Annotated in this window: 59 protein-coding genes (2 of these 59 cut by a window edge); 31 read left to right on the forward strand and 28 right to left on the reverse strand. The window is 36.1% G+C overall.

Annotation, left to right across the window (positions count from 1 at the left end; translation table 11 throughout):
* Window positions 1–29: the 3' portion of a DedA family protein gene (locus tag EV200_RS18530; protein WP_132535367.1), read on the forward strand. The gene continues 655 nt to the left of window position 1, outside the view; 29 of the gene's 684 nt are visible here — the last part of the coding sequence; its start codon lies off the left edge, out of view; it ends in the stop codon at window positions 27–29.
* Between the two features lie 49 nt (window positions 30–78).
* Here EV200_RS18530 and EV200_RS18535 read toward each other — a convergent pair whose 3' ends face one another.
* The 5 genes from EV200_RS18535 to dnaK form a co-directional block, all read right to left on the reverse strand.
* Window positions 79–1,035 (reverse strand): zinc dependent phospholipase C family protein, encoded by a 957-nt coding sequence (locus EV200_RS18535; RefSeq protein WP_132535369.1) that lies wholly within the window; start codon window positions 1,033–1,035, stop codon window positions 79–81.
* 36 nt (window positions 1,036–1,071) lie between these two features.
* The gene (locus EV200_RS18540) at window positions 1,072–2,193 is read right to left on the reverse strand and encodes a suppressor of fused domain protein (protein WP_132535371.1); all 1,122 of its coding nucleotides are present in this window, start codon (window positions 2,191–2,193) and stop codon (window positions 1,072–1,074) included.
* Between the two features lie 110 nt (window positions 2,194–2,303).
* Window positions 2,304–3,335, reverse strand: coding sequence for an Atu2307/SP_0267 family LLM class monooxygenase (locus EV200_RS18545; RefSeq protein WP_132535373.1), 1,032 nt, complete (start codon window positions 3,333–3,335; stop codon window positions 2,304–2,306).
* A gap of 228 nt (window positions 3,336–3,563) precedes the next feature.
* Window positions 3,564–3,866, reverse strand: a complete 303-nt coding sequence (locus EV200_RS18550; protein ID WP_132535375.1) for a hypothetical protein — start codon at window positions 3,864–3,866, stop codon at window positions 3,564–3,566.
* Between the two features lie 291 nt (window positions 3,867–4,157).
* Complete coding sequence (gene dnaK / locus EV200_RS18555) at window positions 4,158–6,014, reverse strand: molecular chaperone DnaK (protein WP_132535377.1); 1,857 nt, start codon at window positions 6,012–6,014, stop codon at window positions 4,158–4,160.
* Between the two features lie 259 nt (window positions 6,015–6,273).
* Between dnaK and EV200_RS18560 the strand changes: the two genes are divergently transcribed.
* Window positions 6,274–9,006 (forward strand): TonB-dependent receptor, encoded by a 2,733-nt coding sequence (locus EV200_RS18560; protein WP_132535379.1) that lies wholly within the window; start codon window positions 6,274–6,276, stop codon window positions 9,004–9,006.
* A gap of 42 nt (window positions 9,007–9,048) precedes the next feature.
* Here EV200_RS18560 and EV200_RS18565 read toward each other — a convergent pair whose 3' ends face one another.
* The 3 genes from EV200_RS18565 to EV200_RS18575 all read right to left on the reverse strand — a co-directional run bounded on the left by EV200_RS18565 (window position 9,049) and on the right by EV200_RS18575 (window position 14,082).
* Window positions 9,049–10,194 (reverse strand): PepSY-associated TM helix domain-containing protein, encoded by a 1,146-nt coding sequence (locus EV200_RS18565; RefSeq protein ID WP_165877974.1) that lies wholly within the window; start codon window positions 10,192–10,194, stop codon window positions 9,049–9,051.
* Window positions 10,195–10,198: 4 nt separating this feature from the next.
* Window positions 10,199–12,679 carry a TonB-dependent receptor gene (locus EV200_RS18570; RefSeq protein ID WP_208864574.1) on the reverse strand — a complete coding sequence of 827 codons (2,481 nt, stop codon included), beginning with the start codon at window positions 12,677–12,679 and terminating at the stop codon, window positions 10,199–10,201.
* A gap of 179 nt (window positions 12,680–12,858) precedes the next feature.
* A complete protein-coding gene (locus EV200_RS18575) occupies window positions 12,859–14,082 on the reverse strand; it encodes a glycosyltransferase (RefSeq protein ID WP_132535383.1) in 1,224 nt (407 codons plus the stop codon).
* Between the two features lie 158 nt (window positions 14,083–14,240).
* On the opposite strand from EV200_RS18575, the gene miaE reads away from it, so the two are divergent.
* Window positions 14,241–14,822: a tRNA-(ms[2]io[6]A)-hydroxylase gene (gene miaE / locus EV200_RS18580; RefSeq protein WP_132535385.1), complete on the forward strand. Its 582-nt coding sequence runs from the start codon at window positions 14,241–14,243 to the stop codon at window positions 14,820–14,822.
* A 104-nt stretch (window positions 14,823–14,926) separates the two neighbouring features.
* Here miaE and EV200_RS18585 read toward each other — a convergent pair whose 3' ends face one another.
* From EV200_RS18585 to EV200_RS18600, 4 genes are all read right to left on the reverse strand, one after another.
* The gene (locus EV200_RS18585; RefSeq protein WP_132535387.1) at window positions 14,927–16,006 is read right to left on the reverse strand and encodes a DUF3810 domain-containing protein; all 1,080 of its coding nucleotides are present in this window, start codon (window positions 16,004–16,006) and stop codon (window positions 14,927–14,929) included.
* 68 nt (window positions 16,007–16,074) lie between these two features.
* Window positions 16,075–16,161, reverse strand: a complete 87-nt coding sequence (locus tag EV200_RS22250; RefSeq protein ID WP_373287859.1) for a type II toxin-antitoxin system YoeB family toxin — start codon at window positions 16,159–16,161, stop codon at window positions 16,075–16,077.
* Window positions 16,162–16,270: 109 nt separating this feature from the next.
* Window positions 16,271–16,468: a DUF2683 family protein gene (locus tag EV200_RS18595; RefSeq protein WP_132535389.1), complete on the reverse strand. Its 198-nt coding sequence runs from the start codon at window positions 16,466–16,468 to the stop codon at window positions 16,271–16,273.
* A gap of 33 nt (window positions 16,469–16,501) precedes the next feature.
* Complete coding sequence (locus EV200_RS18600) at window positions 16,502–17,836, reverse strand: dihydroorotase (protein WP_132535391.1); 1,335 nt, start codon at window positions 17,834–17,836, stop codon at window positions 16,502–16,504.
* A 318-nt stretch (window positions 17,837–18,154) separates the two neighbouring features.
* Here EV200_RS18600 and EV200_RS18605 point away from each other — a divergent pair, with 318 nt between their 5' ends.
* The 4 genes from EV200_RS18605 to EV200_RS18620 all read left to right on the forward strand — a co-directional run bounded on the left by EV200_RS18605 (window position 18,155) and on the right by EV200_RS18620 (window position 20,781).
* The gene (locus EV200_RS18605; RefSeq protein ID WP_132535393.1) at window positions 18,155–19,501 is read left to right on the forward strand and encodes a DEAD/DEAH box helicase; all 1,347 of its coding nucleotides are present in this window, start codon (window positions 18,155–18,157) and stop codon (window positions 19,499–19,501) included.
* A gap of 5 nt (window positions 19,502–19,506) precedes the next feature.
* Window positions 19,507–19,779 carry a hypothetical protein gene (locus EV200_RS18610; RefSeq protein WP_132535395.1) on the forward strand — a complete coding sequence of 91 codons (273 nt, stop codon included), beginning with the start codon at window positions 19,507–19,509 and terminating at the stop codon, window positions 19,777–19,779.
* Between the two features lie 115 nt (window positions 19,780–19,894).
* The gene (gene gldC / locus EV200_RS18615) at window positions 19,895–20,230 is read left to right on the forward strand and encodes a gliding motility protein GldC (RefSeq protein WP_029288764.1); all 336 of its coding nucleotides are present in this window, start codon (window positions 19,895–19,897) and stop codon (window positions 20,228–20,230) included.
* 128 nt (window positions 20,231–20,358) lie between these two features.
* Entirely contained in the window at window positions 20,359–20,781 is a 423-nt protein-coding gene (locus EV200_RS18620; RefSeq protein WP_132535397.1) for a hypothetical protein, read from the forward strand.
* Window positions 20,782–20,906: 125 nt separating this feature from the next.
* Here the strand turns inward: EV200_RS18620 and EV200_RS18625 are convergent, their stop codons facing one another.
* Window positions 20,907–21,293: a cupin domain-containing protein gene (locus EV200_RS18625; protein ID WP_132535399.1), complete on the reverse strand. Its 387-nt coding sequence runs from the start codon at window positions 21,291–21,293 to the stop codon at window positions 20,907–20,909.
* A gap of 15 nt (window positions 21,294–21,308) precedes the next feature.
* Window positions 21,309–21,794: a methylated-DNA--[protein]-cysteine S-methyltransferase gene (locus EV200_RS18630; RefSeq protein WP_132535401.1), complete on the reverse strand. Its 486-nt coding sequence runs from the start codon at window positions 21,792–21,794 to the stop codon at window positions 21,309–21,311.
* Window positions 21,795–21,913: 119 nt separating this feature from the next.
* On the opposite strand from EV200_RS18630, the gene EV200_RS18635 reads away from it, so the two are divergent.
* The 4 genes from EV200_RS18635 (at window position 21,914) to EV200_RS18650 (ending at window position 25,335) form a co-directional block, all read left to right on the forward strand.
* Entirely contained in the window at window positions 21,914–22,582 is a 669-nt protein-coding gene (locus EV200_RS18635) for a heme exporter protein CcmB (protein ID WP_132535403.1), read from the forward strand.
* Between the two features lie 315 nt (window positions 22,583–22,897).
* Window positions 22,898–23,560, forward strand: a complete 663-nt coding sequence (gene ccsA / locus EV200_RS18640) for a cytochrome c biogenesis protein CcsA (protein WP_029288282.1) — start codon at window positions 22,898–22,900, stop codon at window positions 23,558–23,560.
* Between the two features lies 1 nt (window position 23,561).
* On the forward strand, window positions 23,562–23,780 hold the full coding sequence (locus EV200_RS18645) for a CcmD family protein (RefSeq protein ID WP_165877975.1): 219 nt from the start codon (window positions 23,562–23,564) through the stop codon (window positions 23,778–23,780).
* A gap of 133 nt (window positions 23,781–23,913) precedes the next feature.
* Window positions 23,914–25,335: a Glu/Leu/Phe/Val family dehydrogenase gene (locus tag EV200_RS18650; protein WP_132535405.1), complete on the forward strand. Its 1,422-nt coding sequence runs from the start codon at window positions 23,914–23,916 to the stop codon at window positions 25,333–25,335.
* Window positions 25,336–25,575: 240 nt separating this feature from the next.
* On the opposite strand, the gene EV200_RS18655 is transcribed toward EV200_RS18650, so the two are convergent.
* From EV200_RS18655 to EV200_RS18670, 4 genes are all read right to left on the reverse strand, one after another.
* Window positions 25,576–27,180, reverse strand: coding sequence for a Na+/H+ antiporter (locus EV200_RS18655; RefSeq protein WP_132535407.1), 1,605 nt, complete (start codon window positions 27,178–27,180; stop codon window positions 25,576–25,578).
* Window positions 27,181–27,249: 69 nt separating this feature from the next.
* Window positions 27,250–28,593 carry a hypothetical protein gene (locus EV200_RS18660; RefSeq protein WP_132535409.1) on the reverse strand — a complete coding sequence of 448 codons (1,344 nt, stop codon included), beginning with the start codon at window positions 28,591–28,593 and terminating at the stop codon, window positions 27,250–27,252.
* A gap of 67 nt (window positions 28,594–28,660) precedes the next feature.
* Window positions 28,661–30,676, reverse strand: coding sequence for a hypothetical protein (locus EV200_RS18665; RefSeq protein ID WP_132535411.1), 2,016 nt, complete (start codon window positions 30,674–30,676; stop codon window positions 28,661–28,663).
* 90 nt (window positions 30,677–30,766) lie between these two features.
* Window positions 30,767–31,447, reverse strand: coding sequence for a hypothetical protein (locus EV200_RS18670; protein WP_132535413.1), 681 nt, complete (start codon window positions 31,445–31,447; stop codon window positions 30,767–30,769).
* Between the two features lie 295 nt (window positions 31,448–31,742).
* Here EV200_RS18670 and EV200_RS18675 point away from each other — a divergent pair, with 295 nt between their 5' ends.
* From EV200_RS18675 to EV200_RS18710, 8 genes are all read left to right on the forward strand, one after another.
* Complete coding sequence (locus tag EV200_RS18675; protein WP_088300872.1) at window positions 31,743–32,177, forward strand: cytochrome c maturation protein CcmE domain-containing protein; 435 nt, start codon at window positions 31,743–31,745, stop codon at window positions 32,175–32,177.
* A gap of 5 nt (window positions 32,178–32,182) precedes the next feature.
* The gene (gene ccsA / locus EV200_RS18680) at window positions 32,183–34,651 is read left to right on the forward strand and encodes a cytochrome c biogenesis protein CcsA (protein ID WP_132535415.1); all 2,469 of its coding nucleotides are present in this window, start codon (window positions 32,183–32,185) and stop codon (window positions 34,649–34,651) included.
* A gap of 3 nt (window positions 34,652–34,654) precedes the next feature.
* Window positions 34,655–35,419 carry a Rossmann-like and DUF2520 domain-containing protein gene (locus EV200_RS18685; RefSeq protein ID WP_132535417.1) on the forward strand — a complete coding sequence of 255 codons (765 nt, stop codon included), beginning with the start codon at window positions 34,655–34,657 and terminating at the stop codon, window positions 35,417–35,419.
* A 40-nt stretch (window positions 35,420–35,459) separates the two neighbouring features.
* Window positions 35,460–35,792, forward strand: coding sequence for a 2Fe-2S iron-sulfur cluster-binding protein (locus tag EV200_RS18690; RefSeq protein WP_132535419.1), 333 nt, complete (start codon window positions 35,460–35,462; stop codon window positions 35,790–35,792).
* A 58-nt stretch (window positions 35,793–35,850) separates the two neighbouring features.
* On the forward strand, window positions 35,851–36,093 hold the full coding sequence (gene iscX / locus EV200_RS18695; RefSeq protein WP_132535421.1) for a Fe-S cluster assembly protein IscX: 243 nt from the start codon (window positions 35,851–35,853) through the stop codon (window positions 36,091–36,093).
* A gap of 69 nt (window positions 36,094–36,162) precedes the next feature.
* Window positions 36,163–36,690: a KdsC family phosphatase gene (locus EV200_RS18700; RefSeq protein ID WP_132535423.1), complete on the forward strand. Its 528-nt coding sequence runs from the start codon at window positions 36,163–36,165 to the stop codon at window positions 36,688–36,690.
* 451 nt (window positions 36,691–37,141) lie between these two features.
* Entirely contained in the window at window positions 37,142–37,531 is a 390-nt protein-coding gene (locus tag EV200_RS18705) for a hypothetical protein (protein ID WP_132535425.1), read from the forward strand.
* A gap of 69 nt (window positions 37,532–37,600) precedes the next feature.
* Window positions 37,601–38,173, forward strand: coding sequence for a Maf family protein (locus EV200_RS18710; RefSeq protein WP_132535427.1), 573 nt, complete (start codon window positions 37,601–37,603; stop codon window positions 38,171–38,173).
* Between the two features lie 57 nt (window positions 38,174–38,230).
* On the opposite strand, the gene EV200_RS18715 is transcribed toward EV200_RS18710, so the two are convergent.
* Entirely contained in the window at window positions 38,231–38,596 is a 366-nt protein-coding gene (locus EV200_RS18715) for a type II toxin-antitoxin system HicB family antitoxin (RefSeq protein ID WP_132535429.1), read from the reverse strand.
* 1 nt (window position 38,597) lies between these two features.
* A complete protein-coding gene (locus EV200_RS18720; protein ID WP_132535431.1) occupies window positions 38,598–38,852 on the reverse strand; it encodes a type II toxin-antitoxin system HicA family toxin in 255 nt (84 codons plus the stop codon).
* Between the two features lie 123 nt (window positions 38,853–38,975).
* Here EV200_RS18720 and EV200_RS18725 point away from each other — a divergent pair, with 123 nt between their 5' ends.
* Window positions 38,976–39,653 carry a hypothetical protein gene (locus EV200_RS18725; protein WP_132535433.1) on the forward strand — a complete coding sequence of 226 codons (678 nt, stop codon included), beginning with the start codon at window positions 38,976–38,978 and terminating at the stop codon, window positions 39,651–39,653.
* Between the two features lie 3 nt (window positions 39,654–39,656).
* Here the strand turns inward: EV200_RS18725 and EV200_RS18730 are convergent, their stop codons facing one another.
* From EV200_RS18730 to EV200_RS18755, 6 genes are all read right to left on the reverse strand, one after another.
* Window positions 39,657–40,571 carry a Ppx/GppA phosphatase family protein gene (locus EV200_RS18730; protein WP_132535435.1) on the reverse strand — a complete coding sequence of 305 codons (915 nt, stop codon included), beginning with the start codon at window positions 40,569–40,571 and terminating at the stop codon, window positions 39,657–39,659.
* Between the two features lie 123 nt (window positions 40,572–40,694).
* Window positions 40,695–41,225: a hypothetical protein gene (locus EV200_RS18735; RefSeq protein WP_132535437.1), complete on the reverse strand. Its 531-nt coding sequence runs from the start codon at window positions 41,223–41,225 to the stop codon at window positions 40,695–40,697.
* Window positions 41,222–43,519: a patatin-like phospholipase family protein gene (locus tag EV200_RS18740; RefSeq protein WP_229676866.1), complete on the reverse strand. Its 2,298-nt coding sequence runs from the start codon at window positions 43,517–43,519 to the stop codon at window positions 41,222–41,224. The genes EV200_RS18735 and EV200_RS18740 overlap by 4 nt, the downstream gene beginning before the upstream one ends.
* A 49-nt stretch (window positions 43,520–43,568) precedes the next feature.
* Window positions 43,569–44,042: a TspO/MBR family protein gene (locus EV200_RS18745; RefSeq protein WP_132535439.1), complete on the reverse strand. Its 474-nt coding sequence runs from the start codon at window positions 44,040–44,042 to the stop codon at window positions 43,569–43,571.
* Window positions 44,043–44,087: 45 nt separating this feature from the next.
* The gene (locus EV200_RS18750) at window positions 44,088–45,437 is read right to left on the reverse strand and encodes a M28 family metallopeptidase (RefSeq protein WP_132535441.1); all 1,350 of its coding nucleotides are present in this window, start codon (window positions 45,435–45,437) and stop codon (window positions 44,088–44,090) included.
* Window positions 45,438–45,572: 135 nt separating this feature from the next.
* A complete protein-coding gene (locus EV200_RS18755) occupies window positions 45,573–46,199 on the reverse strand; it encodes a peptidase M16 family protein (protein WP_132535443.1) in 627 nt (208 codons plus the stop codon).
* A gap of 759 nt (window positions 46,200–46,958) precedes the next feature.
* Between EV200_RS18755 and EV200_RS18760 the strand changes: the two genes are divergently transcribed.
* Window positions 46,959–47,696, forward strand: a complete 738-nt coding sequence (locus tag EV200_RS18760; protein ID WP_132535445.1) for a response regulator — start codon at window positions 46,959–46,961, stop codon at window positions 47,694–47,696.
* Here EV200_RS18760 and EV200_RS18765 read toward each other — a convergent pair.
* Window positions 47,693–48,553: an alpha/beta fold hydrolase gene (locus EV200_RS18765; protein ID WP_132535447.1), complete on the reverse strand. Its 861-nt coding sequence runs from the start codon at window positions 48,551–48,553 to the stop codon at window positions 47,693–47,695. The two genes, EV200_RS18760 and EV200_RS18765, sit on opposite strands and share 4 nt — an antisense overlap.
* 165 nt (window positions 48,554–48,718) lie before the next feature.
* Window positions 48,719–49,249, reverse strand: a complete 531-nt coding sequence (locus tag EV200_RS18770) for an OmpA family protein (RefSeq protein ID WP_132535449.1) — start codon at window positions 49,247–49,249, stop codon at window positions 48,719–48,721.
* Window positions 49,250–49,459: 210 nt separating this feature from the next.
* Here EV200_RS18770 and EV200_RS18775 point away from each other — a divergent pair, with 210 nt between their 5' ends.
* The 10 genes from EV200_RS18775 to EV200_RS18820 all read left to right on the forward strand — a co-directional run.
* Entirely contained in the window at window positions 49,460–49,651 is a 192-nt protein-coding gene (locus tag EV200_RS18775; RefSeq protein WP_132535451.1) for a Sec-independent protein translocase subunit TatA/TatB, read from the forward strand.
* Window positions 49,652–50,490: 839 nt separating this feature from the next.
* Window positions 50,491–52,368 (forward strand): type VI secretion system Vgr family protein, encoded by a 1,878-nt coding sequence (locus tag EV200_RS18780; protein WP_132535453.1) that lies wholly within the window; start codon window positions 50,491–50,493, stop codon window positions 52,366–52,368.
* Window positions 52,369–52,370: 2 nt separating this feature from the next.
* Window positions 52,371–52,823 carry a hypothetical protein gene (locus tag EV200_RS18785; RefSeq protein ID WP_132535455.1) on the forward strand — a complete coding sequence of 151 codons (453 nt, stop codon included), beginning with the start codon at window positions 52,371–52,373 and terminating at the stop codon, window positions 52,821–52,823.
* A 51-nt stretch (window positions 52,824–52,874) separates the two neighbouring features.
* Window positions 52,875–53,306 (forward strand): hypothetical protein, encoded by a 432-nt coding sequence (locus EV200_RS18790; protein ID WP_132535457.1) that lies wholly within the window; start codon window positions 52,875–52,877, stop codon window positions 53,304–53,306.
* Window positions 53,299–54,717, forward strand: a complete 1,419-nt coding sequence (locus tag EV200_RS18795; protein ID WP_132535459.1) for a DUF4280 domain-containing protein — start codon at window positions 53,299–53,301, stop codon at window positions 54,715–54,717. The genes EV200_RS18790 and EV200_RS18795 overlap by 8 nt, the downstream gene beginning before the upstream one ends.
* A 12-nt stretch (window positions 54,718–54,729) precedes the next feature.
* A complete protein-coding gene (locus EV200_RS18800) occupies window positions 54,730–55,194 on the forward strand; it encodes an Imm30 family immunity protein (protein ID WP_132535461.1) in 465 nt (154 codons plus the stop codon).
* Window positions 55,195–55,204: 10 nt separating this feature from the next.
* Window positions 55,205–56,017: a hypothetical protein gene (locus EV200_RS18805; protein WP_132535463.1), complete on the forward strand. Its 813-nt coding sequence runs from the start codon at window positions 55,205–55,207 to the stop codon at window positions 56,015–56,017.
* Window positions 56,018–56,324: 307 nt separating this feature from the next.
* Window positions 56,325–56,777, forward strand: coding sequence for an SMI1/KNR4 family protein (locus tag EV200_RS18810; RefSeq protein ID WP_132535465.1), 453 nt, complete (start codon window positions 56,325–56,327; stop codon window positions 56,775–56,777).
* An 89-nt stretch (window positions 56,778–56,866) separates the two neighbouring features.
* Window positions 56,867–57,346, forward strand: coding sequence for a YrhA family protein (locus EV200_RS18815; RefSeq protein ID WP_132535467.1), 480 nt, complete (start codon window positions 56,867–56,869; stop codon window positions 57,344–57,346).
* A 31-nt stretch (window positions 57,347–57,377) separates the two neighbouring features.
* A protein-coding gene (locus EV200_RS18820; protein WP_132535469.1) for a hypothetical protein crosses the window boundary here: on the forward strand, window positions 57,378–57,671 show its 5' portion. The gene runs 72 nt beyond the window's last position; only the first 294 of its 366 coding nucleotides appear in the window; it begins with the start codon at window positions 57,378–57,380; its stop codon lies beyond the right edge, outside the window.

Below are 57,671 nucleotides of genomic sequence, written 5' to 3' on the forward strand. Positions count from 1 at the left end.
AGATTATCGAAGGAGACGATAAAAAATAAATTAAAAAACAGAAGCGGCGATAGTTATTTTCGCCGCTTCTGTTTAATATTAAATCTCTCTCCCAATAATTACACCTTGCTGATATTTCCTTTCTGCATCTGATTCCTCTTTTTTTATTTCTGGTTCAAGTTCAATCTTAATCAGATTCTTTAACTCAGGCTGGCCAGCATCCACCCACGCAGAAAACCAAAAGTTTCCGATTTCCAATATGGCCGAACGCATCTGTTTTTCTACCATATGGTTCATTTGATCATGATAGGTTTTTGAATATAGACTAGAATACTGTTTTAAAACTACATTGTTCCGCTCAGAAAAACTGTACTTTTTATCTGAAGGAAATGAAGCGTTAAGTTTTGCCTCAAATGTTAAAACAGTATCTACCAAACTGTGTGTATGCTTGATTATCTTCCAGGCTTCTTTCAATGGATTTTCAATATAGCTGGCTTTACCTACAATGAAATTATAGTTAGTCGAAAATAATTCAGGCAAGCGGCTTTCCCAAAAGGCATGGATTCCAACCTGATGAGTGAGTTGTCCATTATGATTGGAAGTGGTATGCAAAGGTACATGGGCATCACCGATGTAGTGACCCAAGTCTGCAGAGTATTTAAGGATTTTGATTGAATCTCTGGTTTTAAAAGCTTTAATTAAGCTATAATAGGTTCGCTGAATCTGCCAGGGAAGAATCCCATTTGCATGTAATGTCTTTGATCCGTATTTAGCCAATGCGTCGTTCCATTTTTCTGGAATGCTATCTACGCAAGGCTCATAGTTTTCTACATCAAGATAGTGCCTTGGCGCTTCCAGTGTATCGGCATACCTTCGCTTATCAGGATCTACGGCATGCTCGGTTATATATTTGATATTCTTTTTATAAAAACCAATCATGCCCGAAGGCAAAGTGAAAACTGCAAGGTTATTGATTCTTTGGTGTGCAAAGAAGCCCCAGGATGTACATAGAAAAAAAGGGATGATTAACGCCAGTATTATCGTTAATCTTTTCATAACCTAATATAAAAAAATATCGTTAATCATTTATTCTTAACTTAAATCAATTTCATTTCGATGGATATTGAAAATTTCTGACCCTATCTTATTTAATTTTTCGTTAAAGAGTTCAAATCCATTATCCATAACATAATTTCGTTCATTTTCAGTAATGGGGATCATCCATAAGATATTTACTTGACTATCTCGATAATCTTCAAGTTCTATATCCGGTAAACTATTTAAATGCTTTACCAGTACTACCGATGTCATTTTGGTATTGCTAAGAATATTGAATGTAATGGTATGTCCATTCCCAAACCAGGAGATTCTTTTCCATGGAATGCTCGCCTGGCCGCTAATCCAACTTCCAATAAGGTTAAGTTCTTCCTGAGACAAACCCGAATTTAGGAGTAGGCCCAATTCGATTCTGTTAATCTCGTTAGGATGTTCACTATACATTTCTACACCCGGCATAGGTAGTAGTGAAAGGCCCACGGTTACAAATACATCCTTAACTTCCCCTTTCTTCAAGAATAAGCCTCGTGGTGGCCATTCATTGCCATCTATAGCAAAATATTGATCGCTATTGCCTAAATTATTTTCATACTGTTGAAGCAATTGAGGTTGAATAATTTGAAACGGATTAATTTCCTGATCCCACAATTGCCAGTATTCTTTTGCCTTTGCAATTCTTTCTAACAAAATATTAGAAGATTGAAGTTCCCAGCAATACTCTCCTTCTCCAACACAATCTCTGGCATAACCCGAAAAACCATTAATACCTGCCCATGATGGAATGATGGCTATAACTTCTCCCTTTTCTAGTAAAGCTGCGGCGTCTCCTTCTTCAAACCAAACAATTTCTAAATCGTCTATCTTTAAAGGCATTTGTCCTTCCGGAAACTTGCAGTATGCTTTGCTTAACATTGGTGGAACGCCTTCCTCCATTTGTTTTAAATCTGCATCTATAGGAGCTTTATCCAGATTTCTGATCCAGCACGCTTTAACCCCGAAATCGGAATCTTCATCGCCCCACAAATAAAAATAAGCAACCTGATTATCCTGCTCCACAATAGCAGTAATCGGACAATTCGGACTTCTCAATTCTAAAAGTACTTCTGGCTCTTCTCTTTTTGGAGAATCAGAGCCGAATATTTTTTTTAAAAAACTCATTTGATCATCTTAATTTTTAACATTTCAAATAAACCAGTTTAAAAGCACAATAATCAAAGCGATTAAGGTTAAAGCTAAATCTTTTCACGATATGCATCAACTGTTCTGATTTATTTCTGTAAGGCTTTTCTAACAGCAGGTGCAATTTGATTACCAAAGATTTCTATTGATTTCATCATGGCTGCATGAGATGGGCCACCAACATCCATATGTGCTGAAAAACGGGTTAAGCCAAATGTTTCTTCCATGGCTAAAATTTTATCAACGGATTCATTTACATCACCAATAATTAAAGCGCCATCAGGGCTCCTGCCAGCTTCAAACTGATTTCTTTGGAATGGGGCCCAGCCACGGGTTTTTCCAATCCTGTTCATTTGAGCTGAATATAATGGGTAATAATAATCTGATATTTCCTGGCTATTTTCTCCAAATAAGGAATGCATGTGTACGCCAACTTCGAACTTAGCCATGTCATGACCATAAGCTTGATAAACCTTTTTATAGTAATCAAAAAGTGGCTTAAATTGATTTGGTTGACCACCAATGATTGCAAACATTACAGGTAAGCCTAATCTACCGGCGCGTTCTACAGATTGTGGCGTTCCACCAACAGCAACCCAGATTTTAAGATGATCATTTACTGCCCTGGGAAGGATCTCCTGATTAACCAATCCTGCTCTGAATTTTCCATTCCAATTAATTTTTGGAGTGCTGTTAATCTTTAAGAGTAATTCGAGTTTTTCTTCGTAAAGTTCATCGTAATCCTGAAGATCGTAACCAAACAAAGGGAATGACTCTATAAAACTTCCACGACCTGCCATAAGCTCAGCCCTGCCGTTTGAAATTAAATCTATAGTTGCAAAATTCTGGTATAATTTAACAGGATCTGAAGAACTTAAAACAGAAACTGCACTGCTTAATTTGATATTTTTAGTGACTGTAGCTACTGCAGCTAAAATAATCTCCGGACTAGAAACCGCATAATCAGGGCGATGGTGCTCACCAATACCATAAAAATCAAGACCAACCTGGTCCATCAATTTAATTTCTTCTATAATTTCCTGAAGCCTTTGTTGTGCGGGTTGAACTTCTCCTTTTGCATTAATTTGCAAATCACCGAACATGCCGATACCTAATTCCATAATTTCTAAAATTTATGCAACAAATTTAAAGGCTTTAGGTTTAGCTATTTTTGATTTATGGTAAGAAAATATATTCTTTATGCTACATATACCCCTAAGGATTTACACTAAAGTGTTTTAGATATAAAAATATGTTGACTGGTATTATAGGAATTCAAAAATTGTGTAACTTATTATCATTTCAATCAACAACTAAATGATCTAATTGATGAGATATAATTACAAATTTTAAGCATTTAATTTACCTAATGTCTTTAAAATTGTTGATAGTTCTTCTGCCTGATAATCAAAACTTGTTACATTAATCGTTAGTTTTTTTCCATTTTTTAAAACAACTACTATATAATATTGAGGATTTCTACTAAATAAACTGTTTTCATCTATTGATGTAATTTTGTTAATTTCCTCCCATTTGAAAGTGCCTAGCTTAATGAAAGTAATTTCACTTTGATTCGCTGTAATTGCATACTCATTTTGCTTTGATAATAGGTTCCTGAAAATAAATATCAAAGATATGATGAGTAATGACATCGATATAATTGACGAAATAAAATATGTTAAGTTAAATGCGAAAGTTATTATCACAAAAAATATTGGAAATGCTCCAAATGCAAACAAAAGTGGGACAATATTGCTATTGTCCTTTACTTTAATAGAAGTAATCATTTATTTAGAAGTTACATTGAAATTGATATATCTTCTTAATCAGATAATTTATAAATACTGCGTTTGTATTTATAAAATTTACGAAAAAAACTTTATAAAATTACTACCAATCGTTGTAAATTAATTTAATCCACCTTAAAACTTCTGATCCCAGTCTTACTCAATCTTCTTTCCCTTCATCGCTGTCGAAATCGCTGCATCCATCACACGCTCTGCAAATGGACGGGTAAATTCATTTAAGTCATCAGCTTTTTTAAGGATGGTATCTTTTTCTGCACTCGCTAAAGCAGTTTTTAGGGCTTCGATATGAACTTTAGTTTCTGAGATTTCTTCAGCTGTTAAATGTTCGGCATGTTTTTCAATAAAACGTTCTGCGGTATATAATAGTTGTTCGCCTTCACTACGAGCCTCAATAAGCATACGCTGTTCCACGTCGCTTTTGGCATGGGTGATGCTATCTATCAGCATTTTCTCTACAGTGTCATCACTTAAGCCATAACTTGGTGTGATCTCGATTTCCTGTTTTACGCCAGAACGTAATTCAATCGCCTGAACAGTTAATATCCCATCTGCGTTCAATAGAAAGTTAATATCAACTTTAGGTAATCCTGCAGGCATAGCCGGAATGCCTTTTAAATCAAATTCAGCCAATTTACGGTTTTCTTTTACCAGATCGCGTTCGCCCTGATAAACGGAGATTTTCATATTTACCTGCCCATCAATAGATGTAGTATACTGGCGACCTGCTTTAGTTGGAACCTTACTGTTGCGGGCAATAATCACATCCATTAATCCTCCCATAGTTTCGATTCCTAAAGAAAGAGGAGTTACATCAAGTAAAAGAATATCAGAACGGTTTCCGGCAAGAACATCGGCCTGAATGGCTGCACCTAATGCCACTACCTCATCTGGATTGATATTGTCTTGCGGAGTTTTACCAAAGAAATTTTCTACTTGTTGTTTCACGAAAGGAGTACGGGTAGAACCACCAACCAAAATCACCTCATCAATGTCATCAGCTGTAAGTTCTGCATCTTTTAAAGCGTTTTTACAAGCGGTTATGGTTTCTTCTACCTTTGCCGCAATTAATTGTTCAAAAGTCTGCTTATCCAATGTACACCAGATTTCGCCAACTTTTTCATTGTATAAATTTTGAGCAGACAATGCTTTTTTCGCTGCTTCGGCTTGTAAACGCAAGGTTTGCATCAGAATATTATCTTCTGCTAACACCTTAATATCTAAATTATTTTTCTCTATCCAGTGGTTTAAAATAGCATTGTCAAAATCATCTCCACCTAAATAAGTGTTTCCATTGGTGGCTAAAACCTCAAAAATTCCATTCTGAATCTGCAGAATAGAAACATCAAAAGTTCCTCCACCTAAATCGTAAACCGCTATAGTTTTTTGTTGAGATGGATCTAAGCCAATACCGTAAGCCAAACTTGCTGCAGTGGGTTCATTTACAATGCGCATTACATCCAGACCAGCAAGTTTTCCTGCATCGCGGGTGGCTTGGCGCTGACTATCGTTAAAGTATGCAGGAACAGTAATCACAGCCCGGTTAACAGGTGTTTTTAAAGCATGTTCTGCTCTGGCTTTAAGCTCTTTTAAGATTTCGGCAGATAGTTCGATTGGGGTATAAAAACGATCACCTGCATGAATTTTCACCAAAGCATCGCTATCATCATCAATAATTTTATAGGAGAAAATAGCAGCATGTTCGGCAACATCTTTATAAGAACGACCTAATAATCTTTTAACTGAAAATATAGTGTTGGCTGGATCGGTAGTTAAATATTCTTTCGCTTCATTACCCACAATAGCCTCATTCTGGCTGTTGAAATAAACCACAGATGGTACCAATAGTCCTTTCCCAGCGTCGTTTATAACCTGTGGATTTTTATCTGGATTGATGAAAGCCACCAAACTATTAGTGGTGCCTAAATCGATTCCGACTATGATTTCTTCCTTTTGAAACGAACCTGTAGCAAGGTTGATTGATATTTTTGCCATAGCAACAAAAATATGCTTTTTAAGTAAAGGTTATGTCATTCATTTGTTAGCAAGAATACATCTGCTTTAGCAATTTTATTAAATGTTTTTCGATGATGAATATGCAAAAATACCTGTAAACTGTTAATTTAAGTATACGATTACTAATTTAATTGTTAAGTGTTTGTCTTTTTGACTAATTTTTTTCATTTTATTAATTGTTTTTTCATTCAAATAAATATTTTTTTAATTTATATTGCTTGTATCTAACAAAATAAATATGAAAAAACAATTACTTTATGTTTTAATGTGGGCTTTTATGCTCCCAATTACTGCTTTTTCGCAAAATATAATTAAAGGAAAAGTTGTAACTTCAAAAGGAGAAGGAATTATTGCCGCTTCTGTTAAAGAAAAAGGAACTGGCAAAGGTACAATTACAGATCAGAATGGAGACTTTCAGATTTCCGTTTCCAATGAGGCCGCATTAGTGATTAGTGCAATTGGTTATGAAACCAAAGAAGTTGCTGCGGCAATGGCTTCGTCAATTACACTGACTGAAGGTTCTCAAAACTTGGGTGATTTTGTAGTGGTTGGAACACGTGGAAAAGGTCGCTCTTCTATGTTAACACCAGTTCCGGTTGATGTCATTAAAATTAACCAGGTTAACATGCCTACAGCTAAAATGGATTTAACATCTATTTTGAATTCTGCTTCTCCATCTTTTAATTTTAACAAACAAAGTGGGTCAGATGGTGCCGATCAAATAGATTTAGCAACGCTTAGGGGTTTAGGACCGGATCAGACTTTGGTTTTGGTAAATGGTAAACGCCGTCACCAAACGGCATTTGTTGCCGTATTTGGAACTCGAGGCAGGGGAAATTCAGGAACGGATTTAAATGCCATCCCAGAATCATCAATAGATCGTGTGGAAATTTTAAGAGATGGGGCTTCAGCTCAATACGGATCGGATGCAATTGCAGGTGTAATCAACCTGATATTAAAAAAAGATGTTGGAGTTTTAACTGTCAACACCGGTTACTCAGGTTATTATGATCCAAGAAATAATACTTATTATGCTAAAGAACTTGGTCAGTATCGCCATGGTGGCGCAATAGATGGCAATGCATTTTCATTAGGTACTAATTATGGCGTAGCGCTCGGGAAAAATAATGGTTTCATTAATTTTTCGGGAAATTTTTTCGCCAACGGTAAAACATTCAGGCAAAACCTGAATACAGATTTAAGTACGAAAGATGGCTTGCCCATTAATACGGTAAGAAGATCAACGGGAGATGGGTCGGTAACTTCGGGAGGTTTGATGTATAATATGGAATTGCCCATTGCGCATACCAAAACTGTTATTTATTCTTTTGGTAGTGGTAATATAAAGGCTTCCGATGCCTATGCTTATACTAGAAATTTATCAGACAGACCTGAGCGTTTTCCTGATGGAGTTACCGTAAATCCAATTTTACAAACCACAATAGATGGAGAAACTTATTTTGATCCGATCATACAGACTAAAATTCAGGATTTATCTTTTGCAGCAGGAGTAAAGGGTGTTTGGGGGCAAGACTGGAATTGGGATTTAAGTAATACATTGGGACGCAATAACTTTCATTTTTATGGTGATCAAACTTTCAATGCGTCTTTGGGCCCTGATCAAACACATTTTGATGATGGAGGTTTCTCATTTTTGCAAAACACAGTTAACTTTAATTTAAGCAAAGCGATACCAGACGTCGCATCGGGGTTAAATTTAGCATTTGGCCTGGAGCATCGATATGAAAATTATCAAATTTATGCGGGGGAAGAAGCTTCGTATTCTAACTATAATCCCAATAAAGCAACAGGTGCACAGGGTTTTCCAGGTTATCAGCCAGCTGATGAAGTAGACGCCAGCCGATCTAATGTTGCCGCTTATGTTGATGCAGAATTAGATGCTACCGATAAATGGCTAATTGGTGTTGCCGTGAGGGCTGAAAATTACAGTGATTTTGGCTTCACGAGTAATTACAAATTTGCCACCCGTTACAAGTTGACCAACAATTTTAATATCAGAGGATCTGTGAGTACTGGTTTCCGGGCACCATCGCTACAGCAAATTAATTTTAGCAATACCTTTACAAATGTACAGGGTGGTAATGTTTTTGAAGTTAAAATTGCGCCAAACTATAGTCCAATTACCAAAGCGGCCGGAATTCCTGATTTAAAACAGGAGAAATCTGTTAATGCAAGTTTAGGATTTTCATGGAAACCTGTACCGGAGATCAATGTGACTTTAGATGGTTACCGTATCAATATTAAAGATAGGGTGGTATTATCAGGCCAGTTTGATGAGAGCATTCCAGCTTTAAAGCCGATATTAAATCAACTTAATGTAGCGCAAGCGCAGTTTTTTGCGAATGCTGTTAATACTACGAATTATGGTTTGGATTTGGTTGTAGATTATACCAAAAGATTTGATCATCAAAGTATTAAAGTTTTATTTACCGGAAACTTAAATCACTTAAACATTGATAAAATTAATATTCCAAATGCGTTAAATGGTTCTTATGAAAATCAGCAGGCATTTTTTAGTGATCGGGAACAAGCTTACATTAAAGCATCTGCGCCTCCTGTTAAATTGGGCTTAAACTTAGATTATGGTTTTGGCAATTGGATGGTTGGAACGCACTTTTTATACTATGGTAAAATTTCGATTTTGGGTTATGGTTACGAAAATACTTACCCGCCATTGGTTGCACTAGATAATGATCCGGCAACAACCGTATTGGAGCAGTTTAATTATTCAGGTAAAATGGTTACCGATCTTTATGGTTCTTATAAAGTATCAAAAAGGATGACCGTATTTTTTGGTGTAGATAATGTATTTAATGTTCACCCAGATTATGGCTATGTTCAAGGTGCTAAATTGTCGGCTTATGATGGTGAGACAGGTGGTGCGTGGGATGCTGTTCAAATGGGCTTTAATGGACGCAGGCTATTTACTAAACTCGCTTTTAACTTTTAAAAAAAAGACAAAAATATAAATGCGAAGAGGCTTTTGATTAGATCAGAAGCCTCTTTTTTTCTTTTTCCCCCACCAGATCAAAAATCCGGTAGTGGGCAAGGTTGCAATAATTAATGCTGCCAGAAATGCCAGTATTTTAGTGGGCCAACCGAATAAACCCCCATCATGAATGTCGAGATTTGAATTGCGCCATTTTAATCCCAATGGCTTGTTTTGATGTAACATTTCACCCGTAAGTATACCAGTGTTTGGATTAAAGTAGAAATAACTTAATCCCCGCCAGGCATCTTCAGATCTAATCATCTGAACGGTAGCCATCATGTTTGCTTTTTCATCTTCGGGATAATTCAGCAAGATCGTTTTGTAATTTCCTTTATTTAATTTGATCAGGGTATTTAAGGCTAGATTACTGGCTAATTTGGTTTTATGTTCAGCAGGAGATGATACATATTCTCTTAAAAGATTTGGCTTTTTAGCTGTTCCCAGTGATTTGTAAATTCCTAATTCCCACCATTTAAATGACCACACCAGTCCTGTAATTACGATCACCAGGGCAAAGGGAGTTACGTAAAAACCGAACGTACTGTGCAAATCCCAGTTAAGTCGTTTAAACTTTGCGTTCCACTTAACTGTTAAGCGTTGCCTGATGTTTTTTAACTTTTTAGGAAGCCAGATGATAAATCCAGTGATAATAATGACGAAAAACATCAGGACAGAAGAGCCTACGATTAAACTGCCAATGGGCTTTTTAAATAGCAGATATTGATGAATGAGTCTTAATATACTGAAAAATTCATATTTAAGGTTGATGACACCGAGAACTTTACCACTAAACTGATCGATATATACATCTTTACTGTAGGCTACCTGATCAAGATAAAAAATGGATTTAGCCTTTTTATTCGCTTTTGAGGCTGAAAAAACATAAGCGTATTGATCTGATTTAACTTCTACACGATTAAATTTCTCATTAACAGGAAGTGCTTTTTGAGCCTTTTCCTCTAAAATATACAAAGGCAAGGGTTTGCCCATTGCTTTTGTATAAACTATATCCTGATTAAAAAAATTAAATAACTCCTCTTCGAAAACATATACACAGCCAGTGATGGCCACAATAGTAATGATCACACCACTAATCAGGCCAAGCCACAAGTGTATTAAAGCGGCAGTCTTTTTTAATATTTTCAAAATTCTAATTGAAAGTATAACCCAATGTGAATAAATAATTGGATGGCGTACCCGGGAAAAGCCTTAAGTAATCATATCCACCAACCCAGTGCACTTTATTGGTAATGTTATTCATGTTAAACTGCACTTGTACCTTACCCACATTATAATAGAATGCAGCATTAAATAAGGTATAGCTTGGAATGGTTTGGGTTGCATCTATCGATAGGATTCTGGAGTCTACATAGTTTGAACCGCCACCAATACCGAGACCTTTTAATATGCCACTTGTGATGCTATATTTTGCCCAGATATTTGCGGTATGGTGTGGCGCATTAGGTTTTTGTCTGCCAATCTCTGATGCTATTGGACTATCTGTAATAGACGCTTCGTTATAGGAATAGGAGGCCAGAATGCTTAATTGAGGGATAATGCGACCAATAATATCAAACTCAATACCTCGTGAGCGTTCCTCACCAACTGAGCGTAAAAGATCAGGCTGCCCCACTACATTTGCGTTATAAAGTACATTCTTTTGTTTAATTTGGTAGATGGCTGCTGATGCAGTCAGGCGTTCATCAAGCCAGCTGGTTTTAGCGCCAAATTCTATCATGTTACTTTTTAATGGATCAAATGGTCCGCCGGCATTAGGATTAGAAATAGCTGAAGCCGTTTGCGGTGTATAACCCATTACGTAGGTTCCGTAGAGATTGATGTTTGTGATAGCAGAATAAACCAGGCCAAATCTAGGCAATAAAGCTTTGGAGTTTGCGGTAGCTTGCGTAGGCTTAAGGTAATTAGAATAATCAGTATAATATTCGTAGCGCAAACCCAGTAAGGCTTGTAATTTTCCAAATTTGATATTATCCTGAACATAACCAGCATTTAAGAAATAATAGGTTGGATCATATGCGGCCTGAGTAAAAAAGTTTTTGCTATCATCCTGCATGCGTTGTGATGCCATAACATCGTTCAGGTTGAATGATGGTACATTGGGTACCAGCAAATTATTTACTACAAGGAACTTTTTAATATAATTGGTTGGATCTTTATCGTACTCTGATTTTACAAAGCTGATGGAACCAGTATTTGCTGCATTGCGATAGTTAGTAGCCGTAAGTTGTGAGGCACCCACCGGAAGTTTTTCACTTGCATAATCATATCCGGCTACAATGGTTTGTTCAATTTTTCCAGTTTTGAGTTTATAATTAATAAAGCCAGAAAAGTTATCAATATACCTTTTACGGATGCGGTTAAAGATTTGCATGGCAATTAGATTGTCAACAGATTTTCCGGTGGCATCTAAAGCATAGGTATTGGCACTTCTATGTTCGTATAAATCTTCACTGTATCCAGTTTTCATGTAAGAAGCCGTAAAGTTCAGGTTTTCACTGAAGCGGTGATTCAAAGAAAGTGAAACATTATAAGTTTTTTCATTTAAGTGGTCATTTCCTGTATTTAAAGATGTCGACTGTGGAGTAGAGTAAAGGTTCCCATTCCCAAATACCGATTGACCACGATCTAAACGGCTCTTCGAATCATTATATACCAAATCAAAGTTTAGACTGGTGTTTTTTGAAGGTAGAAAAGTAAGTGATGGTGCAATGATCAGGTTCTTATCGAATTGCATATCGCGGAAAGAGTTGGCATCTTCATAACCAAAATTTAAGCGGTAAAGTAATGTACTATCTTTATTTGCAGGGCCGGTAACATCACCCAATGCACGGAAAGTGTTGTAACTTCCCATAGAAAGGCTAAGCGATTTACGTGTCTCTGCCAAAGGTTTTTTAGTTACCCGGTTAATTACGCCTCCCGGACTTGCATTGCCATAAAGTGCTGATGATGGGCCTTTTAAAACTTCTACACGTTCCAGGTAATTGGCTAAGGGCTGTTTCCAGAAACCAGTGCTGGTTCGCATGCCGTTGATTAGCTGCGTATTACTGCCGCCATTTATTCTAAATCCACGGATGGTGATATCATCATAAAAAGTAAACTGGTTAACGCCGCTGAAGTTTTTAACTACTTCACCAACGCGTACGGCACCTTGGTCTGCTATCAGTTCCTTACTTGCATATGATACCGATTGTGGCAAATCTTTCAACAGGATTTCGGATTTGCTACCGATGAAAGTAGCCGTATTTTTGTAAGTTTTCTCTTTTCGCCCGGTAATCTCAACTTGCTGTAAATCTGATTTAGTGGGAGAAAGGCTGATATTTAGTGTGATTTTCTCTTTGTTCTGGTTAATGTTTCTGCTGGCTGTGATATAGCCTACATAGCTGAATTTAATTGTTAACGTTGTTTTTGGTACTGATAAACTAAAATTTCCTTGATGATCGGTAGTCGTTTTATTATTGCCATTCTCTGCATATACATTAACACCTGGGATAACATCTCCCGATTCATCAGTTACTTTACCATTAATAGTCACCAGTTCTTGAGCAGAAGCCAGGGCATAAACGCCCATAAAAATGATCAGAAATGATATTTTTTTGTAGAAATTATACATCGAATTTGTTTGGTTTTATTTAGACTAATTTTAAATAATGCGCAAATCTAAAATATATTTCCGAAATGTTACAAACAGAATAAAAATAATTTGAAGTTAGATATTGGATAGATGGGACAGGTGTGAAGTTGAGAGATCAGGTTGCAAAATGATTTTATTGCGTGGTTTTCAACAATGAACTATTTTTTGTTTTTTTCTTCAATCCACAATGACATGTATTTGGTACTCTGGGCCGTATGGTGGTTCAAAATCTGACCGATAAAATTTGTTTTTCGATGTTCAGTTAAGTTTAATTTTTCAATCCTAGCTATAAAATCATCAGCGAAATGCAAAGCTGCATATCGTCTATTAATGATTTCAATGCCATTTTGTTGTGCATTAAGCCATGCTGTTTGATCTTGATAAAGTGTAATTGCCTTCTCAATAAAAACATCCGCTTCATCTGCAATAAAGCCGCTCCAATCCAGCTTACCTTTCATCGCCTCGGCACCGACAGTGGTGGTTAAAGATGGTGTTCCAGTAAGCATCGCATCAATAAATTTTCCTTTCACGCCAGCGCCAAATTGAATAGGGGCGAGTAAAATTTTATGTTTTGCAATGGTTTGTTTTGCATTTTCTGCCCGACCTTTGATTAGGAATTTTTCTTTTTTGTTCTCCAGTTGCAATACTTTTTGCGTGGCATAAGCACCGTAAATATTTAAATTTACCCCTGGAAGTTTTTTACTTAAAGCCGGCCAAATCTTAGTTTTTAAAACCTGAACGGTGTGCCAGTTTGGTTCATGCAGGAAGTTTCCAATAAATACAAAATCTGAGCGATCTTCAAACGAAACCCATTTAGCTATGGTTTCTGTTGTAATTTCTTGTTCTAAAAAAGGGAGGTAATATAAAAGGGAAGTATCAATTTTAAATTTTTCTTTCAAAATTTTAATTTCTACTTCCGAGATGATCAGGGATATATCGCAACGTAAAATAGCAGCTATTTCACGTTTTGCAGTGTCAGAAAATAAATCAATTTCCGTTTGCTTTTTATTGCTTTGCTGGCGGGCACTTCGCAGGCAGTGTAAATCTTCAGTGTCTAAAATTCTAAGTGCATCCGGGCATTCCTGCTGTACCCGCCATCCGTATTGTTCTTCAACCATAAACCTATCGAAAATCACGATTTGTGGATCGAGCGATTTTAAAAACGAATTGAAGCTTTGATCATTTAGTTTTATTTCCTGTTCCTGAACTTCTGTTTGGGAGAAATCGTAGCTAAAATCACTTTTGGAAGCGGCCGATGCAAAAGTAATTTGATAACCTTTGCTTAAGAATAAATCAACCAGTTGGACCATCCTCGTTCCAGCTGCCGATGAATTGGGCTCTGGCCAGACTAATCCAATAATCAACAACTTTTTTGCATTCATATTTTTATACTTGCAAAATAAGTGCTTTTTTTTGGCTCAGGCAGATAAAAGTGATTTTCGCAGATTAAAATATAAATCTGCGTTTATCCTCTAAATCTGCGGGAGATATTAAACGTATGTTAAATATTCTTAATTTTGCAACTCAATTACATCACCACATGCTAGGATTAAAATTATTGACTGACCCACGTTGGGCAAATATTGCGGAATCAAACTTAGAAGAGATTTTATCTGATCATGCCTGGTGCGAACAAAAAGCAGCATCAAATGCCATTACGCTAATTACTCAAAATTCAGAACACCAGGACCTGGTTGACGAATTAACGGCTATTGCAATAGAAGAAATGCAGCATTTTCAAATGGTTATCGAAATCATTAAGCAAAGAGGCTATACTTTAAGCCGCGAAAGAAAAGATGATTATGTGGGCCGTTTGGTGAAGTTTAGTAAAAAAGATGGAAGCCGCAACCAGGCTTTTATTGATCGGCTTTTATTTGCTGCAATGATAGAAGCCCGAAGTTGCGAACGTTTTCGGGTACTTTCTCAAAATATAAAAGATGAAGAATTGGCTAAGTTTTACCATGAATTGATGGTTTCTGAGGCGGGTCATTATACCACATTTTTAAACTTCGCCCGTAAGTACAGTACCGATGTTGATGTAGATAAACGGTGGAAAGAATGGTTGGATTTTGAAGGTGAATTGATTCAGAGTTTCGGGAAGAAAGAAGCAATACATGGGTAGCTCCCCAACCTCTAAAGGGGGCTTTAACTTTCTACCGTTCATTTTAAGTTTTTAAAGTGTCAGATTAAAAAGCTTGGCTTTCCATATCACCTGTAGTTCTCCTTTTAGGGGGCTAGGGGGTTAACTTCTCTTTTATGTATATTCCACAGCCAAATCACAATATCCTGATAGCTGTCGATTCCCTTTTTCTGATTATTAAGTTTTAAAAAGCGATCGAAAGTGGCATCCATGTAGCCGAACATTTGTCCGTTATACTTACGCCAAAATTCTTTTTCGATTTTAAAGTCGGCCAGAACTGCAGGAGATAACTGATCATGAAGTTGCAGATAATCATCAGGTGATTTCATTCTGATTTCGAACAAAATATACCTTAACATTTCATAATTTGCCGAATATTGATAATTCACATCTGGAATATTACTAGCCGTTAAATAACCTAAAAGATTCGCTTCGTCTTCGTAAGCAATACCCAATTGATGCGCAATTTCATGACAGGAAACATAGGGCTTCACAAAATCAGGGAGATTCATATTCATGTTGGCCTCACCTGAAAGCGGCGCATAATAGCCTTCAATGCCAGCTTTGCTAACAATCCATGGATTTAAAACTGCTTTTAAACAAGGGTTTGAGTAACGAAATAAAGAATTTTTTCTCTTCATTAAATCATAAGCTTTTGCCGAATTGATTTCTAGGGTATCGATGGAATAAGCTGGAATTTTGGTTTGTTTCAGTTTTAAATCATTGGTCTTTTTCATAAAGTAATCACCCAATAAAACCAATTCTTTTACACTATATTTTTCATTTCCAATGCCTAATGCTTCACTCACACTTGGCCTGCTATAATTTAAGCCCCAAACAATTTTGAAGATGATGTAGAGAATTAAGAAGAAGTTTAAAACTTGCAACGGAACGATAATTCTGTGTGCTCTTTTTAAAGCTTTCCTTTTTTTGAAAAATATGATGATTTTATAAAGGATAAAACCAATTATTAAGGCATAAACAATATCGCCAATAGCAAAAGGAAAAATTGAGGAGATAAATCTTAATGAAGAAGAAATATAGGGATAGATGCCTATTGAATAATATTTATTAACTAGGGCAGGGAATAAACCAAAGAGGAAAATTAGCAGCGCTATGCTGAATATAGCGATAGCTTTAAAAGCTGTTTTTTTTATTGAGGTCATTATTTGTAATGGCCTTTTAAAGAATATATATAAATAACATCTTCTGTAACCTCATATATAATCCTATGTTATTCGTTAATCCTTCTCGACCATTTTTCAGAAAATTCATATTTTAGCGCTTCTGGTTTTCCTATTCCATCTAAATGGGTCTTCAAGAATTGCTAGTATTAATTGTTCAATTTTCTTTTGTATGACTTTATTATCAGATTTCTTCCAAAATTTGATATCTAATAAAGAGTCATCAACATATTGAATTTCCATCTTCTATTTCCACAAATCTTCAACCGCAATTTTTACTCCCTTACCATTTTTGATGTCTTCTCGAGCTTGCAAAATATTTTTTACGAACTCAGGATTATACGGACTTTCTTCTGTTTCAAAATCAATCTTCAAAGCTTTAGCAAATGCTTTCAACGCATTGAGTTGTTCCTTGTTTTTAGGATGTAATGTTAAAGTTTCCATTTTGATATTGCTTAATAAACAAATATAACAAATCTATCTCTCAAAAGTCAATCGCTTGCCAATCTGGTCTGTTGTGAATTTACCTTTCTGATATGCCAGATTACCTGATACAAAAGTGTGTGTGATGCTGGCTTGAAAAGTATCGCCATCAAACGGACTCCAGCCACATTTATAAAAATTATTAAGCGTAGTAACTTTCCATGAATCTTTTAAATCTACCAAAACCAAATCGGCCCAGTAACCTTCGCGGATGAACCCTCGCTTTTCAATATCAAAACAGATGGCTAGGTTATGGGCAGTCTTCTCCACGATTTTTTCCAAAGAAATTTTGCCCTGCAAGTGCATTTCCAATAAAGCGGGCAATGCATGCTGAACCAATGGTCCGCCAGATGGTGCTGAAGCATAAGGTTGCTGCTTTTCCTCTAAAGTATGAGGTGCATGGTCGGTAGCAATTACATCGATATTATCATCTAATACACCCTGAAGCACTCCTTTTTGGTCATCCTTCGTTTTTACAGCAGGATTCCATTTAATAAAATTGCCTTTTGTTGCATAATCTTGATCGTTAAACCAAAGGTGATGAACGCAGGCTTCTGCTGTTATTTTTTTATCCTTTAATGGAATGGAATTGTCAAATAAGGCTATTTCCTTAGCTGTTGAAATGTGAAGAATATGCAAACGCGTTTGGTAGCGTTTTGCTAATTCCACTGCTAATGATGAAGATTTATAACACGCCTCTGCACTGCGAATAAGTGGGTGCATATCTATGGTTAAATCATCACCGTATTTTACTTTAAATTCTGCTAAATTTTGGCGGATGGTTGCTTCATCTTCGCAATGTGTGGCCACCAAAATTGGTGCTTTGCTAAAAATATTTTCTAAGGTCTTTTCATTGTCAACCAACATATTTCCTGTTGATGAACCCATGAAAACTTTAATGCCGCATACATTTTTAGGATCGGTTTTTAAAACTTCATCAATATTGTCATTGCTGGCACCCATATAAAAGGAATAATTGGCTAGAGAAGTTTCTGCAGCTATTTTGTATTTATCAGCCAGTAATTCTTGTGTCAAAGTATTTGGAACAGTGTTTGGCATCTCCATAAAAGAAGTAATGCCTCCCGCAACGGCGGCCATACTTTCCGTAAATATATCGGCTTTATGTGTTAAACCTGGCTCACGGAAATGAACCTGATCATCAATCATTCCTGGTAGAAGAAATTGTCCTTCAGCATTGATTTCTGTAGCGTTTGGTGCACTTAAATTCCGGCCAATCTTCGCAATAAGTCCATCTTTAATTAATACATCAGCAACAATTTTTTGTCCTTCGTTTACGATTGTAGCCGCTTTGATCAGATAAGAATTCATGTTTCAAAGGTAAAAATAGATTTGAGAAGTTAGATACGACATTTGAGAAATAGGGGATAAGATTTGGACGGATGAAAGGAAGAAACTGAGTTTAGGGTTGCTGTTTTAAATTAAATAAACCTGACAGCAGTGAGTACTAGTGTAACGAAGTAAAGCGAATGGCAGGACTACCATAGCCGAAGAATTACTGAATTGCTTTACTCCTAATCTCTTTAAGTGAGCTTTGACTTTATGTTTGAGTCTAAGACTCACGACTTAAGACTCCGAACTTCTGACTAGTTTAAGCCTTTCGGCTTAAAAAACCTATCTTTGTTCGCTATGGCAAAATCCTTTGAAGAATTTAAGTTAAACAGGCAAATATTAAACGCAGTAGCCGATGCAGGTTATACTGTTGCCACGCCGATACAAGAAAAAGCAATTGCCCCTGTTTTATCAGGTCAGGATATTTTTGGGATTGCAGAAACTGGTACCGGTAAAACGGCAGCCTTTGTTTTGCCTATTCTAATGCAGTTGAAGTATGCTCAGGGCGATAATCCACGGGCTTTAATCTTATCACCTACTCGGGAGCTGGCCATGCAAATTGCAGAGCAGGTAAAATTATTTTCTACTTATACGGACTTGCGTTCATTGGTGATTTTCGGTGGAATTGGTCCGAAAACGCAGAAAGAAGAGATTGCAAAGGGAGTTGATATCTTGATTGCTACACCTGGAAGATTTTTAGATCTATATCTTGCAGGAGACATCAATACACAAAGTCTGAAATTTCTGGTACTGGATGAAGCGGATAAAATGATGGATATGGGTTTTATCGGGTCTATCCACAGGATATTGGAAATTGTGCCGCGTAAACGCCAGAACTTACTTTTCTCCGCAACGATGAGCGAGTTGGTGCAAAAAATTGCAGGTGATTTTTTAAATAATCCGCTTGTTATTGAAGCTTCAGCACAGGCTACACCAGCGGCTAATGTCACTCAGGCATTATATTATGTTCCGAATTTTAAAACGAAAATAAATTTGTTGCAGCATTTATTGAAAAATGATGAGGCTTTTTCACGCCTGATTATTTTCTGCAAAACAAAAACGGTTGCTGATAATATTTTCAGTTTTATTGAACGTAGATATGGCGCTCAAAATGTTCGTGTGATTCATGCCAATAAGGGGCAGAATACCAGAATTAACTCGATAAATAGCTTTAAAGATGGAAATGTTCGTGTGTTGGTGGCGACAGATGTAGCCAGTAGGGGAATTGATGTGAGCGACGTAAGCCATGTAATTAACTTCGATGTTCCGATTATTATTGAAGATTACGTGCATAGAATCGGGCGGACAGGTAGGGCTTTTGCAAAAGGCGATGCCATTACCTTTGCTACTGATGCAGAAAAATATTATATCCGTAAAATTGAAAAATTAATCCGCCAGTATATTCCTGTTGCTGAAATTCCTGAAGGGGTTTACATCGATGAAACACCTTATGAAGAACGTCAGCAAATTGCCAAGGAAATTGATATGCAGAAGCGCAAGGAAGATCCTGATTTTAAGGGAGCTTTTCATGAGAAAAAACATGCTGCTGCAATAGAGAAAAAGGTTCGCGAAAAGGCGAAGGAAAAAGCGGGGAAAGAAGTGAAATCATTTAAAAAGGGTAAACGTTTCGATAAGAAAAAGTAAGGGTTATGAAATTGAGGATTACGCCCCTAAATATTATTGGCGCTATTGGATTAGGGTTGGCGGCCTTTACTATTTTAAGTCCGAAGGATCATGCGCCAAGGCATGTTGATTTTAGTGGTTTTTATCTGTTAATACTAGGATGTTTAATTCTGGTAACTTTCATTACCGATTTGATCTTCCGTTTTACACTTAAAGATTTAAAAAAAATCTGGATGGTGGAATCAATTTTTATTGTCATTACCGCAGTGTTGATGCTGATCATCCAAAGGATCGCGTAATTAAACCGTAAAAATATTTTTGCAGGCTTTTCAACAGTATAATCAAGTTAAAAATTCAGCATCTTTGCGCCATAAATTAAAACCGTGGAATCTCCACAATCAGTGAAATCATTGTATGAAGACAGCAGAAATTAAATTAACAGTTGAATTAGACGAAGCCAATAATCCTGATAACATCCTTTGGGAAAGTACGGATTCTGGAAATGCTGATAAAGTACCAGCAAAAGCAATGTTCTTATCCGTTTGGGATCATAACTATAAAAACACTTTAAAAATTGACCTTTGGACCAAGGATATGCCTGTTGATGAAATGAAACGTTTCTTCTATGAAACCTTGCAAACCATGGGTGATAGCTTTTTGAAGGCGACTAATGAAACACTAATTGTAGAAGATTTACGTGATTACTGTGCGCACTTTGCGGAGAAGATGGGGATTGTGGAAGGACAGTAGTTGGTTAGTTGGTTAGTTAAGAAAATGCCAGACAATTTAACAAGAAAAAAATCATTCAAACAATTTATCAATATTAGTGTAATCTTTATACCTGTGTAATCAAACCGCAGGGAATATCTTAAATCAAAATGTTAATATTAAATAAATTCAGAGCCTTTGTAGGTGTTTTACTTTGTCTTATTGCAGGGTTTTGTCCGATGCTGAAAGTGCCCATTAAAGGAAACTGGAATCTGTATCAATCTGATGCCCGTTTATTTATGATCACTTATGCTATCCTTATTATTTCAGTACTTTTCCTTTTTATCAGAAAGGCCGGAGCATTTAGATTTATGAGTTTTGTAATGGCTATCTGGTATGTATTGGCCGTGGTAGCAGTTTATTTTACAGCTAATAATTATACAAAATATGGCTTCGCTAATAAACTAATTGGTAAGGTGGTTCATTTTCAATGGGGATGGATTGTTCTTTTGGTTGGTGTTTTATTTATGCTTTTTAGCACCAAACGTGGTGACAAGATTATTGCTACAACCAATCCTGACTTATTAAAATAAGCTGATTTATTAACTATGCTGTTATCATTTGATAACATTTCATCATGAATCATAATCTGGAATTATTCAATTCATGATGAATTTATTCAGGATTTAGTTTACTATTCTAAAAAGATTTCTGAAGATTAGTCGGTGATAAATAAATCATCAGTGTCATCTTCCAATGGAATGTAAATTCTTTCCCATTCCTCACCTTCAATAATTTCCCAGGTATGTCCGATTCCTTTAGTGTCATTCGCAATTAAAATAATTCCGGGCTCAATGATAAAAGATTCTCCATTGGTCACTCCAAATTTTAATTTTCCTTTTAGCGTAATTACGTATTGTCGGCGAGGCGCCGGATGCGGAATGCCTTCCAATGTTGAAACATCTGTTTTGGCGAAAAAATGACTGGCATTGATGTGTTGTTGTACAGGAATTTTTCCTCTTTCAAAGGTGCAGTCATCGTTATCCAGGTTAATCAATCTAATCGCTTTTAAATAATTACCAGTTTCGGCTTTTTGTAATGTCATCTTCAAATTATCTTGTTAAAATTTAATTTCAGTCTGTCCTTTTTGTGCTATTTCTCGTTCATGCTGCAAGAGCCACTGCTTTCTCCATAAACCACCTGCATAACCAACCAGTTTTCCATTGCTTCCGATAACCCTGTGACAAGGAACAGCGATGGCTATATTATTTTTTCCGTTAGCTGCTGCAATGGCTCGGATGGCCAGCGGATGATGTTCAGAAAATTTAGCGTATGATGTGGTTTCTCCATAAGGGATTGCAATTAAGTTTTGCCAAACCTGTTGTTGAAAATCTGTACCTTTTTGTTTAATAGGGAAATCGAAATCCTTTAATTTACCTTTGAAATAATCTTCAAACTGTAAAGCAACTTTTAATGTCAACGCATTTTGAGTTAAGTCTCTAACATCTGCATCAGCGAAGGTAACCGCATGTACAAATTCGTCATCGGCGAAGATGGTTAATTTGCCTATTGGCGATTCTATAACTGATGCGTAGTGATTTTCCATGATGTAGGCCGCTGATTCGCAGATTATTTAAGAATCTATAGCTAAAAAATTTAGACAAAATTACAACAATCCAACAATTTAAACATTCAATATTTATCAATAAAAGTATCTTTGCGATTATGCAACTGGCCAAAGAGGTTAAATATTTGATACAAAAGGAGGTACTGTTAGAGTGGCGATCCAAATATACCATCAATGGCATATTGTTGTATGTAGTTTCCACTATTTTTACCTGTTACTTATCTTTTGTAAGCCTCGGCGATAATAAGCTTGCTTGGAATGCATTGTTTTGGATCATAATACTCTTTGCTTCTATTAACGGGGTTTCCAAAAGCTTTCTGCAGGAAACTAAAGGGCAGCAGTTGTATAATTATATTTTGGCAAGTCCGGCGGCAATATTAATTTCTAAAACCGTATATAATACAATATTGATGTTGGTTTTAACCACCATTGCATTGGGATTTTACATTCTGGTTTTTGATACATTTACACCACCTGATTTATTACTTTATTATGTGGCTGTAATTATGGGAAGTATCAGTTTTTCAACTGTTTTTACCATGGTTTCAGCAATAGCAAGTAAAGCTGGGAATGGCGGAATGCTCATGGCAATTCTCAGTTTCCCGATTATCATTCCGGTATTGATTCTTTTAATCAAACTGGCTAAAAATGCGGTAGACGGCTTGCCATGGGAAAATAGTTACGACGAAATAGGCATGTTATTGTTGGTAAATGTACTGACCGTTGCCACCTCTTTATTGTTATTTCCTTACCTTTGGCGGGATTAAAATGGAATGCTATAATGAATGATTGAGATAATATGAATTTTCATAAATTAAAAAATGAGAGAATGATTGAATTATAGAATGATTTAATTGCCACTTGACTAACATTCACTCATTCAAAACTCACTCATTCAAAATTAAATTAAAAAATGAGAGAATGAATGAATTATAGAATGATTTAATTGCCACTTGACTAACATTTACTTATTCAAAATTAAATTAAACAATGAGAGAATGATTGAATTATAGAATGATTTAATTGCCACTTGGCTAACATTCACTCATTCAAAACTCACTCATTAAAAATTATAAAAAGATATGTATAAAACTTGGTGGAAAATATTAGGTTCGGTGCTCGTCATATATACTGCAATTGCAGGTATATTGATGGGCGTACCGCGTTTGCCTATTATAAATGAATCGATTAGAAATTTGTATTTCCATGTACCCATGTGGTTTGCTATGATCGTTTTGTTTTCAATTTCAGTTTTTTACAGCATAAAATCTTTAAGTTCGAAAAGCGAAATCGATGATATAAAAGCAGTAGAAAGTGTTAATGCTGGTATTATCTTTGGGCTTTTAGGCTTGGTTACAGGTGCCATTTGGGCGAAATATACCTGGGGGCAATTCTGGAGTTTTGATCCAAAACAAAATTTTGCAGCCATTTCTGTATTGCTTTATTTCGCTTATCTCATTCTTCGTAATGCTATAGATGAAGAACAAAAGCGGGCTAAAATTTCGGCCATTTACAACATCTTTGCCTTCCCTATGATGGTGGTTTTACTTTTCGTGCTACCACGTTTAAAAGATTCATTACACCCGGGTAACGGTGGGAATCCAGGTTTCAATAGCTATGATCTAGATAGCCGCATGCGTATGGTATTTTATCCTGCATGTTTAGGCTGGATTTTGATTGGTTACTGGATATACACTATCCGTTTTAGAATACGTTCCATAGAAACTAAACAACAACACAATTAACATGAAGAAGATATTTTTATCCCTGATATTGATGCTGGCTACAGTGCAATTATTTGCTCAGGATAATGGCGTGGAAATGGCAGATCGCCTGCGCAGTGACGGTAAAATCTACGTAGTTGTTACCTGTATTGTGATCATTTTAGTCGGTTTATTGGCTTATCTTTTTTCCATTGATAAAAGATTAAAAAAAATAGAAAAAGAAAATACGGGTAAAAACTAAGTTTAAACAGTTTAAAGCTGTTTTTTTAGCCATTTGCAATTGGTGTTTGCTATACACTAAGTGTTTTTTCATTTGGATATATGCTGTTTTTTTAGGCAATTTTGCGGCATACTTAATTCATAAAAGATAAATAATGGCTAATCTAGCAGACGAGAACAAGTTCTTTGCAGATGTTTGTAAGAACTTTGACAGTGCGGCTCAATTCACCAATCACCCTGAAGGTTTATTGAACCAGATTAAAGCATGTAATAGTGTGTATCGTTTCCAATTTCCTATTCGCAGAGGAAACGGTTTTGAAGTAATTGATGCCTGGCGTGTAGAGCATTCGCACCATATGAGTCCAACCAAAGGTGGTATTCGTTATAGCGAAATGGTTAATGAAGATGAAGTGATGGCGCTTGCAGCCTTAATGACATACAAATGTGCCATTGTAAATGTGCCATTCGGTGGCGCAAAAGGTGGTATTAAAATCAACACCAAACAATATAGTGTTGCTGAGTTAGAAACCATCACCCGTCGTTACACAACCGAATTAATTAAAAAGAATTTTATTGGTCCTGGTATTGATGTTCCTGCTCCTGATTATGGATCTGGTGAACGCGAAATGAGCTGGATTGCAGATACATACATGACAATGAATCCAGGTCAGCTGGATGCCTTAGGTTGTGTAACAGGTAAACCAATTGCGTTACATGGTATCCGTGGCCGTAAAGAGGCTACTGGACGTGGGGTTGCTTATGCGGTTCGCGAATGTGTAGATGTTGCGGAAGATATGGCTAAAATTGGTTTAAAAGCTGGTTTAGGTGATAAAAGAGTAATTGTACAAGGGTTGGGTAACGTAGGTTATCATTCTGCTAAATTCCTTGCTGAGTTTGGTGCGACCATTGTTGGTTTGTGTGAGTACGAAGGTGCTATTTACAATCCAAATGGTTTAAATGTGGATGAGGTTTTTGCACACCGTAAAAACACAGGTTCCATTTTAGGCTTTCCAGGTGCTACAGATTTTAGAAATTCTATGGAAGGTTTGGAGCAGGAATGTGATATCATTGTACCTGCTGCTTTAGAAAATCAGTTCACTGAATTGAACATCCGTAACATCAAAGCAAAAATTATTGCTGAAGGTGCAAATGGCCCAACTACACCAGAAGCTGAAGTAATTTTCACCGAAATGGGAGGAATCATTATCCCGGATATGTATTGTAATGCAGGTGGTGTTACGGTTTCTTACTTTGAGTGGTTAAAAAACCTTTCTCACGTAGCCTTCGGACGTATGGAAAACCGTTATGCGGCTAATTCTAACGCTAACCTGATTGCAACTTTAGAAAACTTAACAGGAAAAACCATCCTTCCTGAACACCGTTTAATGATTGTTAAAGGTGCTTCTGAAATGGAATTGGTAAACTCTGGTTTAGAAGATACCATGATTCATTCTTATCATGAAATTCGTGAAACCTTAAAAGTAAAACCTGGTACCGAAACGTTGAGAACAGCTGCCTTTGTTAATTCAATTGATAAAATTGCTGTTTCATACATGAACTTAGGCGTTTGGCCTTAATAAGGTTTAAAGCTAAAAGTCTAAAGCTAAAAGCTGAAAATCCTTGCAGATGTATCATTTGCAAGGATTTTTTATTTTGGAAATGTATAGTTCTGTTTTTTGTAGCAGAGACTTATGAGAGATCGTCTTTGCGAGGCACGAAGCAATCTCATTGCAAATAAAGACCCACATGAGATTGCCCGAATATTACTTGTGAAGGATCAGAGTATATTCCCGCAATAATAAAAAGAAATACTATACTTACGAAGTAATACTCAATTCCTCGAGATCAAGTCTCCATTCTTCCTTCCTTATAATATCGTCATCATAGTTTTTATTGCGTTTCAATTGATGCAGTTCATCCCGCTGAACCTGAATCAAAGCAAGTAAAATTTCATTATAGGCTTTTAAATCAATCTTATTTATTTCACCTTTTCTATATGCCTGAAGTGTATCTTTCTTTTCATTTAACGAATGTTGCAATTCTGCCTTTAAGTTAACCATTAATTCATTGTGCGTACACTGGTATTGATAATCAGCCACTAATTTTTCCATAGAAAGATCAATTAACTTTAGCTTGATTTGGTTGGTTTGTTCCTGTTCAGAAAGTTTATGTTTAGGCTCTGGTATTTTCAATAACTTAATAAAAAAGGGAAGTGTTAATCCTTGTACCACTAAAGTAACAAAGATGACCACAAAAGTGATGAATAAGATCAGATTCCTTAATGGAAAAGCTGTCACGTCTGAAATCATGACGGGAATTGAAAGTGCCACCGCTAATGATACTACACCCCTCATGCCTGCATAAACAATTACCAATGATGAATGCCAGGTCAAATCCTGATAACGTACCCTGGTTCTTTTATTAAAAAAACTGGTAATTCTTGCTGTTGAAAAAAGCCAGATGAAACGAACTACAAGTGCTAAAAAGCTGATGCCGACTCCATAACCTATTGCTTTTGTAATGGGGTAATCCGGACCTAAACCACCAACAATGTCTGGTAATGCTAAACCAATCAGAATAAACACCACACCGTTAAGTAAAAAAATAAGTGCAGACCAAACTGAAACCGTTTTAATTCTGGAGTTAGAAGTGAGAATCACATGCGACTGGCTGGAAAGCAATAGCCCACCCGAAACAACTGCCATAACGCCTGAAGCTTCAAAATGCTCAGCAACGATGTACATAAAATAGGGGGTGAGCAAGGTAAGTACGGTATCAATGTTTTCGGTGGTTGGCAACCAACGGTGAATGGCATAGAATATCCCACCTATGGCTATCCCGATTACGATACCCAATCCTGCAACAGAAACAAAGTTAACTGCTGCATCCTGTAAAATAAAAGTTCCGGTGGTTACAGTAGCCAGCGCAAATTTAAACACGATTAAACTGGATGCATCGTTCACTAAGCTTTCCCCTTCCAAAAGTGCGGTAACAGTTTTAGGAAGTTTCATTCCTTTGAGTACGGCAGCGGCGGCGACAGCATCAGGTGGAGAAATAATTCCACCCAGTAAAAAGCCTAATGCCAAGGTAAATCCAGGAATAAAGGCAACGGATGCATAAGCTACCGCTACTGACGTGATAAACACCAAACCAACCGCCATTAGGAAAATAGCCCCTTTATATTCCCAGAATGCTTTCCATGAAGTAAACCATGCCGCTTCGTAAAGTAGTGGTGGAAGAAAAAGTAGGAAAACAAGGTCTGGATCTATTTTGATATGTGGTATTCCTGGAATAAAGCCAATAAATAAACCCGCAAGAACTAAAAATATGGGATAAGAAATCTTAATTTTCTGACCGAGCATAACCAAAAGGGTTACTCCAAGCAATAGAACCAGAATGAGAATTAAATTATCGTGCAGCATGTAAAAGAGATATTAATCTAAATATAATTAAATATAAAAGAAGTTGAAAAGTAAAAAGCAATAGCATATTTAGAAATCTTTTAAGATCTGATATAAAGCATTTACCTGCACATTATTTAGTGTGACTTTTCCACGCAATTGTATTTGTTCGGTAGTCATTGATGTTCCTTTTACCTCCAAATGTTTAAAAAGCTTTAGGCGTTGTGTTAAACCTGGAATATTCATTGATGAATTTAATTTTACAAAATCAACATTTAATGAAAAGAATTCATTTGCAGGGATTTGAGTCGTATCGATTTTATTATTTTTGTTGGTTGTCAGTTGAAGCTGATTTTGATTTCCACCTACAAAAACTTTATAAAGTGGGAAAACGGTCTTACTCATCGTTCCGCTATCCAGGTTTACCACCTGTTTTTCATTAAGATATTTGATTAAAAGATTTTTCTCTGCTTTGATATTGAGCATAAGATTCGGTACGCTACGTTTCTGTAATGCTACTTTTTCGGTTTTTTCAAAATCATCATTGTATTCATAGGTAATAATAGAATCAGTTTGTGTTGTGGTATTTGTCCATTCAAAATCAAGATAACCTTTGTAATATTTCAGTAAGCTATCTCGTTCTAAAATGCTGTTTTTTAACCGAATTTTTTTATTCGGAGATTTAACGAAATCAGCATTTAGCCAGGCAATCGCCGTACTTTCCTTACTGAATTTTCGATGATTAGGTTTGGCTGCCGGAATAAGGAAATGATTAGCAAAATCAGCATTAATATTTATTTCTCCATTATTGAAATCTGTTGTAACACTATTTTCAGCGTCGAAATAGGCAATGTGATGGGTTGATTCTTTAAGGGATTTAAATTTACTACCAATTTTTTGAAAGTTATTTTCCTTCAAAACATTCATAAGTGCCGAATCAAAATTCCGGGCATCACCAGAAACAACTACAGCAACATTGCTCAAATCATAACAAACAATTACGTTCCCTAATTCTGATCCAGCGAAGGTAATTCCATTCTGTTTCTTCAGGATTTTAAACCCTAGCTTGTTTTTAATAAATGTTTCAAAATCGTTGAATTGATTAATTTCAAAACGGGAAAATAGAGCCGTTTCTGGCTGGTCTTTAATGGTGTAAAAATAGACACTTGCAGGTATTTTTAATCCATGTTTAAAGTTGCGTGTACTTATATCTATTTTTTTATTGGTATCTGATTTTAAATAATATTCCGCATTCAAAAGCATATTCATGGCGAGACTTTTATAGATCTCATCCATACTGATTTTAATGATAGCAGTAGCTTCTTTCGGAACAGAAATCTGATTGGCATTATATTGCCTGTATTTAAACAAGCCAACAAAAAAAATAAGCAGCAATAGAAATATTGCTGCTGTTATTTTTAGAAATTTCTTCATAGAGAATGGTTCATTCGTTCATCAGTCATTCGTTTATTGGTCTTTGCCAATTAAAAATTCCAATGGTCTATTTTGCCGCATTTTCAATTAAAGTAAACAAATATTTTAAGGCATTTTCATGCCCGTTAGGAATTTCTGCGCTGATATCTGCAGAAACCAAGTTTCCTTTAATTGGATTCGACTTCATATAAACGTTACCCATTTTGCCCAACGTTTCATTAAATTTCTTCGCTGTTTCTTCACCGCCAAACTCTTGATCAGGAACCTTTCCAACCAGGTTCTTTGCATTGAATAAGAAACTGAAATTATTCTTGCTTAATAAAGTTTTATGCATTTTGCTAATGCTTGTATGGAAACTGTTGTCGCTAATGCTTTGCATTTCGGTTAATGAATTTCCAAAAAATACAATGCCATCCTTAATCATGAAGTAGATATCTATAGGACTTTTCTTTTCTTCAATTTTATAAATGTTATTACTAACACTAACCTTGTTTTTATTTATTCCGTATTTAATCAGTTTATTCATTAAACGCTGGTCTTCTGATGAGAACATAAAAAGAAAGTCAGGAAGGGTTTCTTTTTTAGTTTTGGTTACCTCTGTTTGATTATAATCTTCATCATAATCATATGTGGTGTAACTCACATCACGACTGTTTAGGCCATTGATGATAAATAGAGCATCGCCTTTTACTACTTTGCTTACAGCTTCTTCATCCAGCAGGAGTGAAAATAATTCTGAACCCAGTGCAATTTCTTCGTCCATTTTATTGATGCCTAAAAATGAGCCATAGGTTTGTTGCATCAATTTCGGTAATTCCTCTAAGTAAGCTTTCGTATCAATGGCATATCCCATAAAGCCAATTGCCTTTTCACTGTCTACATATTTCAGGAATTTTTTATTCAATTTCCTGTTCATGATTTTTTTATACGAATCAGCCTGCTCTTTTGCCAGTTCAAGACCTGTAGAAATGCGGAAGCTCTTATTATCCATAAATAATTTAGCGGTTAAACTTCCGTAACCCTTCATTACTCCAGCTCTGCCATAGGAGCGAAATGCTGGGGAGAGGGAATTATAAACATCCTGCAAGCTTGAAACCCAAACTTCTGCAATGGCATTTTTATCCAGACTTGCGGCATATGATTTATTACTTTCAATAGATTCGTAATTGCTATTGAAAATTTGATTAGCCTGAACAGTAATCCATTCAAGTGCCAATTGTTTTTTCTTTGCCTCCTGTTCTGTCTGCTCTTGTTGATATTGATCGTATTGGTCATCTCCAGCTGTAGATGGAAGCGAAGCCATTCCAACTGAATCGGTTACTGTATATTCAGCTGAATCATATTCATTATGTTTAACCTTTTTTGGTATTTTTTTAGATTTAACGCCCTTTTTTCTCTTTCCCGATTTATTTTTAACAGTACTTTTCTTTCCTGTTTTTTTCTGCACTTTTGCTTTTACAACTGGCGGTGCAATCACTTCTTCTACCATCGGCTCATCTGTGGTTACATAGGTTGAGTCTGTTGCCGTCATGGTGCTATCAGCCAGCGAAATTTCAGTTTGATAGCGAACATCCTTAATGCCATAGCGTGCAGATTTTAGTGAATCAGCAAAAAAAGAGCTATTGATGCTTCCTGTTACGAAGTACATCATGTTGTTGTTCCATTTGATAATACTCATGCTATCAGGTAAAATCATGGTTCTGATCTCGCCATCAATCTTAATCTTTTTCTCTTTATCTGTAATCAAGTTTTCAAACCGTGATGCATCTTTAAGCGGAATCAGGAAGCAATTATAAGTAATGCTATCACTCAGCTGATTAAAATAATACATGTTTTTCTCCAGGTTAATTCCAAAGTCTTCTACACTGGTGAAGTTTTTATCAAGCGATTTTGAGGTCTCTGTTAATATTTTTTTGCCCACAAAAGATTCATTAAAATCTTTCACAAACATCAATTTAAATACATTATCACCTTTTATGGTAGCCACAGTAAAGGCATTTGCAGGAATTTTCTTAACCAAATCCTGCGCATAGGTCAGACTGGTAAGGAATAGGAACGAGAGTGCAACGAGAAGTTTTTTCATTTGTATAAGTTTGTTTTTCAAAGGTGAGCAACCTGTCATGATGATATACTTTCTTTATGTTAAGATTTCGAAATCATGTAGGTTTTTAGATTATTTTAGAAGTTGTATTTGATTGGAAACGTTAACTTTTCCGTTGATTAAATTCATAATATTGCTCTTTAGCATCACCGCCTTTTTTGATTTTGACACGTTTGATGCCGGATTGGACACATTTGTTACAGGAGTCTCAAATCGATAGATACTGGTGTACATGGCACCATTGAAAACTGCTTTATCCTGATTTTTAAGTTTATTAAATTCAGACTTTGCATTAGCTATAGGTTGGTACTTCCTTGAAAATATTTTGGTGGCTTTATTAAAACTATAGGAGGATGTATTGGTGGCTTTTATTTTTTGCTTGGCCAGGATGTTTTTAGTAATGTTATTGATGTTAGATACATCTTTAAAGGTAAAGCTGATGGTGGCAATGTAATTAGTGAAATCACTGCTGCTCTTTACATTCGAAATTCCTTCACTTTTCTTTAGATAAGCAACGGCTTCTGCCAGTTCTGATTGAATCTTTTGCTTGCTGGGAACCTTATATCCTTGAACGCTATCCAAGAGCATCACAGAAGCCACTTTAGTTTTACTCTGGCTAAGGTTAATGGTCAATATTACATCTCCGGTTCCATTGTTACGCATGTTTATTTCTTCTACAATTTCGAAGCATGAACTTAATGCAGGAATCAATACAATAAATAATAAAAGTTTATAGAACTGCTTGAGATTCATAGAAGTAATGATTAAGAGTTGCCGAAAATTTAAAAATAACAATTATCTGATCGCCAAACATAATCATTTAACTGAATTTTATGAGCAGTTATTCGAAGGTTAAAGATAATTTCAACTCCACATATTGTAATTAATATCATACCAAAATCATGATCGCCTGATAATTTCTATAATTTTGAGTGATCTTATAATATCATCAGTTAATTGTCAATATAACGACACGAAAACGGTAAAAGAATGTTCGCTATGGCTATTTTTCTATCTTTGTTGCCAGCTTTTACTACAATAACACAACATGAAAAAAAGTGCAATCATTGGATTAATTACTATTGCAATTTCCGTAGGGATTCTTTTTAGCTTAAATGCCAATACAGATACTTACTCAAATTTTAAAGAGGCCGCTACTTCTCAAAAAGAAGAACACGTAATGGGCTATTGGGAAAAATCTAAAGGGATGTATTATGATGCTGTTAAAGATGCCAATCATTTTGCTTTTCACATGAAAGATGAAAAAGGCGAAATCAGAGAAGTTGTTTACAATGGCACCAAGCCACAGGATTTCGAAAAATCAGAAAAGTTGGTGTTAATTGGTAAAATGGATGGCGATAAATTTTACGCTTCAAAAATTCTAATGAAGTGTCCATCAAAGTATAATGATAACCTGGTCGAAATAAATCAAGATGGTAAGGTTAAAGAAGTGGGTAAGTACGGCGAGAAAAAATATAATTAATTTTAATGGATATTCAATTTGTAGGTGAGAACCTGCTGCCGGGTAAAATCGGACAGTTTTTTATTGTGCTGGCATTTAGTGCATCATTACTTTCAACCATATCATATTTCCTCGCTACCCGCTCTAAAGATTTAGCAGATCATTCCTGGCGCAATTTAGGAAGAATTGGATTCTTAATTAACTGGGCCAGTATCATTGGTATTGGAGCTACGCTGTTCTACCTGATTTTAGGTCACTACAATGAATATAGCTATGTTTATTGGCATTCATCTAAAGAATTACCCATTTATTATATTGTGTCCGCTTTTTGGGAAGGTCAGGAAGGAAGTTTTTGGCTTTGGGCCTTTTGGCAATCTTTTTTAGGTGCATTGCTTATTTGGAAAGCAAAATCTTGGGAGCGTCCGGTAATGACTGTTGTGGCATTTTCACAAGTGTTTTTAACCTCAATGCTGTTGGGTGTCGAAATTTTAGGCGAGCGGGTTGGAAGTTCGCCATTTATCCTTTTAAGAGATTCCCTTGATTTGAAAGCGATGGCCCCTGTGGTTTTTGCCAATCCGGAGAATTTTGCCAACTACTTAAAATTTATTACCGATGGAAGAGGATTAAATCCATTGCTTCAAAACTATTGGATGGTGATTCACCCACCAACTCTGTTTTTAGGTTTTGCGAGTATGGTGGTTCCTTTTGCTTATGGTATTGCTGCTCTTTGGCAAAAAAGATATAAAGAATGGATTAAACCTGCTCTACCATGGACGCTTTTTGCTGTCATGATTTTAGGAACGGGTATCATCATGGGTTCGTTCTGGGCTTATGAAGCTTTAAACTTTGGTGGTTTCTGGGCTTGGGATCCGGTAGAAAATGCCTCTATAATTCCTTGGCTAACGCTAATAGGTGCAGTACACGTAATGATCGCGTATAAGAACACTGGTCATGCTTATTTCACTGCTATTGCATTAGTATTCTTAAGTTTCTTGTTGGTGCTTTATGCATCGTTCTTAACTAGAAGTGGGATTTTAGGCGATACATCTGTCCATTCATTTACCGACATGGGCATGTTTGGTCACCTGATTCTTTATAATGTGGTATTTGCAGTAATTGCGATAGCACTTATTATAGCGAGGTGGAAAGAATTACCCATCACTACTAAAGATGAAGAGACCTATTCTAGAGAATTCTGGATGTTTATAGGAGCCTTAGTGGTTACTGTGGCCTGTATTCAGATTATTTTCTCTACTTCAGTTCCGGTATTCAATAAAGCTTTCGGAACAAATTTTTCTCCGCCAATTGATGCAGTGAAATACTATAATCAATGGCAGGCACCATTTGCCGTACTGATTACGTTAATCTCCGGCTTTTCTCAATATTTAAAATATAAACGGACTGATCCACGTAAGTTCTACAGCAGCCTCGTTTCGGCTATTTTATTTTCATTGGTGTTAACTGCGGGTTTGGTTTGGGTAGCAGACATCTACACCAACACCATGTATATTCTGATCACCTTTAGCTGTTTATTTGCAGTGTTGTCTAATTCGGCAATTTTGTATCAGGCATTTGGTGGTAAAGCTAAACTTGCTGGTTCAGCTGTGGCGCACATCGGTTTTGCCTTTTTAATTTTAGGGGCATTAATTTCTGCAGCAACCAATAAGCCATTATCTATTAATGCCAATAATTTTATTCCGGTAAAAGACTTTGAAAAAACAGAGAAGCCAGGTGAAAACATCATGTTATACAAAAACGAGCCTAAAGAAATGGGTAAGTATACGGTAACTTATGTGAGTGATACTACCCAGGCACCAAATACGATCTATACACTTAATTTTAAAGTTTTAGATAAAGAAACCGGAAAAGTTAAAGAAGATTTCAACTTGCATCCGCATGTTCAGGATAATGAAAAAATGGGATTGATTGCTTCACCTGATACCAAGCATTATTTAACTTATGATGTGTACACGCACATTACCAGTGCGGCAATCAAGCAGTCTAATCATGCCGATCATGAAGGTCATTCTGACGATGAAAATTATAAAGAACCAAGAATTGTAAAGGTTTCCGTTGGCGATACCATTCACACTTCAAGCGGTGTGGTTACTGTAAAGGCATTAAATAACAAACCAGTGGCTAAAGATCTGGTATTGGCTCAGGGAGATTATGCAGTAGGTTTACCTTTAGAAATTAATTCTGCCGGAAAAATTTACACAGCCGAGCCAATGTTCTTAATCAAAGGGAACAATACTTTCGATTTTGCACGTAAAGTAGAGGGTTTAGATCTTAAATTCCGCTTCTCTAAAGTTTTACCTGACGAGAAAAAGGTAGAATTACAGATTTTTGAAAAACCTCAGCAGGCAAAAGATTGGGTTGTTTTTAAAGCCATAGAATTTCCTTTTATTAATTTATACTGGGCGGGTACCATCGTAATGGTAATTGGTTTCTTGCTATCCATTTTCAGAAGAAGAAAAGAAGCGAAAATCGCATAAATCATGAAGATCGTTTTATTAGGTTCTGGAAATGTAGCGACTCATCTTGCTCAGGCTTTAAAAAGCAAAGGTGAAGAGATTGTTCAGATTTATAGCCAGAACCTGAATCACGCTCAATTATTGGCCGATCGCATTCCATGTGAATCAATTGATAATTTGAAAGCGATTAAAACGGATGCTGATTTATACATTATAGCAGTAAAAGATGATGCCATTGAAAGCATTGCTGATCATTTGAAGGCTGTGAGTGGCCTGGTCGTTCATACCTCAGGCACAACAGATATTCAGGTTTTATCTTCGAAAGTTAAACACGCAGGAGTTTTATATCCCCTGCAAACTTTTTCTAAAACGAAAGAGGTTTCTTTTGAAGAGATTCCCTTATGTATTGAAGCTACAGATGAATCTCATTTAAGCATTTTACAAAACCTGGCTTCGAAATTAAGTCAACAGGTATATCATCTGGGTGGAGATCAAAGAAAAGTATTACATCTTGCAGCCGTTTTTGCCTGTAACTTTACCAATCACCTGTATACATTAGCCCATCAGTTGCTTCAGCAAAACGATTTGGATTTCGAAATCATCAGACCATTGATTAAAGAAACTGCTGATAAAGTCATGGTTAGTTTGCCTGAAAAAGTGCAAACTGGTCCGGCAGCGAGAGGAGATGAAACCACATTAAATAAGCATTTTAGCATGTTAAACAATATGCCAGAATTGCAGCACATTTATCAAACTTTAAGCGATAGCATAAAATTTATGCCCAAATAGCATATTTACCGCTTTAGCTTACTATTTTTGCAACATAATTATGAGCATTTTTAAACTAAAAATAAATTTTGAAGAAGCTGATCACGAATCTATAGAATTGCCTATAGCTGCCGGAGAATCGGTTTTAGATGTTTGTCTGGATAATGGAATTGACCTTCAGCACAATTGCGGAGGCGTTTGCGGATGCAGTACATGCCATGTCTATGTAACAAAGGGTATGGATAATATTGAGGAAATTTCTGATAAAGAAGAAGATTTCATCGATAGAGCCGTTCGTCCAAAAATTACTTCTCGTTTGGGTTGCCAGTGTGTGGTCATCAATGGAGATATTGAAGTAACCATTCCGGATCAATCTGGCTTCATGGGACATTAGATTAGTCCTTGAGTCCCGAGTCCGAAACTTTACAACATTTAACCTTACAACCAACAATATGAATAACGATAAATTCGCCTTACCTTTTTACTGGAATGATTACGAAGATATTGCCATGTCTTTATATGAAAAATTTGGCGACGATTTTTCTGAAGCTAAAATTTATCGCGTTCGTTTTACCGAGCTTTTAGAATGGGTTTTAGAATTGCCAAACTTTAAAGGAACCCGTGAAGAAAGCAGTGAAGGGCATTTAGAGCAAATTCAATCTGCCTGGGTTTACGAATGGAGAGATAATCAGTAAAGTAAGTCATGAGTTCGGAGTCCTTAGTCATGAGTAAATTTAACTCCAAGCTCCAAACTCCAAGCTAAAATGTTTCTTCAAAAGCTAAAAAATATCACCACCTTCATTTTTGATGTTGATGGCGTATTAACCGATGGATCTGTTCAGGTAACAGATAGCGGTGAATCCCTACGTACTTTTAACATTAAGGATGGCTATGCCATGCAACTAGCCGTAAAGCGGGGTTACAATTTTTGTATCATATCAGGTGGCGATGGCATTGCCATGAGAAAACGTCTTACAAACCTGGGCATTACCGATATCTTTTTGGGTACTGGCGATAAGGTTACCATATTTAATCAATACCTGAAAGATAAAAATATAACCGCCGGGGAAGTGCTTTATATGGGAGATGATATACCCGATTTAAAAGTGATGCGGCTGGTTGGACTTCCAACTTGCCCTGCTGATGCAGTAGAGGAAATTAAAGCCATTTCAACATTCATCTCACCTTATAAAGGCGGTAAAACTGCTGCACGTGATATTATTGAAAAAGTAATGAAAGTACAAGGTAAATGGTTTGATGAAAATCCAAATGCCGTTGATTCAGGTAAGTAAGTTGAATCATTAGGGAAACTCGTCATTGCGAACTGAAGGGCAAGGTTCAGCAATGGCGTTAAGCAATCTTTCTAAAATAGATAATTCGTTGTATCTCCTGGCAATGACGATAGGGAAACTCGTCATTGCGAACTGAAGGGTAAGGCTTAGCAATGTTGTGAAGCAATCTTTCTAAAACAAATGTTTCGTTGCTTCCTTGCAATGACGATAGGAAACTTGTCATTGCGAACTGAAGGGCAAGGCTTAGCAATGGCGTGAAGCAATCTTTCTAAACAGATGTTTCGTTGTGCTCCCTTGCAATGACGAAAATTTTAATTCTATCTATTTTCTTTGACAGAATTCCACTTAAGAGTAGATATCTGCAATGATCTGCAACAGTGAAGTTACAGTATGTCATTAAACTTTGTTCTCTGCCAATACTCCAATGAGTCTAAACTTCAAAAACAACGAGATGAAAAAATTATTGATGATCTGCGGATTAATGCTTGGTATAGCTGGTTTTACTCAGGCACAACAAGGTGGTGGCCAGGGAAGAGGGGGGATGATGATGAAACCTGAAGAACGGGTAAAACAATTAGACGAAAAATTAAAGCTTAGTGATGACCAGAAAACAAAGCTAACCACTGTTTTTACAGAACAAGCTGAAGCCATGAAGAAAATGCGTGAAGATATGCAAGGGGCTGATCGTGATGCGATGAGAGAGAAGATGCAGAAATTCCGTGCTGATAACGATACCAAAGTTTCAGCGGTACTCACTGATGATCAGAAAAAAACTTATGAGGCTTGGCAGAAAGAGCAGCGTGCAGAAATGCAAAAGCGTATGCAGGGTGGAAGTAATTAATCTGTTAAAACATTCAATAATAAAAGCGGCTTTTGGTCGCTTTTATTATTTTAGCGAAAAAAATATTTTATGGCAATTACCTTCCCGCCCATTATACTGGCATCAAAATCTCCACGTCGCCAAGAGCTTCTAACCCTAATGGGTCTAAATTTTAAAGTCTTACTTAAAGATGTAGATGAAAGTTATCCTGCAGGCTTAGAACCAGCCGAAATTGCGGTGTATATTGCAGAGCAGAAAGCAAAAGCCTTTGATGCTGCTGAAGAAATTGTCATTACTGCTGATACCATTGTTGCCTTAAATGGCGAAATTTTGGGCAAACCAACAGATCGTGCACATGCTCAGGAAATGCTGGCAAAATTATCTGGACGCAAACATGAAGTTTATACAGGTGTGACTTTAGTTAAAGGCGATAAAATACATTCTTTTTATGACCGGACCGAAGTTTATTGTAAACCAGTCACCAGTGAAGAAATTGATTTCTATATTGATCACTATCAGCCTTATGATAAAGCTGGAAGTTATGGTGTACAAGATTGGTGGGGATTGGTTGTGGTACAGCGAATAGAAGGTTCTTACACCAATGTGATGGGTTTGCCCACTGAAAAACTATATCATGAGCTTAAAAATTTCTTAGGTTTATAAATGCTAATCCTTAATTTGAATAAAAATTAAATCATCAAATTAAACCCATCCAGTTTTTTATTTTGTTAACTCAGCCACTACATCGCTTTTATGATTAACAGCATAAGATAGGGCTGTTTTAACAAAATCATTTAAGGTCATTTTGTATTGCGATGCAGAAAGAGCAATTTGTTTATGCAGACTTGAAGGTACCCTAACATTAAACACGCCTTTATAAGTTTTGTCTGGCGATTTGTCTGATGCTTGGCAGGTTTCCAAATAATCTTCAATAGCTTCTGCAAAGCTAGCTTTGAGCTCACTTACCGATGAACCTTCAAAAGTAATAAGATCATTTATGGCCACAACTTTGCCGAAAAATACTTCGTCGTCAGCACTATAATGAACGGTAGCAGTGTAATCTTTATATTTTAAATTATCGATCATTTTAAAGTTTCCCTTTTTCTCTTAAATATTCTAATACTTGTTCAATTATATAATATTTTACAATAGGCTTTGGATGAGGCTTATGTAAACTTATAATATCTTTATTTTTATCAGTAAATTTTCTTCTGGAGCCACCTGTTTTTCCTGTTGGTAATTCTTCGAAACCATAAAATCTAAGTACTATAATTAATTCTTCCCAAGTTAAATCTTTAGGTTTCGATAAGAATCTGGCAATCAGCTTTTCTATTTTGCTCAATATTGTAACTAAATTATAGTTACAAATATGTGCTTTATTTTTTTAATTACAAAATGATTAAATCATTTCAAATAACTTATGGAATCCTGATTTCTTTTTCATCATGTTTACAAATCAATCAAGATGAAAAACTCAACAGCACAAGTTACCATTGACAAACCCTGTACTCAGAATTGGGAGGAGATGGAAAAAGGATCAGGATTTAATTTCTGCAAAGCCTGCAGTAAAAATGTAATTGATTTCAGTGGGCATACCAATGCCGAAATAATTTCTATACTGGCAGCTTCAACATCATCAGTTTGTGGCCGTTTAAGTGAAACACAATTAAACCAACTCAATCATTATCTTCTGGTTAAGCCGGCAAATAGAAACTGGATGAAATATTTAGGGGTTCTGGCTATTGGTGTCAGTATCTTCGCACAAGAAGCTAATGCGGCAATTCCACCAGTGGCAAAAGAAATCTCAAAAAAAGTCAATAATAATAAAAAAGACGATAAAAAGCCAGCGGTAGTAAATAAGGTTACGGGGAAAATCTTAGGCGTGGATAAAAAGCCATTAGCAGGAATTCGTTTGGTAATTTTAAATACCAAATATCATGCTTTAACCAATGATCGTGGTGAGTATGAAATTTTATTCAAAAGTGGTTTAGATACTAAAAATAATTCATTATCCATTGAAAGTGTAAACTATTCAGCTGTTATGAAAATCGATTATACCAAGGTAAAGCAAAAGGATTTGATATTGAAACTTCAGCCAATGATTATGGGTGAAATGATTTACACGCCTAAAAAGGGTAAATAACAATTATAATTCAGTTGCTAAAATCCCCATTTTCAAATCGTAGGTGGATAGTTTAAGCTGATTAATTTTAAGCCTGCCCAAAACATAATTGGTGATTAGGGTGGCGATTACAATTAAATCGACCCGCAACGGGATGATACCCGGCATTTTTGATCGCTGTTGATGTGTTGAGTTGATCAACTTGATGGAAAGGGTAATGTATTCATCAAAATCAAAGCGGTAGGATTGGAGGGTATCTAAATCAATAACTGATTTTTTAGAGCTGCTTACCAATTCGGCAAAGGTTTCAAAAGCACCAGCTGATCCGATTAGCGTTTTAGGTTGGTGCTGCTTGCAGATTTCGAACAGATCAGTCAATTCATGTTGAATGTAGTTGAGGATGTTATTTTTATCCTCATCAGAAATAGGATCTGATTTAAAAAACTTCTGCATCAAGCGGGCTGCACCGATATTGTAGCTCTTCTTCCAGATTAAATTTTCCGTATCACAGAGAATAAATTCCACACTACCACCACCAATATCCATAATCAAGGATAAATCTTCTATCGCACCACTCAACTTAACGCCTTTATAAATTAATGAGGCTTCTTCATCTCCGGATAAAATGTCTATCTCTATTTCAGTCTGTTCTTTTACGGAATGAACAAAATCCTTACCATTGGCTGCGCTGCGAACCGCTGATGTCGCTGTGGCTTTTATCTTTTCTGCCTGGTAATTTAATATGGTTTTACTAAAATTTTTAAGGCATTCAATTCCCCTTTCAAATGCTTCAGGAATGATGATGTTATCATTGATACGCCCTTCGCCTAGTTTAACAGGGACATTGGTTTTATAAAGCACTTCGAAACTATCACCATTGATCTCTGCAATCAGCAGGTGAAAGGTATTGGTGCCCATATCAATAATCGCTATGCGCATATTTTAAATATTTGAATTTGTATGAATGTTAAATCACTGATGTCATTTGGATGGTTTTAACACTAAATTTTAAAGGTAAGTTGTCAAAGTTGGCCCAAGTTAGAAAATTCTTGAAATTTAAATTCAGACCAGATTTTTTAATCCATCAAATATGCTTTCAAAGAATGTGGAGATATTTAAGCCCGAACTGTGATTGAAATACACAAAAACCAGAAATGCAATCACCACAAAAATGATGAGTTTTCTAAACGCAAAAGCAATAATGATCAGTGCAATTGGGATAATGAACAGCCATAAACTATTGATGGTGTATGGATTCAGGTCATTATCTTTTTTGTATACATATACGAGTTTGCTATGTGTACCAAAATCATTTTGGTGTTTAATGTAAACAAAAGTAGATTTATCTATAGGCAGTGGTAATACCGCAATGCCATCATTAAATTTAAGAATTTGGGTAAAACCACTTACGCTAAAGGTATAGGTTCCATTAATGTTCTCATTCGGAACGTTAAGCGAATCGGCAGCTATGATGGCAAGCTTATTGTTTTTTATTAAATTTTCCTTCACCAGGAAATTGTTAATGGTTGCGGTTTGTGCCGAGCTGATCAAAGCAACTAAACAGAGCGAGCAAAATAAGATAAATTGTTTCATTCGATAGAACGTTTATTGTAAATTAAATAACCGATATGCAATAATACACCATTTCTTTTAACTGCATCATTATATAAATTATAACTTAAGCTTACCGGGCCAAGTGGTGTATGATAAACTACCCCAGCTGTTGCAGCATAGCGAATTTTTGTAATGGCCTTTGCATAATCAACATCTTGTAAGCCAACACGTTCAAATTCTTTATGTGGTAAAAATAAATAGGCTTCAGCTCTCAAATCAATATTCTTTTTTAGGCTGTAAATATTTTTAATCCCACCGGCGGCATAAGTGGTAGCCCTGAATCTATCCAGAAAAAGTGAACGGCTATCCTGCAGTGGGTAGAAAGCAGGGGAGACCAATAAAGTTGAATAATAATTGTTAAATAAGGGCTGATTTGAAATAACACCTTCTACAATGTAACCCAGTGTATATTTTTTCAGATGCAGAAAATAGTTCTCCTGTGTGATCTTAATACTCGCCCAATGATGCAATCGGCTCACTTCCGGTGGTTTAACATAGCCAATTGTATTGCGGAAGATGTTGCCAGGCGTATAGTTTTCTCTACCAGTGGTGTAATTGAAGCTTAAGGAAAAGTTTTGTCCATTAGTGGCGTATTGTTTCCTGTTTAAAGAGTTTTTCTCCAGATTAAGTGAGCCTCTGAAGCCGTTAAAAATGGTTTGATCAAGTAAATCGCCCACAGCAAAAGTATTATTCGGGCTATAACGATCATTGTTATTGATAAAGGTTGAGTGCAGTACAATTTTCGTATTATAATTTAATGGAACGCCCATCATCAGATCTATTTTGCGGTCAGACTGTTCGATATAAATGGGTTGTGGATTTTCAATAAAAATCTGGCTGGTATTGTAAAAGTTCCAGTGATTATAAGTCATTTCTGCAGCCAGAAAAAGCGGCAACTTCGTTGGGTAATCCACCCGGCCGTTTAATTGTACAGATTCATAGAAGCGCCCAGAGTAGAAACTTGTTCCAAAGGTGTAAGCTTTACGGTTTAAATAATTGTATTCTGCACCAAGAAAAACATTGCTGATAGGACGGGTAGATATGTTGCCGCCCAGTTCCATCTTAAAGCTCTTTTTGGGCTGAGCCACCACTTCAAAAGTATAACTGTCTGTAGCCGCCTGGTAAGATATTTTAGGATAAACGGTTTCGAAAGTTTGATCGGCAACTAATTTATAATACCCACGCTTGATATCCTGCAGATTAAATGTAGGTTGATCGCTCTTAAATAAACGCTCAATATATTTTTTCTGCTGGTTATTTACGCCAGATACCGAGACGGTACTGAATTTAAAATCTGGTTTCTTTGAATTGAATATGGCTCTTTTCCGGGCCAGTTCTTCATCACTCACTCTTCTGCTAATTAATTTTTTTATTCGCGGCATATCAGCCATCGTTGCATCATATCCTCTTTTAATAAGTTCTTTAACAGGAGCAAAATTAGTAGCGGTGAATTCGGCAAGTTCAGGTTGAATATAAATCCCATTTTTGCCTATGGTGGTAGAATCTGATTTAGAAAGAAACATGTAAACCAAAAATCGGTTCATTAATCGATCGTCGGTATTTTTAGGATATTCATTATAAGTTTTGGAAGATACATTGGCACCAATCATATAATCAGGCTTGAATTCCTTTTCCATTACATCTGCCGGAAAATTGTTATACAAGCCACCATCAAAAACATATTTTCCATCTAACTTAATGGGCCTGTAAATAATAGGAACCGTCATTGTAGCACGAACGGCTTCGGCTAAACTTCCTTTGCTTACGGTAATGCTCTTTTGAGAAAGCACGTCGGCCACCATACAGCGGTAAGGAATAAAAAGCTTATTAAAATCATCTTTAGATACAGCCGATGCCTGTGAAAAAAGTTCAAGAAAAGCAAAATTTAAAGGAATATCATTAATCAGGTTGGAGCGAAAACTAAAATGGAAACCTGTATCTATGGCTACCTTAGCTGTAAGCATTGATGCATTTGGTGCATTTTTTTGAAAATAGTAAGTATAATCACTCGTATAACGGCCATTTACCCAGTTCTGAAAATCTTCACTTAAAGCTATTTTCTCAATTTCCAATGGTGAATAGCCTGCGGCATACATGGCACCAACAATGCCACCCATTGATGTTCCGGTAATATAATCTATCGGGATGTGGTTTTCTTCCAGTGCTTTTAAGGTGCCAATATGTGCTAAACCTTTTGCGCCACCACCACTAAAAACGAGGCCCACCTTTTGCGCATGCAATTGGGTATAGCATAGAACGAAGAGTATCAGCAAAATTCTTTTAATAGCTACCACTCTTCTAAAATAAGATTTTCTTTTAAAATTAATTCAATATGAATAGGTTATAAGTTAAAAATGATGCAAAACTTACCCAAAGGATGTATGGGATAAACAGTAAGCCCGCCCATTTATCAATTTTATAGAACATCACTGCATTCAGAATGACTACTATAAGGAGCGCAATAATTTCTGCGAGTGCAAAACCAATTTCATGCAGGTAAAAGAAAATAAAAGACCAGGCCAGGTTTAAAATAAGCTGAATGAAATATATCGCTACCGTTCTGGGAAAGTGCTGAACTTGATCGCGTTTTACCCAAACCAGGTAGGCTGCAATTCCAATTAGGATATAAAGGCTAGTCCAAACCGGAGCAAACAACCAGTTTGGCGGATTAAAAGAAGGCTTATTTAATAATGGATACCAGGTTTTTACAGATTGGGCAGTGGCAAAACCACCAAGTGCACCAATACTTAAGGTAATAGCGATGCTTAAAATAAATGCTAAAGGCTTAAATCTCATGGCATAAAATTAAGGTTAAACTTTGAGTTAAGGCTAAAAGGTTTTCTATCTACCAATGCCAGGAACAACTGGCAGGCTTTCATTATCTTCATTGCCAACACTTTGTACGGCAAATAAATAATTATCTTTACTGTACGGTAATGTTATTTTTGTTGCTGAGGTAAAGAATTTCTTTTCCCAAACCGGGCTACTGGTTTCGCGCATGAGAACATAGTAGCCTTTTACATTGCCATTTGCTGGCGCTTTCCAATATAATAGTGAAGCATTGCTCAGGTTTTTAACATCTATTTTAGCTTCTATGGGTGCTGAAGGTGCCTTAGCCAAATTGGCTAAAACGGCAATATTAACACCTGTATTTTTTCTAAGGTATTCAAAATCCATAAATTCTTGTAAATCGCCATATCTGATGCCATTTTCAGTTCTTAAATCCTGATGTTGATGGTCGAAATTTTCATTCATTTCGGTGATTCTTACGGCAGTGAAACCATTCTCTACAAAAGGAGTATGATCGCCACCTCTCAAAAAGCGGTCATTTCTGTAAATGAGTTTAACTTCTAGCTGATCTACATAGCGTTCGCCAACTTCCTTAACGTATCTGGCCAACTGACGGCTTTTGCCATCGTTTTCCAATCCAAACTGCCTGATGCTTTTTGCGCTTTTATCCAGTTCATAAGCAGGCAAGCCTTCACTAAATACGCGCAACCTAGTATTATCTATAATTTGTGTTTCGCTGCTATTGTTGCTGCCAATCATATCGTTATTTAGCATGGCATCTACTTTCCAACCTTCTTTTTTAGCTTTATCTGCCATAAAACCAGAACCTAATAAAGATTGCTCTTCACCACTAACTGCTACAAAAATGATTGTTGAAGGGAATTTATACTGACTCATGATTCTCGCTGCTTCTATTACACCTGCCACACCGCTACCATCATCATTTGCGCCTGGAGCATTGCTGGTTCTGTTCATTACATCTGTAACACGACTATCTAAATGGCCGCTTACTACATAAACCCTTTTATCATTTGGATCAGTTCCTTTTAATATGGCAACAGCATTTCCCAATAGTGTAGGTTGGTCTACACGTTTTCCGTCTGGTTTAAAGGTGATCGTATCTAAATAAGCAGTAAGTCTGCCATCGCCTTGTTTTGCAAATTGATTAAACTTACCAACAACCCAATTTCTTGCTGCTCCAATTCCTTTCGTTTTACTTTTAATATCGCTTAAAGTGTTTCTGGTGCCAAAAGAAACCATTTTTGTGATATAAGATTTTAATGAATCCTGACTGACAGATTTGACCATTTGATCAATATCCTTATTTCGGCTAACAATAGTTTGCGCATGGATAGAAGTGATTAAAAAGGAAAATATTAATAGGGCGTAAGTCTTTTTCATAGCTGGGTGATTGATGCGCTAAGATATTGAATGTTTAATCAATTTAAACTCGATCAGGACGAAATCATGTAACATTTTGAGCATAAAAAAAGCTTCCTGATTTAAACCAGGAAGCCTTTATTTTAAACGAATAAATTATTTTGCTGTTGCAAAAGTTTCTTGCTTTTCAGCTTTTTTCCAGTTTCCAAAAGCTTTTTTTACGGCTGCTTTTGCGGTATCCATTTCAACGTTACCTGCAACTGTTAAAAATGTTTTTTCAGGTGAAATTTCATTATAAAAAGCAATCAAATCTGAAAGCGAAATTGCATTGATTGAATTTACATTCACCGTTTGATCGTAATCATAATCTTGTTTTTTTATGCTGGCCAGTAATGCAGCTTTGCCGCTATCAAATGTTTTTTGATTGATATCAGCATGTTGAATGATGTTAGCCATTTCTGTTAATCCTTTTTCCAGTTGGGCATTATTTGTAGCTAATCGGCCACTGTTATCTTTAAATAAGATCTGATCATTTTTTGCAACGCTTTCATTTAATGTAGCATTAAGTAATTCTACGATACCATCTTTTTTATTTTGGAATGCTGTTGTATTTAAGGTAAAGCTAGAAAATGCGCCTTGAGATTTTTCATTTTCTGAAACGATAATTTTCATACCATTTTTTAGCGAATAATTAATAGGTTCACGCATGCCATTTTGTGCATTACTGGCCAATGCTGAAAAAATAATGAACGAAAAGAGGGCAATTTTTTTGATAGTGATCATGTGTTTTGTTTTTTTATGTGTTATAAATTATTGTTCATTCAACCTAAAATATAACCGAAAGCGCCAGATGGGCATATATTACTGTCGAACGGGCTTATATACGTGATTAAAATAGGCTCGGTTTTTTGAAAGGACAAGATTTATTCATTTTGTTCATTTTTATTTTAATATCATTGGTTTATTCATTTTATAAATTGTTTGTTACATTTAAAATATTAATAAACAGCCTTTTGTAAATAGCTGTTTATTGCCAATTGCATAAACGATTAGGAAAATTAATAAGCGGAGATTTGATAATTATTTACTGATTTAACACCCCGGTCTGCGACCATGCATCTGATAGATGGAAATTATGATTGCCATTTCGTCCGATGCATTGGAGGGTGCCCGAAGGGTGATGTGATTAAGAAAAAGAAATACAACTGATGCTTCAATCTTAACCTTTTAGATTTAATTAAAACCTGTAACTCCTGAATGGTTTTTCAAGGTACATGGTGACTACATCAAATCATCATAAATGAATAATTTGATGCGATCTATTCATTGTTAAAATCTGTTGAAGTTTTTGCTCTCGGTAACAGATCGTTTTTAGTTAAGGGATTAAGATTGACGCTGTGAGGGCAATACTTTTATTAGGTAAAACTATGTAAGTCTTTCTGAGGTTAATAAAGCAACACTTAGTATTAAATGAAGGTACTTTAAATTAATATTCAGAGAAGAATTAAATAACGATATTAATGTCACCCTAATTTATCTAAAATGAATGCTCTAATCATTGAAGATGATGCTTATCATCAAAAAATAATCACCAGTTATTTAAGTGAATATGATGTAACTACATGGATTGTAGAAGCATCTGAAGTTCTGAATCAGATCAAAAAAGGAAACTTTGATTTGATTTTTATCGCTATAAATGAATCAAAATTCGACGGGTATAAAATTGTTCACTCCATTAGAAAAGTGTTAAAGTGTAATTTGCCTATTGTTGCACTTAGTGAACAGCATGTAGAAGAGATTAAAAAAAAATGTTTTAGCGCAGGAATGAATGCTGTTCTTTCAAAACCTGTTCATCGTGTGGAGATTGCTGCAATCATCACACAGTTCGCACCACTAATGATTAGATCTTCATATACTGATTCAAAACTGGATCATTCATACGCCGTGATAGATTTAACTTATCTTAAAGATATTAGCAAAGGTGATGCAAAGTTTGAAAAAGAAATTACTGAAAAATTTCTAATATTTATTGATGAGCATCTAAAAGATTTAAAGCAGAACCTAACTTTAGGTTTTATTGATAAATTTAAAATGACCGCACACCAGGCGCTTTCTACTATTTATATTATGGGTTTAAATAACCTACTGGAGAAACCTTTGAAAGCGATTGAAAACGAAAATTTATCGAAAAGTGAGTTAGCAATAATATTGAAAGAGGTAGAAGATATTATCGTAATGGCAAAGGCTGATGCCAATAAATTTTTACAAACTTTAATTTAGAATTTATCAAACAGATGGAGTGATTGTGCGCTAAATATTAATTTCAGAAATAAATTTTTAATTTCTTTTATGGTTTCTTCCGGTGCACAAATGTGAGGGTAATGGCCGGTAGCTTTCATCACCACCAAAAAATTATCTGGTGTATATTCTTTAATGTATTCTACAACATTTAACGGCACCATGGGGTCATTCGCGGTAGACAAAGTGAGACTTGGAACTGATAATTCTTTTAATTGTTCCCGGCAATCTACCTTGAAAGTGGCCATCGCAAAAGCCAGCGCAATACTTGGGTTGGTTTCTTCGAAGCACTCCAATAAAAACTCTTCCAATTCGGGTTTATCAGGGCAAGCCAGAACAGCTGGCGAAATTGATTTTGCCCAGCCTTTATAATCTTCGGCAATGTGGTTGAAAATTGTTTCTATATCCGCAGTATCAAAACCACCAATATAATCGAGATCATTCACGTATTTTGGAGAAGGCCCAATAAAAACTAACTTCTTAAAAACCTCTGGCTTTTGTAGTGCAGCAAGCATCCCGATCATGCTGCTTACTGAATGGCCGATGAAAATAATATCTTTAAGATCGAGTGCTTCTATAATATCAATTACATCACAGGCGTAACCTTCTAATGTGGCATATTTGTGGTAATCGTACTTGCTGATATCAGAATTTCCTGATCCTACGTAATCAAATAATATTACCTTATAATCTTTCAGAAATGCATCTGTAATATATTTCCACGTTGTTTGTGCACAACCAAAGCCATGTGCAAAAACAATGGTTTGAGTGCCTTCACCTAAAATTTTAACATTATTTCTAACCAGAATGGGATGTGCAGTTTTATGATTTAAATTCATTGGAGCGACAATATTTTTATGAAAGTATATATTGTTCATCCAAAAACAAAAAAAAAGAAATAATGAATAGAATGGTAACAAAACATGCAATAGTTATACCGCTTCTGTGCATAACGTATTGCATGTTTAATACTGTTTTGAAGATGGCATTAGTAGCCAGATTAACTAATTTTTAATTCTGATTTCTGTTCTTCTGTTTAAAGTTCTGCCTTCTTCATTATTATTGGTACTAATGGGTTCCTTTTCGCCATGGCCTACAATAGTAAAACGATCTGCATTTAAACCTGCATTAACAAAATATGATTTAACAGCATTGGCGCGATCTACCGAAAGAGACATATTATGCTCAGGTGAGCCTTCAGCAGAAGAATGACCATGTAATATAAACTGAGTGTTTGGCGCTTTTTTCATTTCTGCAACGGCTTTGTCTAAAATAGAAAAAGATGAAGTTTTTAATACGAAAGAATTAAACTCGAACTGGATGTTATCCAGGTTGAAATTCGGTTTATCAGAAGGCGCTGCTTCTGGTTCTTTTTCGGGGGCAGGTGTTGGTTTTTTCTCTTCTACAGGTGGCTTTGGTTTAGCTACTGGTGCAGGTTCTGGTTTGGCTGCCAGTTTTTTTGTTTTGCATGAATAAATGCTTAATGTAGATAGTGCGATGAGTGTAGTTAATAAAATGTTTTTGCTGATGTTCATTTTTTTTTAGTTTTTGGGATGAAGTTTACTGTTCCAATCAAACATACAAAATTCCGATTATAGCTATAACGATTCTTTTTTAAAGAACTTATGTTGCCCAAAAATTGGATTTAAATTATCGATATCGGATTTACCTGGAAATGCAAGTATTAGCTTAAAAAACCGAAAGCCAATTTTTAACGTATATTAAAACACTAAAACATAGAACCTATGAAAGATTTCACTATCGCTGCATTATTGGGTGGCCCGGAAATGATTATCCTTGGCGTAGCCATATTATTATTGTTTGGCGGAAAGAAAATTCCTGAACTAATGAAAGGCCTAGGCAAAGGAATTAAAGAATTTAAACAGGGCCAGCAAGATGAACCTATCCCAGCCCCAGTTACTGAAAAAACTAAATAAATTTTTACGATTATCTACAAACCTTATAGGTTTTAAAACCTATGAGGTTTATAAGTTTATAGTCATGCAGATAAATTCTGTATTTCAAATTGATCAATAATATTTTTGTATGATTAATTTTATGTCAAAAATACCCCACAATTTCTGATCTTAGGATGATTGCTCGCTATTATTAAAGATGACGATGAAGCAATTTTTTAAAAAAAGTCCCTTTATTGCCTGGAATATAAATGTTGAAACATTTTCCTGAGAAACAAAAAAAAGTTTCTTTAAGAAATGTTTCGCTTGGGAGAAACAATTTATCGAGAAACAAAAAAATGTTTCTCTCTTTTTTGTTTCTCGGTTTATGATTTAATATTGCCGGTATCGCTTGTCGCTTGTTTTCAGTTCTTATAAATTACCAGCTATTGCAAGGTTAATTTTTCAAAACGAGCCAACCGCAAATTTTTAGTAATGGTACCGATGATTTGAGCTTATTATTTCTCCATATGTTGTGGAGAAAGGGCAACACAATGCCCCAAAAGTTCCACAATATTTTAGTTGGTCTATCGTATGATAAGTAATACTAAAATTATTTTAAAATAAATACAATGTGTTTACTTGTTTAAAATCTGCATTTAAGTGCATTTCAATAAATATTTTCAAAACAGATGTATGGGTTAGCGCTTATAAATGAGCGATATAGATAATCATTGGCTTAATATTTGGTCGAGGCTTAATTATAGCATAACCAAATAATCAATTTTAATTTTAGCGGCAACTCATTCATTCTCAATAAAATGATTTTATCTAAAATGCTGAGGATGTGTTAAAGTTGAATGGATGAATATCTAAACCATATGGAAAATCAACTCATCACCGAAATTAATATAGAAGACCAGGCGATTCGTCATTTTGCCTCATTTAGTTTACAGCAAGCCTTTAATAGTCACCATTATTTTGAACTGCGGTTTAACCACGACCAGATGGGTGCGCCAGGTTTAATTAACCTGGATGACAGCCGAGATTTCGTCGGTAAAACCCTAACGGCCTCCTTTGGCTATTTAGCTGAACAAATGCAGCAATTTTCTGGTTTGGTTACCCGTGTAGAACTGGCGCAAAGCCATGGCTACCATGGGGTATTAATTGTGAGTGGTTACAGCCCCACCATTTTAATAGATAGGGGCGAAGATTTAGGATCTTACCTGGATAAAGATTTAAATGAAATTGTAAAACTGGCCACAATCGATACTCCCGCTAATGATTTAAAAATTGTGGCGAATGCCAGCCGTCAGGCCAACATAGATTACCTGATTCAGTATAAGGAAAGTGACTGGGAATTTTTAAACCGCCTTTCTGGCGAATACCATGAATGGCTGTACTATGATGGTAAGCAGCTCAATTTTGGTAAGCCCGATACGCAAAAAGACATTGCCTTATTTTATGGCAGGGATGTGCATAACCTGCAATATGCCATGGAACTGGCACCTTTAAAAAACAAACGTTTTGCCTATAACCCCAAACAGGATGAAATACTGCAAAGCGAAAGCAGTGGCCAGGCAGATGGAAACCCTGATCTGGCACATGCCATCAAAGCTTCTAACCTGATGTACAGCAAAACCTTTAACCAGCCCTCCATGATCAGGGTTGATAACAGTGGAGACATTAAAAGCCATGTGGATAATGAAGAAAAGGCCAACATCAGCGAGTTGCTAAAGGTGAATGCCAGTGGAGACCATGCCGGGTTAAGCATTGGCGCTATCGCGGAAATTACGATGAGCATCAGGCAGGAAATCGCCTTTGTAACAGAAAGCCTGGGTCGGTTTTTAATTACCAGCATTACCCATAACCTGGATGGAACAGGAAAATACCACAATACATTTGAAGGAGTAGTGGCCAGTACCGAACGGTTACTGGTGACGAATTATGATAAACCTCATCCGGATATGCAACTGGCCGATGTGGTTGATAATGATGACCCGCAAGGACAGGGACGGGTGAAGGTAAAATTGAAATGGGAATGCCACACCAATGATATAACTGAATGGCTGCGGGTGGTGAGTCCGAATGCGGGGACTGGTGATACCGGAAAAAACCGTGGCTTCCATGTGATCCCTGAAAAGGGCGACCAGGTAGTGATTGCTTTTGAAGAAGGCAATGTGGCACGGCCCGTGGTGATGGGTAGTGTTTACCATGGCAAAAGTGGCGACAGTTCTGGCTTTAAGAACAGTAATACGAAGGGTTTAACTTCCAGAAAAGGTAGTGCTTTAACTTTTGATGATTTAAACCATGCGCTGAATATGGGCACCAGTGCGGCTAATTTTGTAAATATTAAAAACGGACAGGCTTTACTTACCGCACAGGCGGGAAATAAAATTGTGATCCAAAGTGGCAAAAGTACCATCACCCTGGATAAGGAGGGGAATATTGCCATCAGTGGCGAGAACATCAGCATCAATGGGCGTGCTAGTATCGATATTCAATCGCCAAAAATTACCATGGGGAATCTGGCTCCGGCAGAAGGTGCTACTCCAGAACAAACCGCTGCTGCTACGCAAACCATCGACATTAAGGCGAAAAAGATTACGGTAGAAGGAGAAGAAAGCATCGAAAATACGGCGCCCCTGGTTGATTTAGGTAAAGATGCCGAAGGCCTTACCAATATGAAGGGCAAAACAGTTAATATAGATGGTGCGGAAGAAATTAACCTGAGTTCAACAATTATTAATTCGAATTAATAATGAGCTGGTTGAATGATTTCTTAGGAATAGGTAAAAGCGACGCTGAACTGGATTCAGAAGCTTTTCCGCCGGTTATTGGCTCTGATAAACAACTTTTTAGTTTTACGTATAAACATAAACACTGGCTGGCAAACCGTGATGTAACGCACCATATTACAGGTGATATTGCCATTGGTGTACAGTTGGAGCATTCCAAAATCCAAAAATGGAGTATTTTAATGAACAACGTACAATGCGATTGGTCGTTAAACTGTCTGCCAGAAATTTACCTGTTTTTCAATTGTATCAAAAGAATCGAAATTTATATGGATGAGCAGGGCCATGTACTGGATACACTTTATCCCATTAGCCAGTCACTGTTTTTAAAAGAGAAGAAAAAACAAATATCTACACATGTAAAAGATAAAAAGCAGGCTGCAAACCTCCAGCGTTTTTTTGAAAGAAATCTTTAAAATACGCTTTTCTTACAAAAAATAATTCCACATAACGCGGTAATCAGAACCATGATCAGTGCTTATAAGGCTGCTAACCTTCACAACAGCCAGCCCGGCTTTAATCAGCTTGCAGAACCGCTTCACATCCCCGGTTACTTTGGTAATGAAGCTATTTTACCAGTAAAAGCTTGCTGGTTGTACAAACCTGGAAAGGATAGTGCTACAGATTTGGCTTGGTTACGGCTAGGCGGATTAGATGAGGCAATATATCAAAAGCAGCATTTAAGCAATTGGATGCATACCCTGAACGGAAATTTTGATAGCGATGATAGCTTAAAAGTAGATTTTGCTGAGCAATACCGTTTTAAAACTGCAGATGCGCTTAAGGTAACCCATTTAACCTATGCAAACAGTTACCTGGAAACCATAGTAGCCAAAGGTTGGTATAAGGAAGAAGAGGTGATTATTTCTGCAACAGAAAAGGAGGTAACACATGGCTAAGGATGATTTGTATGCCTTTCATGGCGTAATCTTAAAGTGTGATAAGGGGGCAACTGTTTTACCCTTGCTTACTACCCCGAAAAAACATGCGGTAAGTAAACTACAAATAGCCACTGTAACTGATAATATTCCGGTGGTGAATATTCCCAGCTTTGGGGTATGTTCCATTACCGGGAGTGCCTGCATGCCGGTAGCCCCGCAATGGCTAAAAGCACACGATGGTGCACAAAAAGTATTGGGGCAGGCACCACTGTTGTTTTCTTCATATTGCAAATGCCAGGCGGGGGGTACCATAGAAATATTTCCTAGTGTAGATGAAGCAATGGCTGCATTGGAAAACGATAAAGAAAGTAGGGTAGATGGCATCCCACTGCTGGATGGGATATTGGGCGCAGCCTTAACCTCGCCTATTGGCCCCATACTGGATCTGTTTACCGATGGTGGCGCAGATGTAACGCAAGGCGTTGGCCGTGGCTTTAGGCAAGGATTAAAAGGCACCTGGAATGGTTTGGTGCAAATGGTGAGCCACCCGGTAGAAACCGCAAAGGGGCTAACTAAAATGGTAGGCATTGCGGTAGTGGGTTATGGCACACAATCTCCTGTAGGGCAAATGTCTACACCCGATCAACGGCTGAAAGATTTTGATTCAGTTTTTGGTACTGATCTGGCGCCAACGCATGAGGCCATTGGCGATGCCATAGCTGACGGATGGGATAAGAAGGTAGTAAATGGTACCACCGAAGAACGCAGTGAGGTGGTTGGCGAAGTTTATGAAGGTGTGCTGGAAGCAGTAGTGGGTACTAAAGGTGCGGGCGCGGCCGTAAAGGGGGTAACCTCCGCAGGTAAATTTGTTTTAGGTGCCGATAGAATGGCAGGAATAACCGCGGCAATTGCTAAATTGCAGAGTGCTATGAAGCTGGAAGCTTTGGCAGGTAAAGTGAAAGGGATTTTTAAGGTGGGGGTTAAAGAAGATAGAATTACTTCAAAAATTCCTGATAAAGCATTGTTGAATGGTGAAGGAAAAATTGGGACTTATAGCGAATTGAGAGACGCTGGTTCTGTGGGTGATGATATAACACCCCATCATATGCCTTCAGATGCTTATATGAAAAAAAATAATGTGCCTGACTACACAAGAGATGATGGATTATCTATGAATATGGAACAACCACATCCTGGTAAAGGAGGTAGACATCGTCGTACATCAACCTACGATAACAACATGACAAAGGCCGAGCAAAATGCTTATTGGGAAAAAACTCCAAGGGAGGCTTTAGCACATGACATAAAGGATGCTAGAAAAATTTATAAAGAAGATGGATTATATAACAAAGAAATTAGAGAGAGTCTTCGCGATTATATAAAACAAGCAAAAGAGAAATATCCAGATCTTTATAAAAAAAGCAAATAGTAACAAAATACCATGGAAATAAAGCAATTAGAATCTCAACTCATTGAAAATAAACTGATGAGAACTTACGAAGAAACAGGTCTTTATGAAGAAGCTGTTGATGAGTTATTTAACGAAAATAATCCAGAATGCATTAATTCATTGATAAAAGGTTTTTCCGATGCAACTGAAAACGAAGAAGTAATGTTTTCAAATTTGCATGGTATCGAATATTTTTCTAAGACTTTGGGACTTGAGACTTATATTAAAATCATACTACCTAAATTAAAGGAAATGCAAGTAGATGCATATGGTTGGGCAGAAACTTTTTTTCTAAGATTATTAAATAACGACGCAGCTTTAGATGCACTGATTCGAAACGTTGAGTATTTATCTCAAGAAAACAAAATATTTATTCGCAAAATGGTAGAAAACCTCAGTGAAAGGAATCCTGAACGCTTCAAAAATAAAGGTGATATTATTATCTCTAAATTATAATCAAAAAGGAGTGAACAAAGTAGAAATATTAACCCAGAAGATTAAACAGGTGATAAGCGGCGAGATTCAGATTCCATACAATCGTGGAGAGTATAATTCTGTAAACGATTATTGGTATCCGCACCCACCTGCCCTCTTCCCGTTATTTCTGGGTTCGGGAGCTTTTTATTATGGCATCATAAATCATTTTTTTATTAACAGACAAAAAACTTTTGTCGAGTATTCTTTAGAAACTGGATACATTTCAGAGCGGTACAGAAACTCAGATCAGTTTCTCACCAAATTACTTCTGGAAATGATTATGCTTAAAGAAGAAATAACGGATGAGATCGTAGATTTCGCTGAAAAAATTGATTACAAGAACGTATCTGACATTTATGCTTTTGCTGAAAAATATGGAGATAATCCGGAAGAATTTAAGCATTTAATTTTTTTCGAGTCGGACTTGCCTTTATTCTATGCTAAAAGCTTAGAAGAATATAAAGGTGATTATCCTTCATCATCTAAAATTTTAAATGTTAAGCAAATTCATAACTCTTGCTCGTTTGAAATTGCTGATCCATCACATCTGAAGGAAATCCAAAATTTACCTAAATGGTTAATTGGAGAAAACCCTCAAAAGGAATTATTTGATGAACTACTTAAGCAAAATGATATAAAAGGTGCCTGGTTAACACTTAATAGCAAAGGATGGCAGTTGGAAGATGTCGCGATTGCGTTAGCAAAATTGAAATTTAAAACGAATGACAAGCTGTTTCATTTAGTTGCAGATAATTGGATTGATGGCTGGGCTAACTCAAATTTTAAAGAAGATTCTTACTAGCTACAAAATTGAAAATACCATAACACCATTATTTTAAGCTTTTTAGAAAAGTCAAATTTGCTTCCACTTGGCTTCATGATCGTTTAAGTAGTTCATAGTATGGTTGGGAAAAGAAATTAGCAATAATATTTCCGCAATCCCGGATCTTATTGAAATTACTTATTCAAGTATTTTAGGTACTCCATATACTATTCAAAATTAGATTTTCTTAGATTCATACCCGGTTGAGAGATTCACATATTAAGGTGGTGTGTCAAATTGAAAAAAAAGTGGCCTTTAAGAAAAAATAATATATTTAAAAAAGATTATGGAAGTGATTAAATTTCAAAATGGTGATCCAAAAAACATAGCTTATCTGGAAGATGAATTTTCAATTGAGTTACCAATTGATTATAGAAATTTTTTAATTGAGAACAATGGAGCTGATATTGAAAACGGATTTTTTTATGTCAAAGAAATAAATCAAGCAATACCAATGGGCTATTTTTTTGGCATAGATACAAAAGAAAAGGCCGCAGATATAGTCAGAATTAATAAAGAGTATGGAGATGATATAGCAGAGTCATCCTTTTTAATAGGAAATGATATTGGTTCAGGCTTTTTATTACTGGTATTTGACGGGGAGAATGACGGCATATGGTATTATGACCATACATATTTTTTTAAAGAATCTACTGATGAATTAAATACTTATTTCATTGCGGAGTCTTTTTCTGATTTCTTAAAAATATTAGAAACCACACCTGCTACGAAAGTGTAAGAATGTTAATAACAAATATTTAAAAGCTCCTAATGGAGCTTTTACTTTTAGGAGCTTATTATAATTAGTTTGTGTTATAATTTAATATTATGAAAAAATTAGAAAATATTATTTCTGCGATAAAGGAACAGAATTTAAAATATGGCGATCAGCTTCCATCACCTGCTAGTACTGAAGAAATCAATGATTTAGAAAGGAAAACAACGCAAATATTTCAAGTGGAATTACCTGAAGCATACAAAGGTATATTATCACAAACAAACGGAATCGATAATGATGGTGTTATGCTGTATGGGACTAAAACACTACCCATTGAAGGCTATCAAGACCGGTTTATTTCTGGTTTAATGGCGGCAAATGAAGAATGGAAGGAATTTGCTGGTTATTTATTTTACGCAGAATCGGATATGTATTTGTTCGTACAGTCTTTGAGCGATAAAAGCTTTAGCTATCGATCCAGAGAGCGTTTTGAGGATGTTATTTTCTCTACTGAAGACAATGAATTATTTTTTGAGATTATACTCAACCTTTCTTTAGGAGAGAATAGTGAGGAAGAATATAGTAATTAGTTCAAGGAAAAGTTCTTGTTAAACCATAAAAATGAAGATATTTATTTCACCATTAGCAAAACCAGATTGGGCTGTTGATAAAGATGTATTTATTGAGGCTTTGAGAACAAATTGGAAGGAAGTTATTATAAATAAAATTGAAGATGAAAGCAGAAAATATTCTTTTACTTGGTCTATAACTCAAAATGATAAAGATGTATTAGAAGGAAAACTAGACAAAGATGGCAGTACATTTGTGCTCGAATCTGAAGACTATCTATTGCTTTATAAATGCTCGCTTTATTGTAGGGAATTTATGCCATCAACCGCTCACATTATATTTTAT

This window comes from Pedobacter psychrotolerans (genome assembly GCF_004340665.1).
GTDB lineage: Bacteria > Bacteroidota > Bacteroidia > Sphingobacteriales > Sphingobacteriaceae > Pedobacter > Pedobacter psychrotolerans.

Bases quoted from the DNA above. Each gene is read 5' to 3' on its own strand.
- EV200_RS18535 (WP_132535369.1), bottom strand. From the start codon at position 1,035: ATGAAAAGATTAACGATAATACTGGCGTTAATCATCCCTTTTTTTCTA.
- EV200_RS18540 (WP_132535371.1), bottom strand. From the start codon at position 2,193: ATGAGTTTTTTAAAAAAAATATTCGGCTCTGATTCTCCAAAAAGAGAA.
- EV200_RS18545 (WP_132535373.1), bottom strand. From the start codon at position 3,335: ATGGAATTAGGTATCGGCATGTTCGGTGATTTGCAAATTAATGCAAAA.
- EV200_RS18550 (WP_132535375.1), bottom strand. From the start codon at position 3,866: ATGTCATTACTCATCATATCTTTGATATTTATTTTCAGGAACCTATTA.
- dnaK (WP_132535377.1), bottom strand. From the start codon at position 6,014: ATGGCAAAAATATCAATCAACCTTGCTACAGGTTCGTTTCAAAAGGAA.
- EV200_RS18560 (WP_132535379.1), top strand. From the start codon at position 6,274: ATGAAAAAACAATTACTTTATGTTTTAATGTGGGCTTTTATGCTCCCA.
- EV200_RS18570 (WP_208864574.1), bottom strand. From the start codon at position 12,679: ATGTATAATTTCTACAAAAAAATATCATTTCTGATCATTTTTATGGGC.
- EV200_RS18575 (WP_132535383.1), bottom strand. From the start codon at position 14,082: ATGAATGCAAAAAAGTTGTTGATTATTGGATTAGTCTGGCCAGAGCCC.
- miaE (WP_132535385.1), top strand. From the start codon at position 14,241: ATGCTAGGATTAAAATTATTGACTGACCCACGTTGGGCAAATATTGCG.
- EV200_RS18585 (WP_132535387.1), bottom strand. From the start codon at position 16,006: ATGACCTCAATAAAAAAAACAGCTTTTAAAGCTATCGCTATATTCAGC.
- EV200_RS18595 (WP_132535389.1), bottom strand. From the start codon at position 16,468: ATGGAAACTTTAACATTACATCCTAAAAACAAGGAACAACTCAATGCG.
- EV200_RS18600 (WP_132535391.1), bottom strand. From the start codon at position 17,836: ATGAATTCTTATCTGATCAAAGCGGCTACAATCGTAAACGAAGGACAA.
- EV200_RS18605 (WP_132535393.1), top strand. From the start codon at position 18,155: ATGGCAAAATCCTTTGAAGAATTTAAGTTAAACAGGCAAATATTAAAC.
- EV200_RS18610 (WP_132535395.1), top strand. From the start codon at position 19,507: ATGAAATTGAGGATTACGCCCCTAAATATTATTGGCGCTATTGGATTA.
- gldC (WP_029288764.1), top strand. From the start codon at position 19,895: ATGAAGACAGCAGAAATTAAATTAACAGTTGAATTAGACGAAGCCAAT.
- EV200_RS18620 (WP_132535397.1), top strand. From the start codon at position 20,359: ATGTTAATATTAAATAAATTCAGAGCCTTTGTAGGTGTTTTACTTTGT.
- EV200_RS18625 (WP_132535399.1), bottom strand. From the start codon at position 21,293: ATGACATTACAAAAAGCCGAAACTGGTAATTATTTAAAAGCGATTAGA.
- EV200_RS18630 (WP_132535401.1), bottom strand. From the start codon at position 21,794: ATGGAAAATCACTACGCATCAGTTATAGAATCGCCAATAGGCAAATTA.
- EV200_RS18635 (WP_132535403.1), top strand. From the start codon at position 21,914: ATGCAACTGGCCAAAGAGGTTAAATATTTGATACAAAAGGAGGTACTG.
- ccsA (WP_029288282.1), top strand. From the start codon at position 22,898: ATGTATAAAACTTGGTGGAAAATATTAGGTTCGGTGCTCGTCATATAT.
- EV200_RS18645 (WP_165877975.1), top strand. From the start codon at position 23,562: ATGAAGAAGATATTTTTATCCCTGATATTGATGCTGGCTACAGTGCAA.
- EV200_RS18650 (WP_132535405.1), top strand. From the start codon at position 23,914: ATGGCTAATCTAGCAGACGAGAACAAGTTCTTTGCAGATGTTTGTAAG.
- EV200_RS18655 (WP_132535407.1), bottom strand. From the start codon at position 27,180: ATGCTGCACGATAATTTAATTCTCATTCTGGTTCTATTGCTTGGAGTA.
- EV200_RS18660 (WP_132535409.1), bottom strand. From the start codon at position 28,593: ATGAAGAAATTTCTAAAAATAACAGCAGCAATATTTCTATTGCTGCTT.
- EV200_RS18665 (WP_132535411.1), bottom strand. From the start codon at position 30,676: ATGAAAAAACTTCTCGTTGCACTCTCGTTCCTATTCCTTACCAGTCTG.
- EV200_RS18670 (WP_132535413.1), bottom strand. From the start codon at position 31,447: ATGAATCTCAAGCAGTTCTATAAACTTTTATTATTTATTGTATTGATT.
- EV200_RS18675 (WP_088300872.1), top strand. From the start codon at position 31,743: ATGAAAAAAAGTGCAATCATTGGATTAATTACTATTGCAATTTCCGTA.
- ccsA (WP_132535415.1), top strand. From the start codon at position 32,183: ATGGATATTCAATTTGTAGGTGAGAACCTGCTGCCGGGTAAAATCGGA.
- EV200_RS18685 (WP_132535417.1), top strand. From the start codon at position 34,655: ATGAAGATCGTTTTATTAGGTTCTGGAAATGTAGCGACTCATCTTGCT.
- EV200_RS18690 (WP_132535419.1), top strand. From the start codon at position 35,460: ATGAGCATTTTTAAACTAAAAATAAATTTTGAAGAAGCTGATCACGAA.
- iscX (WP_132535421.1), top strand. From the start codon at position 35,851: ATGAATAACGATAAATTCGCCTTACCTTTTTACTGGAATGATTACGAA.
- EV200_RS18700 (WP_132535423.1), top strand. From the start codon at position 36,163: ATGTTTCTTCAAAAGCTAAAAAATATCACCACCTTCATTTTTGATGTT.
- EV200_RS18705 (WP_132535425.1), top strand. From the start codon at position 37,142: ATGAAAAAATTATTGATGATCTGCGGATTAATGCTTGGTATAGCTGGT.
- EV200_RS18710 (WP_132535427.1), top strand. From the start codon at position 37,601: ATGGCAATTACCTTCCCGCCCATTATACTGGCATCAAAATCTCCACGT.
- EV200_RS18715 (WP_132535429.1), bottom strand. From the start codon at position 38,596: ATGATCGATAATTTAAAATATAAAGATTACACTGCTACCGTTCATTAT.
- EV200_RS18725 (WP_132535433.1), top strand. From the start codon at position 38,976: ATGAAAAACTCAACAGCACAAGTTACCATTGACAAACCCTGTACTCAG.
- EV200_RS18730 (WP_132535435.1), bottom strand. From the start codon at position 40,571: ATGCGCATAGCGATTATTGATATGGGCACCAATACCTTTCACCTGCTG.
- EV200_RS18735 (WP_132535437.1), bottom strand. From the start codon at position 41,225: ATGAAACAATTTATCTTATTTTGCTCGCTCTGTTTAGTTGCTTTGATC.
- EV200_RS18745 (WP_132535439.1), bottom strand. From the start codon at position 44,042: ATGAGATTTAAGCCTTTAGCATTTATTTTAAGCATCGCTATTACCTTA.
- EV200_RS18750 (WP_132535441.1), bottom strand. From the start codon at position 45,437: ATGAAAAAGACTTACGCCCTATTAATATTTTCCTTTTTAATCACTTCT.
- EV200_RS18755 (WP_132535443.1), bottom strand. From the start codon at position 46,199: ATGATCACTATCAAAAAAATTGCCCTCTTTTCGTTCATTATTTTTTCA.
- EV200_RS18760 (WP_132535445.1), top strand. From the start codon at position 46,959: ATGAATGCTCTAATCATTGAAGATGATGCTTATCATCAAAAAATAATC.
- EV200_RS18765 (WP_132535447.1), bottom strand. From the start codon at position 48,553: ATGAATTTAAATCATAAAACTGCACATCCCATTCTGGTTAGAAATAAT.
- EV200_RS18770 (WP_132535449.1), bottom strand. From the start codon at position 49,249: ATGAACATCAGCAAAAACATTTTATTAACTACACTCATCGCACTATCT.
- EV200_RS18775 (WP_132535451.1), top strand. From the start codon at position 49,460: ATGAAAGATTTCACTATCGCTGCATTATTGGGTGGCCCGGAAATGATT.
- EV200_RS18780 (WP_132535453.1), top strand. From the start codon at position 50,491: ATGGAAAATCAACTCATCACCGAAATTAATATAGAAGACCAGGCGATT.
- EV200_RS18785 (WP_132535455.1), top strand. From the start codon at position 52,371: ATGAGCTGGTTGAATGATTTCTTAGGAATAGGTAAAAGCGACGCTGAA.
- EV200_RS18790 (WP_132535457.1), top strand. From the start codon at position 52,875: ATGATCAGTGCTTATAAGGCTGCTAACCTTCACAACAGCCAGCCCGGC.
- EV200_RS18795 (WP_132535459.1), top strand. From the start codon at position 53,299: ATGGCTAAGGATGATTTGTATGCCTTTCATGGCGTAATCTTAAAGTGT.
- EV200_RS18800 (WP_132535461.1), top strand. From the start codon at position 54,730: ATGGAAATAAAGCAATTAGAATCTCAACTCATTGAAAATAAACTGATG.
- EV200_RS18810 (WP_132535465.1), top strand. From the start codon at position 56,325: ATGGAAGTGATTAAATTTCAAAATGGTGATCCAAAAAACATAGCTTAT.
- EV200_RS18815 (WP_132535467.1), top strand. From the start codon at position 56,867: ATGAAAAAATTAGAAAATATTATTTCTGCGATAAAGGAACAGAATTTA.